At 74.9% G+C, this 57,327-nt stretch carries 53 protein-coding genes, 1 tRNA gene and 1 pseudogene (1 of these 55 only partly in view); 42 read left to right on the plus strand and 13 right to left on the minus strand.

Features of this window, described 5'->3' with window-relative positions:
* Positions 1-138: 138 nt before the first annotated feature.
* From ACI79L_RS19510 to ACI79L_RS19520, 3 genes are read left to right on the plus strand one after another with little or no spacing between them, the layout of a single operon-like run.
* Complete coding sequence (locus ACI79L_RS19510) at positions 139-1,029, plus strand: hypothetical protein (protein WP_456938372.1); 891 nt, start codon at positions 139-141, stop codon at positions 1,027-1,029.
* Entirely contained in the window at positions 1,007-2,743 is a 1,737-nt protein-coding gene (locus tag ACI79L_RS19515; RefSeq protein WP_456938373.1) for a CTP synthase, read from the plus strand. Before ACI79L_RS19510 ends, ACI79L_RS19515 begins: the two co-directional genes overlap by 23 nt.
* Before the next feature lies 1 nt (position 2,744).
* Positions 2,745-3,344 (plus strand): NUDIX domain-containing protein, encoded by a 600-nt coding sequence (locus ACI79L_RS19520; RefSeq protein WP_456938374.1) that lies wholly within the window; start codon positions 2,745-2,747, stop codon positions 3,342-3,344.
* Between the two features lie 86 nt (positions 3,345-3,430).
* On the opposite strand, the gene ACI79L_RS19525 is transcribed toward ACI79L_RS19520, so the two are convergent.
* Together ACI79L_RS19525 and ACI79L_RS19530 are read right to left on the minus strand one after the other, a co-directional pair.
* Positions 3,431-4,102, minus strand: coding sequence for a hypothetical protein (locus ACI79L_RS19525; protein WP_456938375.1), 672 nt, complete (start codon positions 4,100-4,102; stop codon positions 3,431-3,433).
* A gap of 48 nt (positions 4,103-4,150) precedes the next feature.
* The gene (locus ACI79L_RS19530; RefSeq protein WP_456938376.1) at positions 4,151-4,861 is read right to left on the minus strand and encodes a hypothetical protein; all 711 of its coding nucleotides are present in this window, start codon (positions 4,859-4,861) and stop codon (positions 4,151-4,153) included.
* Between the two features lie 179 nt (positions 4,862-5,040).
* On the opposite strand from ACI79L_RS19530, the gene ald reads away from it, so the two are divergent.
* The 9 genes from ald to ACI79L_RS19575 all read left to right on the plus strand — a co-directional run bounded on the left by ald (position 5,041) and on the right by ACI79L_RS19575 (position 12,852).
* The gene (gene ald, locus ACI79L_RS19535) at positions 5,041-6,156 is read left to right on the plus strand and encodes an alanine dehydrogenase (protein WP_456938377.1); all 1,116 of its coding nucleotides are present in this window, start codon (positions 5,041-5,043) and stop codon (positions 6,154-6,156) included.
* Between the two features lie 26 nt (positions 6,157-6,182).
* Positions 6,183-7,121 (plus strand): site-specific tyrosine recombinase XerD, encoded by a 939-nt coding sequence (locus tag ACI79L_RS19540; RefSeq protein WP_456938378.1) that lies wholly within the window; start codon positions 6,183-6,185, stop codon positions 7,119-7,121.
* A gap of 200 nt (positions 7,122-7,321) precedes the next feature.
* Complete coding sequence (locus ACI79L_RS19545) at positions 7,322-8,227, plus strand: ParA family protein (protein ID WP_456938379.1); 906 nt, start codon at positions 7,322-7,324, stop codon at positions 8,225-8,227.
* Positions 8,224-8,718, plus strand: a complete 495-nt coding sequence (locus tag ACI79L_RS19550; protein WP_456938380.1) for a hypothetical protein — start codon at positions 8,224-8,226, stop codon at positions 8,716-8,718. The genes ACI79L_RS19545 and ACI79L_RS19550 overlap by 4 nt, the downstream gene beginning before the upstream one ends.
* A 31-nt stretch (positions 8,719-8,749) precedes the next feature.
* Entirely contained in the window at positions 8,750-9,613 is an 864-nt protein-coding gene (locus ACI79L_RS19555) for a segregation and condensation protein A (RefSeq protein WP_456938381.1), read from the plus strand.
* Complete coding sequence (gene scpB, locus ACI79L_RS19560) at positions 9,610-10,449, plus strand: SMC-Scp complex subunit ScpB (protein ID WP_456938382.1); 840 nt, start codon at positions 9,610-9,612, stop codon at positions 10,447-10,449. The genes ACI79L_RS19555 and scpB overlap by 4 nt, the downstream gene beginning before the upstream one ends.
* Entirely contained in the window at positions 10,446-10,871 is a 426-nt protein-coding gene (locus ACI79L_RS19565) for a hypothetical protein (RefSeq protein WP_456938383.1), read from the plus strand. Before scpB ends, ACI79L_RS19565 begins: the two co-directional genes overlap by 4 nt.
* 55 nt (positions 10,872-10,926) lie before the next feature.
* Positions 10,927-11,793, plus strand: a complete 867-nt coding sequence (locus ACI79L_RS19570; protein WP_456938384.1) for a pseudouridine synthase — start codon at positions 10,927-10,929, stop codon at positions 11,791-11,793.
* A gap of 177 nt (positions 11,794-11,970) precedes the next feature.
* Positions 11,971-12,852 (plus strand): endonuclease domain-containing protein, encoded by an 882-nt coding sequence (locus tag ACI79L_RS19575; RefSeq protein WP_456938385.1) that lies wholly within the window; start codon positions 11,971-11,973, stop codon positions 12,850-12,852.
* 80 nt (positions 12,853-12,932) lie between these two features.
* On the opposite strand, the gene ACI79L_RS19580 is transcribed toward ACI79L_RS19575, so the two are convergent.
* The gene (locus ACI79L_RS19580) at positions 12,933-15,278 is read right to left on the minus strand and encodes a beta-xylosidase/alpha-l-arabinosidase (protein ID WP_456938386.1); all 2,346 of its coding nucleotides are present in this window, start codon (positions 15,276-15,278) and stop codon (positions 12,933-12,935) included.
* 74 nt (positions 15,279-15,352) lie between these two features.
* Positions 15,353-16,360 (minus strand): LacI family DNA-binding transcriptional regulator, encoded by a 1,008-nt coding sequence (locus ACI79L_RS19585; RefSeq protein ID WP_456938387.1) that lies wholly within the window; start codon positions 16,358-16,360, stop codon positions 15,353-15,355.
* A 454-nt stretch (positions 16,361-16,814) separates the two neighbouring features.
* Between ACI79L_RS19585 and ACI79L_RS19590 the strand changes: the two genes are divergently transcribed.
* From ACI79L_RS19590 to ACI79L_RS19600, 3 genes are read left to right on the plus strand one after another with little or no spacing between them, the layout of a single operon-like run.
* Positions 16,815-17,999 carry an extracellular solute-binding protein gene (locus tag ACI79L_RS19590; RefSeq protein ID WP_456938388.1) on the plus strand — a complete coding sequence of 395 codons (1,185 nt, stop codon included), beginning with the start codon at positions 16,815-16,817 and terminating at the stop codon, positions 17,997-17,999.
* A 50-nt stretch (positions 18,000-18,049) separates the two neighbouring features.
* Positions 18,050-18,988: a carbohydrate ABC transporter permease gene (locus ACI79L_RS19595; RefSeq protein WP_456938389.1), complete on the plus strand. Its 939-nt coding sequence runs from the start codon at positions 18,050-18,052 to the stop codon at positions 18,986-18,988.
* Complete coding sequence (locus tag ACI79L_RS19600; protein ID WP_456938390.1) at positions 18,985-19,875, plus strand: carbohydrate ABC transporter permease; 891 nt, start codon at positions 18,985-18,987, stop codon at positions 19,873-19,875. Before ACI79L_RS19595 ends, ACI79L_RS19600 begins: the two co-directional genes overlap by 4 nt.
* 1 nt (position 19,876) lies before the next feature.
* Here ACI79L_RS19600 and ACI79L_RS19605 read toward each other — a convergent pair whose 3' ends face one another.
* Positions 19,877-21,085 (minus strand): ROK family protein, encoded by a 1,209-nt coding sequence (locus ACI79L_RS19605; protein ID WP_456938391.1) that lies wholly within the window; start codon positions 21,083-21,085, stop codon positions 19,877-19,879.
* A 125-nt stretch (positions 21,086-21,210) separates the two neighbouring features.
* Between ACI79L_RS19605 and xylA the strand changes: the two genes are divergently transcribed.
* The 4 genes from xylA to ACI79L_RS19625 are packed head-to-tail and all read left to right on the plus strand — an operon-like array spanning position 21,211 to position 25,842.
* Positions 21,211-22,395 carry a xylose isomerase gene (gene xylA / locus ACI79L_RS19610; RefSeq protein WP_456938392.1) on the plus strand — a complete coding sequence of 395 codons (1,185 nt, stop codon included), beginning with the start codon at positions 21,211-21,213 and terminating at the stop codon, positions 22,393-22,395.
* On the plus strand, positions 22,395-23,804 hold the full coding sequence (gene xylB / locus ACI79L_RS19615; protein WP_456938393.1) for a xylulokinase: 1,410 nt from the start codon (positions 22,395-22,397) through the stop codon (positions 23,802-23,804). The genes xylA and xylB overlap by 1 nt, the downstream gene beginning before the upstream one ends.
* A 50-nt stretch (positions 23,805-23,854) precedes the next feature.
* On the plus strand, positions 23,855-24,928 hold the full coding sequence (locus ACI79L_RS19620; protein ID WP_456938394.1) for an ABC transporter ATP-binding protein: 1,074 nt from the start codon (positions 23,855-23,857) through the stop codon (positions 24,926-24,928).
* Positions 24,925-25,842 (plus strand): aldose 1-epimerase family protein, encoded by a 918-nt coding sequence (locus ACI79L_RS19625; RefSeq protein ID WP_456938395.1) that lies wholly within the window; start codon positions 24,925-24,927, stop codon positions 25,840-25,842. Before ACI79L_RS19620 ends, ACI79L_RS19625 begins: the two co-directional genes overlap by 4 nt.
* 11 nt (positions 25,843-25,853) lie before the next feature.
* Here the strand turns inward: ACI79L_RS19625 and ACI79L_RS19630 are convergent, their stop codons facing one another.
* From ACI79L_RS19630 to ACI79L_RS19645, 4 genes are all read right to left on the minus strand, one after another.
* Positions 25,854-26,462 (minus strand): SRPBCC family protein, encoded by a 609-nt coding sequence (locus tag ACI79L_RS19630; RefSeq protein WP_456938396.1) that lies wholly within the window; start codon positions 26,460-26,462, stop codon positions 25,854-25,856.
* 158 nt (positions 26,463-26,620) lie between these two features.
* Entirely contained in the window at positions 26,621-26,875 is a 255-nt protein-coding gene (locus ACI79L_RS19635; RefSeq protein ID WP_456938397.1) for a hypothetical protein, read from the minus strand.
* The gene (locus ACI79L_RS19640) at positions 26,872-27,210 is read right to left on the minus strand and encodes a hypothetical protein (RefSeq protein ID WP_456938398.1); all 339 of its coding nucleotides are present in this window, start codon (positions 27,208-27,210) and stop codon (positions 26,872-26,874) included. The genes ACI79L_RS19635 and ACI79L_RS19640 overlap by 4 nt, the downstream gene beginning before the upstream one ends.
* Positions 27,211-27,331: 121 nt before the next feature.
* Positions 27,332-28,735, minus strand: coding sequence for an FAD-binding oxidoreductase (locus ACI79L_RS19645; protein WP_456938399.1), 1,404 nt, complete (start codon positions 28,733-28,735; stop codon positions 27,332-27,334).
* Between the two features lie 339 nt (positions 28,736-29,074).
* Between ACI79L_RS19645 and aroH the strand changes: the two genes are divergently transcribed.
* The 3 genes from aroH to der are packed head-to-tail and all read left to right on the plus strand — an operon-like array spanning position 29,075 to position 31,475.
* A complete protein-coding gene (aroH, locus tag ACI79L_RS19650) occupies positions 29,075-29,437 on the plus strand; it encodes a chorismate mutase (protein WP_456938400.1) in 363 nt (120 codons plus the stop codon).
* Positions 29,434-30,132, plus strand: coding sequence for a (d)CMP kinase (gene cmk / locus ACI79L_RS19655; RefSeq protein ID WP_456938401.1), 699 nt, complete (start codon positions 29,434-29,436; stop codon positions 30,130-30,132). Before aroH ends, cmk begins: the two co-directional genes overlap by 4 nt.
* A complete protein-coding gene (der, locus tag ACI79L_RS19660) occupies positions 30,129-31,475 on the plus strand; it encodes a ribosome biogenesis GTPase Der (RefSeq protein ID WP_456938402.1) in 1,347 nt (448 codons plus the stop codon). Before cmk ends, der begins: the two co-directional genes overlap by 4 nt.
* A 5-nt stretch (positions 31,476-31,480) precedes the next feature.
* Here der and ACI79L_RS19665 read toward each other — a convergent pair whose 3' ends face one another.
* Together ACI79L_RS19665 and ACI79L_RS19670 are read right to left on the minus strand one after the other, a co-directional pair.
* Positions 31,481-33,004, minus strand: coding sequence for an MDR family MFS transporter (locus ACI79L_RS19665; RefSeq protein WP_456938403.1), 1,524 nt, complete (start codon positions 33,002-33,004; stop codon positions 31,481-31,483).
* 68 nt (positions 33,005-33,072) lie between these two features.
* Positions 33,073-33,321 (minus strand): hypothetical protein, encoded by a 249-nt coding sequence (locus ACI79L_RS19670; protein ID WP_456938404.1) that lies wholly within the window; start codon positions 33,319-33,321, stop codon positions 33,073-33,075.
* 182 nt (positions 33,322-33,503) lie between these two features.
* On the opposite strand from ACI79L_RS19670, the gene ACI79L_RS19675 reads away from it, so the two are divergent.
* Together ACI79L_RS19675 and ACI79L_RS19680 are read left to right on the plus strand one after the other, a co-directional pair.
* Positions 33,504-33,577 (plus strand) — tRNA-Pro (locus tag ACI79L_RS19675).
* Between the two features lie 353 nt (positions 33,578-33,930).
* The gene (locus ACI79L_RS19680) at positions 33,931-34,356 is read left to right on the plus strand and encodes an SRPBCC family protein (protein WP_456938405.1); all 426 of its coding nucleotides are present in this window, start codon (positions 33,931-33,933) and stop codon (positions 34,354-34,356) included.
* Positions 34,357-34,938: 582 nt separating this feature from the next.
* On the opposite strand, the gene ACI79L_RS19685 is transcribed toward ACI79L_RS19680, so the two are convergent.
* The gene (locus tag ACI79L_RS19685; RefSeq protein ID WP_456938406.1) at positions 34,939-36,270 is read right to left on the minus strand and encodes an MFS transporter; all 1,332 of its coding nucleotides are present in this window, start codon (positions 36,268-36,270) and stop codon (positions 34,939-34,941) included.
* 147 nt (positions 36,271-36,417) lie between these two features.
* Between ACI79L_RS19685 and ACI79L_RS19690 the strand changes: the two genes are divergently transcribed.
* Positions 36,418-37,287 carry a PaaX family transcriptional regulator gene (locus ACI79L_RS19690; protein ID WP_456938407.1) on the plus strand — a complete coding sequence of 290 codons (870 nt, stop codon included), beginning with the start codon at positions 36,418-36,420 and terminating at the stop codon, positions 37,285-37,287.
* Between the two features lie 10 nt (positions 37,288-37,297).
* Here ACI79L_RS19690 and ACI79L_RS19695 read toward each other — a convergent pair whose 3' ends face one another.
* A complete protein-coding gene (locus ACI79L_RS19695; protein ID WP_456938408.1) occupies positions 37,298-37,777 on the minus strand; it encodes a MarR family winged helix-turn-helix transcriptional regulator in 480 nt (159 codons plus the stop codon).
* A 122-nt stretch (positions 37,778-37,899) separates the two neighbouring features.
* Here ACI79L_RS19695 and ACI79L_RS19700 point away from each other — a divergent pair, with 122 nt between their 5' ends.
* The 17 genes and pseudogenes from ACI79L_RS19700 to ACI79L_RS19780 form a co-directional block, all read left to right on the plus strand.
* Positions 37,900-39,489 (plus strand): acyl-CoA synthetase, encoded by a 1,590-nt coding sequence (locus tag ACI79L_RS19700; RefSeq protein WP_456938409.1) that lies wholly within the window; start codon positions 37,900-37,902, stop codon positions 39,487-39,489.
* Positions 39,486-40,340, plus strand: a complete 855-nt coding sequence (locus ACI79L_RS19705; protein ID WP_456938410.1) for a crotonase/enoyl-CoA hydratase family protein — start codon at positions 39,486-39,488, stop codon at positions 40,338-40,340. The genes ACI79L_RS19700 and ACI79L_RS19705 overlap by 4 nt, the downstream gene beginning before the upstream one ends.
* Positions 40,337-42,319, plus strand: coding sequence for an acetoacetate--CoA ligase (locus ACI79L_RS19710; protein ID WP_456938411.1), 1,983 nt, complete (start codon positions 40,337-40,339; stop codon positions 42,317-42,319). The genes ACI79L_RS19705 and ACI79L_RS19710 overlap by 4 nt, the downstream gene beginning before the upstream one ends.
* The gene (locus ACI79L_RS19715) at positions 42,316-43,278 is read left to right on the plus strand and encodes a 3-hydroxyacyl-CoA dehydrogenase NAD-binding domain-containing protein (RefSeq protein ID WP_456938412.1); all 963 of its coding nucleotides are present in this window, start codon (positions 42,316-42,318) and stop codon (positions 43,276-43,278) included. Before ACI79L_RS19710 ends, ACI79L_RS19715 begins: the two co-directional genes overlap by 4 nt.
* A gap of 23 nt (positions 43,279-43,301) precedes the next feature.
* Positions 43,302-44,171, plus strand: a complete 870-nt coding sequence (couO, locus tag ACI79L_RS19720; RefSeq protein WP_456938426.1) for a 4-hydroxyphenyl-beta-ketoacyl-CoA hydrolase — start codon at positions 43,302-43,304, stop codon at positions 44,169-44,171.
* A gap of 96 nt (positions 44,172-44,267) precedes the next feature.
* The gene (locus ACI79L_RS19725; protein WP_456938413.1) at positions 44,268-45,356 is read left to right on the plus strand and encodes a Rieske 2Fe-2S domain-containing protein; all 1,089 of its coding nucleotides are present in this window, start codon (positions 44,268-44,270) and stop codon (positions 45,354-45,356) included.
* 8 nt (positions 45,357-45,364) lie between these two features.
* Positions 45,365-45,640 carry a hypothetical protein gene (locus ACI79L_RS19730; RefSeq protein WP_456938414.1) on the plus strand — a complete coding sequence of 92 codons (276 nt, stop codon included), beginning with the start codon at positions 45,365-45,367 and terminating at the stop codon, positions 45,638-45,640.
* Between the two features lie 77 nt (positions 45,641-45,717).
* Positions 45,718-46,620 (plus strand): annotated as a pseudogene (locus ACI79L_RS19735) (PDR/VanB family oxidoreductase); the annotation flags it as partial.
* Between the two features lie 41 nt (positions 46,621-46,661).
* Positions 46,662-47,396 (plus strand): IclR family transcriptional regulator, encoded by a 735-nt coding sequence (locus ACI79L_RS19740; RefSeq protein WP_456938427.1) that lies wholly within the window; start codon positions 46,662-46,664, stop codon positions 47,394-47,396.
* Between the two features lie 58 nt (positions 47,397-47,454).
* Positions 47,455-48,249 (plus strand): IclR family transcriptional regulator, encoded by a 795-nt coding sequence (locus ACI79L_RS19745; protein ID WP_456938415.1) that lies wholly within the window; start codon positions 47,455-47,457, stop codon positions 48,247-48,249.
* Positions 48,250-48,496: 247 nt separating this feature from the next.
* Positions 48,497-50,317 carry a PEP-utilizing enzyme gene (locus ACI79L_RS19750; RefSeq protein ID WP_456938416.1) on the plus strand — a complete coding sequence of 607 codons (1,821 nt, stop codon included), beginning with the start codon at positions 48,497-48,499 and terminating at the stop codon, positions 50,315-50,317.
* Positions 50,317-51,417 carry a PEP/pyruvate-binding domain-containing protein gene (locus ACI79L_RS19755; RefSeq protein WP_456938417.1) on the plus strand — a complete coding sequence of 367 codons (1,101 nt, stop codon included), beginning with the start codon at positions 50,317-50,319 and terminating at the stop codon, positions 51,415-51,417. Before ACI79L_RS19750 ends, ACI79L_RS19755 begins: the two co-directional genes overlap by 1 nt.
* Before the next feature lie 5 nt (positions 51,418-51,422).
* Positions 51,423-51,944 (plus strand): acetyl-CoA carboxylase biotin carboxyl carrier protein, encoded by a 522-nt coding sequence (locus tag ACI79L_RS19760; RefSeq protein WP_456938418.1) that lies wholly within the window; start codon positions 51,423-51,425, stop codon positions 51,942-51,944.
* A complete protein-coding gene (locus ACI79L_RS19765) occupies positions 51,941-53,308 on the plus strand; it encodes an acetyl-CoA carboxylase biotin carboxylase subunit (protein WP_456938419.1) in 1,368 nt (455 codons plus the stop codon). The genes ACI79L_RS19760 and ACI79L_RS19765 overlap by 4 nt, the downstream gene beginning before the upstream one ends.
* Complete coding sequence (locus ACI79L_RS19770) at positions 53,308-54,789, plus strand: biotin carboxyl carrier protein (protein ID WP_456938420.1); 1,482 nt, start codon at positions 53,308-53,310, stop codon at positions 54,787-54,789. The genes ACI79L_RS19765 and ACI79L_RS19770 overlap by 1 nt, the downstream gene beginning before the upstream one ends.
* Entirely contained in the window at positions 54,782-55,633 is an 852-nt protein-coding gene (locus ACI79L_RS19775) for an HAD-IIA family hydrolase (protein WP_456938421.1), read from the plus strand. Before ACI79L_RS19770 ends, ACI79L_RS19775 begins: the two co-directional genes overlap by 8 nt.
* Before the next feature lie 946 nt (positions 55,634-56,579).
* Positions 56,580-57,327, plus strand: partial view of a serine hydrolase domain-containing protein gene (locus ACI79L_RS19780; protein ID WP_456938422.1) — the beginning only. Its footprint extends 1,148 nt past the window's final position; only the first 748 of its 1,896 coding nucleotides appear in the window; its start codon is at positions 56,580-56,582; its stop codon lies beyond the right edge, outside the window.

Genomic DNA, 57,327 nt, shown 5'->3' on the forward strand with positions numbered 1-57,327 from the left:
GGGGGGGGCGGGGGGGGGGCCCGGCGCCGGGCCGCCCCCCCCCCCCCCCCCCGCCCCCCCCCCCCCCCCCCCCCCCCCCCCCCCCCCGGGCCGCCGCTGGCCGTCCTCGCGCTCACCGTCGGCACGCTGGTCGCCGACGTGCTCACCGGTTCGTCGCTGGAGCTCGACGGGCTGCTCGGCTACGACGCGATCGTCGCCGGGCGGTTCACCGGCTACGGCAACCTCACCTCCGGCCTGCTGTCGGGAGCCGCGCTGGTCGGCACCGCCGTCGTCGCCACCGCCGCCGGCCGCCGCGCCGGCGCCGGGCGGGACGACCGCGGGCGGCGGGCCCGGCGGGTCACCGGCGCCGTCGTCCTGGGCGCCGGGCTGGTCACCGTGGCGCTGGTCGGCGCGCCGGGGCTGGGCCGCGACTTCGGCGGCGTGCTCGCGGTGCTGCCCGGCTTCCTGCTGCTGGCCATGCTGCTCACCGGCGTGCGGGTGACCGTGGTGCGGCTGGCCGCGGTGCTCGGCGCCGGGGTGGTCGCCGTCGGCACGCTCGCGTTCCTGGACTGGCTGCGACCGGCCGCCGAGCGCAGCCACCTCGGCCGGTTCGTCGAGCAGCTGCTCACCGGCGAGGCGTGGACGGTGGTCAGCCGCAAGGCGTCGGCCAACGTCGACATCCTGCTGGGCAGCGCGCTGGCGTGGATGCTGCCGGTGGCGCTGGTGGCCGCCGTCTGGCTGGTGCGCGGCCGCCGGCCGGCGCTGCTGCGCGGCCCCGGCCTGCTCCGCGACGGCGGCTCGGGCCTGCGCCCGGCCGACGCCGCCGTGCTGCGCGCCGGGCTGGTCGCCGCGGCGCTGAGCCTCGCGCTGGGCGCCGCCGTCAACGACTCCGGCGTCGCGCTGCCCGCGACCGCCGCCGCGCTGCTCGTGCCGCTGCTGGTGACGCTGGCCACGACCGCGCCGGGCCGGCGGGGCGTGCCCGCCGGTGACCGGGGCGAGGACCCGGATCGTGTTACGGTGGGTTCCCGTGGGTCGACCTGGAATGCGTGATCGCGGGCTCCTCCACAACTCCCAGCCGACGAAGTTCGTCTTCGTCACCGGTGGAGTTGTCTCCTCTCTCGGCAAGGGCCTGACGGCCAGTTCCCTCGGCGCTCTGCTGTCCGCCCGCGGCCTGCGGGTGACCATGCAGAAGCTGGACCCGTACCTCAACGTGGACCCGGGGACGATGAACCCGTTCCAGCACGGCGAGGTCTTCGTCACCGAGGACGGCGCGGAGACCGACCTCGACGTCGGTCACTACGAGCGCTTCCTCGACACCGACCTCGGCCGGCGCTCGAACGTCACCACCGGGCAGGTCTACTCCGACGTGATCGCCAAGGAGCGGCGCGGCGAGTACCTGGGTGACACCGTGCAGGTCATCCCGCACATCACCAACGAGATCAAGTCCCGCATCCTCGCCGCGGCCGAGTCCGGCACCGACGACGACCAGGGCGTCGACGTCGTCATCACCGAGATCGGCGGCACGGTCGGCGACATCGAGTCGCTGCCCTTCCTCGAGGCCGCCCGGCAGGTGCGCCACGAGATCGGCCGGGACAACTGCTTCTTCCTGCACATCTCGCTGGTGCCCTACATCGCGCCGTCGGGCGAGCTCAAGACCAAGCCGACGCAGCACTCGGTGGCCGCGCTGCGCAACATCGGCATCCAGCCCGACGCGCTGGTCTGCCGCGCCGACCGCGAGATCGGCACCGGCCTCAAGCGCAAGATCAGCCTGATGTGCGACGTCGACGCCGAGGGCGTCATCTCCTGCCCCGACGCGCCGTCGATCTACGACATCCCCAAGGTGCTGCACCGCGAGGGCCTGGACGCCTACGTCGTCCGCCGGCTGGGCCTGCCCTTCCGCGACGTCGACTGGACCGTGTGGGGCGACCTGCTCGAGCGGGTGCACCGCCCGAAGCAGACGGTGACGATCGCGCTGGTCGGCAAGTACGTCGACCTGCCCGACGCCTACCTGTCGGTCAGCGAGGCGCTGCGCGCGGGCGGGTTCGCCCACCGCGCCCGGGTGCAGATCCGCTGGGTGCCCTCCGACGACTGCCAGACCCCCGAGGGGGCGGCGGCCGCGCTGTCCGACGTCGACGGGGTGTGCGTCCCCGGCGGGTTCGGCGTCCGCGGCATCGAGGGCAAGCTCGGCGCGATCCGCTACACCCGGACCAACGGCATCCCGACCCTGGGGCTGTGCCTGGGCCTGCAGTGCATGGTCATCGAGTACGCCCGCAACGTGGCCGGGCTCGAGCAGGCCAACTCCGCCGAGTTCGACCCCGACACCCCCGACGCCGTCATCGCCACCATGGCCAGCCAGGTCGACGTCATCGCCGGCGAGCGCGGGCTGGGCGGCACCATGCGGCTGGGCAGCTACCCGGCGCACCTGCTCAAGGGCTCGCAGGCCGCGGCGGCCTACGGCTCGACCGAGATCACCGAGCGGCACCGGCACCGCTACGAGGTGGCCAACGCCTACCGCGACCGGCTCTCCGACGCCGGCCTGGTGTTCAGCGGCACCTCGCCCGACGGCCTGCTCGTCGAGTTCGCCGAGCTGCCGCGCGAGGTGCACCCGTTCTTCGTCGGCACGCAGGCCCACCCGGAGCTCAAGAGCCGGCCCACCCGCCCGCACCCGCTGTTCGCGGCCTTCGTCGACGCGGCCATCGACCGCGCCGAGTCGGCCCGGCTGCCGGTGCCCGTGGAGGCCGAGGCGGAGAAGGTCGGGATCTGAGGTGACCGAGCCGGCCGCCGACGGCGACTACCGCGTCCTCGGCAGCGAGACGGTCTACGAGGGCCGGGTCATCACGCTGGTCAAGGACACCGTCGCCATGCCCGGCGGCGGCGACGGCGTGCGCGAGGTGGTCCGCCATCCGGGCGCGGTCGCCGTCGTCGCGCTGGGCGACGACGGGCAGGTCGTGCTGCTCCGGCAGTACCGGCACCCGGTCGGCGGCTACCTGTGGGAGCTGCCCGCCGGCCTGCGCGACGCCGACGGCGAGCCGCCGCTGGAGACGGCGAAGCGGGAGCTGGCCGAGGAGGTGCGGATGGCCGCCGAGCGGTGGTCGCTGCTCACCACCAGCTTCAGCACCCCGGGCTTCTGCGACGAGCTGGTGCTGGTCTACCTCGCCGAGGGCCTGTCCGACGTCGACCGGCCCGAGGGCTTCACCGTGGAGCACGAGGAGCTGGACATGACCGTCGAGCGGGTGCCGCTGGACGAGGCGGTGCAGCGGGTGTTCGACGGGCGGATCCGCAACGCCGCCGCCGTCATCGGTCTGCTCGCCGCCGCCCAGCACCGCGCCGCGGGCCCGCGGCTGCGCCCCGTCGACGCCACGTAGCGGCGCCGGCTTCCGTCGAGATCACGCGATCTCGGCGGGTTGGCCGGCGTGTCGCCGACGAGATCACGCGATCTCGACGAGCGGCGTCAGCCGATGACGACGGGGCTGGACCAGCCGACCTGCTGGTACTCGGTGACCTGCGTGCCGGCGTCGAGGACGAGCTCCTCGAGCCAGAAGACGTAGGGGACGCCGCTGGTCAGCCCGCCGATGCTCGCGGTCACCTCGCCGCAGTCCCCGCGCTGCCCGACGGTCACCTGCGGCGGCGCCGGCTGGGGACCGCTCACCAGCTGCTGGCTGACCGCCGTCACCCGGTAGCCCTGCACGGACTCCCGGCCGTCGGCCTGCCAGCTCACCGTCGCCGACCCCACCCCGGGGACGACGCCCGGCGGCACCTGGCGCAGGCTGCCGTACCCGCCGCACTGCGCGGGCGGCGGCGTGGTCCGCAGCGGCTCGCCGTGCGGGACCAGCGGGCTCGGCACCTCGACGTGCAGCCGGCGCGGGACCGGAAGCGCGAGCACCGGGGCGTCGACCACCGGCTCCGGCGCGTCCGCCACGGTCCGGGGCACGTCCGCGACGCGCGCGGGCTCCGGGCCGTCGGCGGTGCCCGCGTTGCGGAACGGCGCCCAGGACGCGGTCACCTGCGCGGCGAGGTCCGTGGCCGGCGCCGACAGCACGACCAGCCCCACCGCCGCCACGGCGGCCACCCGCCCGGCGACCCCGCCGGCCGACGGGCTCCGCCGCCGTCTCGCTCGTCCCACGGACACCTCCCGGCTCGGGAGGGGACATCGGCACCGGCGGTCGCGGACTCAACCCGAGAGCGGCGGCGCGGACGACGGGGCGCCGGGCCCGGGCGCCGACGTGGCACCGGACCCTGGCGCGGACGACGTCGGCCCGGAGCCGACGGCGTCCGGCGCGGGCAGCCGCAGCCCCAGCCGCCCGGCCTCCAGCGCGGCCAGCGCCCGCACCGCGGCGGGGTCGCCGGCCCGCCAGGCCGCGCCGGTCCCCGGCGGCAGCGCGGCCAGCCGGGGGAGCGGGGCGGTGGCGACGGCGCGGGCGGCGAGCAGGTGCAGGTCCGGGTGAGGGCCGGCGGCCAGCCGCTGCACCGCCGTCGCCTCCTGCACCCAGCGCAGCCGCCACGGCAGCCAGCGCAGCAGCAGCCAGCCCACCGGCAGCGCCACCAGGACGACGGCGAGGACGAGCGCGAGCGTGCCGACGGCGTCCTGCGCCGCCTGGCCGGCGCCGCGCACGGAGCCCGCGGCGTCGCCGAGCGCGTCGAACGGCGAGGACAGCTCGTCCCCGACGACCGGCACGTCCTGCGCGGCGTCCGCGGCCGAGCCCATGCTGTCGGCGACCGACGTCCCGAGGTCCTCCACCGCCCGGCCGGGGGCGGCCAGCGCCAGCACCGCCCCGTGCACCGCGCGCGCCACCAGCACCCACAGCACGGCCCAGGCCAGCAGTCCGGCGTCGGCCCCCACCTGGCGCAGGCGGTGGTCGGGTCGGGCGGCGTACAGGCGCATCAGCGGGTCCTCCCGGGGGTCAGGCGGCGCGGTCCGGCCCCCGCCATCGTCGGCGCTGCGCGCGGTCCCGGCAGCGCGGGGGCGGCCAGGCTCTAGGGTCCGGAGTGAGCTCCCTCACCCGGGAGCGGACGACAGGCGCGGGCCGACGACCTCGGCCCGGTCGACATCCAGGAGTGGTCATGCGCGTCGGGGTGCCCCGCGAGGTCAAGAACAGGGAGTACCGGGTGGCGTTGACCCCGGCCGGGGTCACGGAGCTGACCCGGGCCGGGCACACGGTGCTCGTCGAGCAGGGCGCGGGGGAGGGCAGCTCCATCCCCGACGCCGACTACACCGCCGCCGGCGCGCGGATCGTCGCGAGCGCCGACGACGTCTGGGCCGACGCCGACCTGCTGCTCAAGGTCAAGGAGCCGGTCGAGGAGGAGTACGGGCGGCTGCGCGCCGGGCAGACGCTGTTCACCTACCTCCACCTGGCCGCCTCGCGGGCGTGCACCGAGGCGCTGGTCGCCTCCGGCACCACCGCGATCGCCTACGAGACGGTGCAGACGGCCGGCGGGGCGCTGCCGCTGCTCGCGCCGATGAGCGAGGTCGCCGGGCGGATGGCGCCGCAGGTCGGCGCGCACAGCCTCGAGCGCGCGCACGGCGGCCGCGGCGTCCTGCTCGGCGGGGTGTCGGGCGTCTACGCGGCCAAGGTCGTCGTCATCGGCGCCGGGGTGTCGGGCATGAACGCCGCGACCATCGCCCTGGGCATGCAGGCCGAGGTCGTCGTCCTCGACCGCGACGTCGACAAGCTGCGCGCGGCCGACCGCGTCTACCGCGGCCATCTGCAGACGGTGACCTCCAACGCCTACGAGGTCGAGCGGGCCGTCCTCGACGCCGACCTGGTGATCGGCGCGGTGCTGGTGCCCGGCGCCAAGGCGCCCACGCTGGTGAGCAACGAGCTGGTCAGCCGGATGAAGCCGGGGTCGGTGCTCGTCGACATCGCCGTGGACCAGGGCGGGTGCTTCGAGGACTCCCGTCCCACGACACACGACGACCCGACCTTCCGGGTGCACGAGTCGGTGTTCTACTGCGTGGCGAACATGCCCGGCGCCGTCCCGAACACCTCCACGCACGCGCTGACCAACGTGACGCTGCCCTACGTCATGGCCCTGGCCGAGCAGGGGACGCGGGCGGCCGTCGCCGCGGACCCGGCGCTCGCGCACGGCGTCAACGTCGTCGCCGGGCAGGTGACGCTGTCCGAGGTCGCCGAGGCGCACGGGATGACCGCCGTGCCCCGGGAGGAGGTCCTGTCCTGACCGCGACGCTGGGTGCCGGTCCCGACGTGGAGCGGGTGGTCGGCGGCTACCTCGACCACCTCGCCGTCGAGCGCGGGCTGGCCGCCAACACCATCGCCTCCTACCGGCGGGACCTGCGCCGGTACGCGCGGTTCCTCGCCGACGCCGGGGTGCGGGGCCTGGGGGAGGTCGCGGAGAGCGACGTCTCCGGCTTCCTCGCGGCGCTGCGGGCCGGCGACGACGAGCACCCGCCGCTGTCGGCCACCTCGGCCGCGCGCGCCGTCGTCGCCGTCCGCGGGCTGCACCGCTTCGCGCTGCTGGACGGGCTGGTGCCCGGCGACGTCGCCGCGGAGGTGCGCCCGCCCGCGCCGGCGCGGCGGCTGCCCAAGGCGATCCCGGTCGAGGCGGTGGTGGCGCTGATCGAGGCGGCCGGGTCGGTGGAGGGCCCGCGCGGGCTGCGGGACCGGGCGCTGCTCGAGGTGCTCTACGGCACCGGCGCGCGGATCTCCGAGGCGGTCGGCCTCGCCGTCGACGACCTCGACCGCGGCCAGGCCGTGGTGCGGCTGGCCGGCAAGGGCGGCAAGGAGCGGATCGTCCCGGTGGGCAGCTTCGCGCTGCGCGCCGTCGAGGAGTACCTGGTGCGCGCCCGCCCGGCGCTGGCCATGGCGGGGGCGAGGGCCGGGCGGGGCGGCGTCCGGGGCGGGCGGCTGTTCCTCAACGCCCGCGGCGGGCCGCTGTCGCGGCAGAGCGCCTGGGCGATCCTGCGGTCGGCGGCCGAGCGGGCCGGGCTGGACCTCGACCACGTCTCGCCGCACACGCTGCGGCACTCGTTCGCCACCCACCTGCTCGACGGCGGCGCCGACGTCCGCGTGGTGCAGGAGCTGCTCGGCCACGCGTCGGTGACGACGACCCAGGTCTACACGCTGGTCACCGTCGACAAGCTGCGCGAGGTGTACGCCAGCAGCCACCCGAGGGCCCTGTCCTGACGAGGACGGGGCGGCCCGTCTGGCAGGTCCTGCCCACGGCTACCCGCCGGTACGCCGGAACCTGGGCGACTTCCGCCAGCAACCGGCGTGTTGCGTGGATCGTTCGAGGTGATCTCCCTACCGTCGCAGAGGACCCGAGCGGACCGGGCCGGCCGAGACCGCGGCCGGCTCCGCCGGGGAGCACGGAGGAGTGGCGACTCATGGCGATCCGAGGGGACGTGGCCGGGCAGGCTCTCGCACTCCCGGCCGACGGCGGGGAGATGGGTGCGGCCGCCTCGAAGCTGGACCCCGCCCGCGCGCGGCAGCGCAAGCTGCCCGAGCCGCCGCCGCTGACGCAGCACGGCCCGGCGCAGGTCATCGCGATGTGCAACCAGAAGGGCGGCGTCGGCAAGACGACGTCGACGATCAACCTGGGCGCCGCGCTGGTCGAGTACGGCCGCAAGGTGCTGCTGGTCGACCTGGACCCGCAGGGCGCGCTGTCGGTCGGCCTGGGCGTGCCCTCCCAGCAGCTGGACCGCACGATCTACAACGCGCTCATGGAGCCGCGGACCACGCTGGCCGACGTCCGCGTGCCCACCGACGTGCCCGGCCTGGACCTGGTGCCGAGCAACATCGACCTGTCCGCCGCCGAGGTGCAGCTGGTCAGCGAGGTCGCCCGCGAGCAGACGCTCATGCGCAAGCTGGCCGACGTCCGCGACGAGTACGACTACATCCTCATCGACTGCCAGCCCTCGCTGGGCCTGCTCACGGTCAACGCCCTGACCGCGGCGCACGGCGTGGTCATCCCGCTGGAGTGCGAGTTCTTCTCGCTGCGCGGCGTGGCGCTGCTGGTCGACACGATCGACAAGGTGCGCGAGCGGCTCAACCCGGAGCTGGAGATCTCCGGGATCCTCGCCACGATGTACGACACCCGGACCGTGCACTGCCGGGAGGTGTTCAGCCGGGTGGTCGAGGCCTTCGGCGACACCGTGTTCCAGACGGTCATCCAGCGCACCGTGCGCTTCCCGGAGACGACCGTCGCCGGCCAGCCGATCACCACCTGGGCGCCGACCTCCTCGGGTGCGGCCGCCTACCGCGACCTGGCCAAGGAGGTCATCGCCCTGTGACGCGTCGCCCCGTCCTCCCCGGCGCGGCCGAGCTGTTCCGCCGCACCGACGTGCCGCAGGCGGAGGTCACCGAGCTGCCGAGCGTGAGCTCGGCGGTCAGCTCCCCGGCGCTGCGGGGCGCCCGCCGCGCGGCGGAGCCGGCCCCCGCCGAGGAGGCGCCCGCCCCGCTCACGCTGGTCCCCGGCGGCGCGACGGCCGACGCGCTGGCCGCCTTCCGCGCGCCGGCCTCCGCCCCGGCCCCCGGCGCCCGCACCCGCGGCAAGCCCGCCCGGGCCTCGGGCAACGGCCGGACCAAGCACGACGAGAAGATCACCGTCTACCTCTCCGCCGAGGAGCTGCTGGGCCTGGAGAGCGCCCGGCTCACGCTGCGCGCCCAGCACGGCGTGGCCGCCGACCGCGGCCGCATCGTGCGCGAGGCCATCGCGGTGCTGCTCGCCGACCTCGAGGAGCAGGGCGAGGACTCGGTGCTCGTGCGCCGGCTCCGGGGCTGAACGTCGTCCGGGGCGCATACGCTTGCTCCCCGTGAGCGGTGAGGTGCAGGCGGTGGCGGAGCGCCCGGCGGAGCCGGCGCGCTTCACCGTCCGGCTCACCAACTTCGAGGGCCCGTTCGACCTGCTGCTGCAGCTGATCGGCAAGCACCAGCTCGACGTCACCGAGATCGCCCTGTCGGTGGTCACCGACGAGTTCATCGCCCACCTGCGGGCGCTCGGCGACGAGCTCGACCTCGACCAGGCCAGCGAGTTCCTCGTCGTCGCGTCCACCCTGCTCGACCTCAAGGCCGCGCGGCTGCTGCCCGCCGCCGAGATCGAGGACGAGGAGGACCTCGAGCTGCTCGAGGCCCGCGACCTGCTGTTCGCCCGGCTGCTGCAGTACCGCGCCTACAAGCAGGCCGCCGCGTTCCTCCGCGAGCGCGAGACCGGTGCCGCCGGCCGGTACCCCCGCGAGGCGCCGCTGGAGCCGCGGTTCGCCGAGCTGCTGCCCGAGGTGCTGCTCGGTGTCAGCCCCGAGCGGTTCGCCGCGCTGGCGGCGAAGGCGCTCACGCCCAAGGAGCCGCCCACCGTCGGCGTCTCCCACCTGCACGCGCCGCCGGTGAGCGTGGCCGAGCAGCTGCTCGCCGTCCGCACCGCGCTCATCGGCGCCGGGACGCTCACCTTCCGCGCGCTGACCGCCGGGTGCTCCTCGACCCTGGAGGTCGTGGCCCGCTTCCTCGCGCTGCTCGAGCTGTACCGGCAGCAGCGGGTCACCTTCACCCAGCTGACGCCGCTGGGGGAGCTGCACGTGCGGTGGACCGGCCCGGTGCCCTCCGGTCCCGCCGGGGAGGACCCCGCCGCCGACGACCCCGCCGACGACCCCGCCGACGACGTCGCGACCGAGGACCTGCCGTGAGCGGCCGGCCGGAGGAGCAGGAGGAGGCCGTGCGCGGCCCGATCTCGTGGGAGACCCTCGCCGCCGAGCTCGAGGCCACCCGCGAGCAGGAGACCGGCCGTCCCGACGCCGCCGACCCGGCGGTGTGGGACGCCGTCGCCGCGGAGCTCGCCGCCCGCGTCGCCGAGCGGCCGGCACCGGGGCACGACGACGTCCCGCCGGTCCCCGAGGAGCCGCTCGTCCTCCCGGGGATGCCCGAGCCCGCGCCGCCGCCGGCACCCGAGCCGGAGCCGGAGGTGGCGCTCGACCCGGCGGAGCTGCGCGGCGGGCTGGAGGCGCTGCTGTTCGTCGCCGACGGGCCGGTCGACGAGGCGACGCTGGCCGGCGCGCTGCGCTGCCCGGTCGCCCGGGTGCGGACCGCGCTGGCCGACCTCGCCGCCGACCACGACGCGCGCCGGTCCGGCATCACGCTGCGCCGGGTGGGGGAGGGCTGGCGGTTCTACACCCGCGAGGAGTTCGCGCCCGTCGTCGAGCGGCACCTCGCGGAGGGGCAGCGGACCCGGCTGACCCAGGCGGCGCTGGAGACCCTCGCCGTCATCGCCTACCGGCAGCCGGTGACCCGCGCGCGGGTGTCGGCGATCCGCGGGGTCGGCGTCGACGGCGTCATGCGCACCCTGCTCGCCCGCGGCCTGGTCGCCGAGGTCGGCACCGACCCCGACAGCGGCGGCGGCCTCTACGGCACGACGCCGCTGTTCCTCGAGCGGCTCGGGCTCACCGGCCTCGACGAGCTCCCGCCGCTGGCGCCGCTGCTGCCCGACCCCACCGCGCTGGCCCGCGAGGAGGACCCGGACCGGTGACCGCCCACAGCACCCCGCGCGCCGCCGCGCCCGCCCTCGCCGTGCTCGCCCTCGGCGCGCTGGCCGCGGCCGGCTGCTCGTCGGAGGAGGCGCAGCGGCAGGAGGCGTTCTGCGCGGAGGTCCCCGCCCTGCTGGAGGAGATCACCGCCGACGTCGACGCCGTCGCCTCCGACCCCCGGTCGGCGCCGCGGGTGGTCGAGGAGGCCGTCGGCCGGCTGGAGGCCGTCGAGCCGCCGGAGGCGGTGGCCGCGGACTGGGGCGACCTGGTCACCTCCTGGCGGGCGCTGTCGGACCTGCTCGGCGAGGCCGACCTCACCGACCCCTCGGCGAACGCCGACCTGGCGCCGCGGCTGCAGCAGCTCCAGCAGGACCTCACCTCCTCCGGCGAGGCCGTGGACGCCTACGGCCGGGAGGCCTGCTGACCCTCCGCCCGCGCCGCCCGGCTCCCGCCGCGAGGGTGGGAGACTGGGCGGCGACATGGACACCGCACCGCACAGCGACGAGTACACCGACCCGGACGAGACCCCCGGCACCCCCGGCGGGGAGGGCTGGTCGGAGGACATGGAGCTCGCCCCGGCCCACCCCGGCGACCGCGAGGCCTCCGGCGCGCCGGAGGAGCGCGAGGGGGAGCGGCTGCAGAAGGTGCTCGCCCGGGCCGGCGTCGGCTCCCGCCGCGTCTGCGAGGAGATGATCGACCGCGGCCGGATCAGCGTGAACGGCAGCGTCGTCACCGTGCAGGGCATGCGGGTCGACCCGCGCACCGACAAGATCGCCGTCGACGGGCGGCGGATCGAGCTGCGCGACGACCGGGTCACCTACGCGCTGAACAAGCCGCCGGGCGTCATCACCGCGATGAGTGACGACCGCGACCGGCCCACCGTCGGCGACATGGTCGGCGACCTCGCGCCCGGGCTGGTGCACGTCGGCCGGCTCGACCAGGACACCGAGGGCCTGCTGCTGGTCACCAACGACGGCGAGCTGGCGCACCGGCTGGCGCACCCCTCCTACGAGGTGAAGAAGACCTACCTGGCGCAGGTGTCCGGGTCGATCCCGCGCGACCTGCACCGCCGGCTGCGCGCCGGGATCGAGCTCGAGGACGGCCCGGTGAAGGTGGACTCCTTCCGGGTCGTGGACACCCACGCCGGCCAGTCGGTCGTCGAGGTCGTGCTGCACGAGGGCCGCAAGCACATCGTCCGGCGGCTGCTGGCCGCGGTGGACCTGCCGGTGTCCCGGCTGACCCGCACCGCGATCGGCCCGGTGTCGCTGCAGCGGATGCGCAGCGGCTCGATCCGCCGGCTCACCCGCCAGGAGGTCGGCGCGCTGGAGGAGGCCGTCGGCCTGTAGCCACCTCCGCCCGCGCGCCTCCGCCCGTGATCATCGGCGTCCGGCGGCCCCGGGCGGCGTGCCGGGCGGCCACCCGCCGATGATCACGGCGGGAGGCCCGGTGTCCACAGGCCGGCGCCCGTCCACGCCCGCCCGCCGGGCGGCCGGCGCAGGGCGGTCCGCCGGCAGCGTGGCGGCGTGTCCCTGCCACCGGCGTACACCGCCGCCTCCGCCCGTGCCGCCGGACTCACCCGCGCCCGCCTGCGCGGTCCCGGGTTCGTGCGGCTGGCCCACGACCTCGTCGTCCGCCTGGACGACGCCATCGACGGACGGGAACGTCTCGCGCTGCTCGCCGGCCTGCTCCCCGACGACGCCGCCTTCAGCCACCGCACCGCCGCGGCGCTCCTCGGCGCGCACGTCGACCTGCCGGCGCGGGCCCACGTCGCCCTGACCCCGCGCCGGGTGCTCCCGCAGCGCGCCGAGTTCGTCGTCCACACCCGGCGGCTCGCCGCGGAGGACGTCGTCGTGCACCGCGGACTGCGGACGACGTCGGGACCGCAGACCTGGCTGGACCTCGCCGAGCACCTGCCGCCCCACGAGCTGGTCGCGGTGGGCGACGCACTGGCACGTGCGGGCCACCTGACCCCGGCAGCGCTCGCCCGGCGCCTGGAGCGCGCCCGCCGGGTCCGTGGCGTCGTCCGTGCCCGGCGGTGCGCACCCCTGCTGACGCCGGCCTCGATGTCCCGGCCGGAGAGCCTGCTGCGGTACTGGCTGCTGAGCAGCGAGCTGCCCGACCCCCAGCCGCAGCTCGCGGTCCGGGACAGCCGGGGACGGGTGGTCGCGCACGGCGACCTCGGCTACGAGCGGTGGCGTCTGCTGATCGAGTACGAGGGTCGCCATCACGCCGAGCCCGGGCAGTTCGGCAGGGACGTCGACCGCTACTCGCTGATGGCCGCCGACGGCTGGCTGGTGCTGCGGTTCGCGGCGCGCCACGTGGAGTCGCCGGCCGTGGTCGTCGAGCGCACGCGCCGGGCGCTGGTCAGCCGCGGCTGGCGTCCCGGCGTGACCCCCTCGGCGTGATCATCGGCATCCGGCGGCCCCGGGCGGCGTGCCGGGCCGCCACCCGCCGATGATCACGGCCGAGGACGGCCACGGGGCGGTCAGAGCGCGGTGACCTCGGCCGGGGTGGTGAGCACCCGGTCCGGGCCGACGACCCGGTCCGGACCGGTGAGCCGCACGGTCGCGCGCAGCCGCAGGTCCTCGCTGGAGGCGCCGACGGCGAGCTGCACCTCCCCGGCCTCGACCACGCGGCGCAGGTCCCGCCCGGTGAACGAGGCCCGGTCGGCGTGCAGGCGGAAGCTCACCCGCGCCGCGGCGCCGGCGTCGAGCTCCACCCGGGCGAAACCGACCAGCCGGCGCAGCGGCTGCACCGCGCTGGCCACCGGGTCGGACAGGTACAGCTGCACCACCTCGGCGCCCGCGCGGCCGCCGGTGTTGCGGACCGTGCAGGAGACGGTCAGCTCGCCGTCGGTGGCCCACTCCTCGCCGGACACCGCGAGGTCGGACCAGTCGGCGGTCGTGTAGCCGAGGCCGTGGCCGAACGGGAACAGCGGTGTCGGGTCGGCCGAGCTGATCCCGCCGGCGCGGCCGAGGGTGGGCGCCAGGTAGGTGGCCGGCGACCCGCCGGGCCCGCGCGGCACCGACACCGGCAGCCGGCCCGAGGGGTTGACCCGGCCGCTGAGCACGCCCGCGACCGCGCCGGCGCCCTCCTCGCCGGGGAAGAACGCCTGCACGACCGCCGCGGCCCGGCCGGCGACGTCGCCCAGGGCGTAGGGCCGGCCGGTGAGCAGCACGACGACGACCGGGGTGCCCGACCCCAGCAGCGCGTCGAGCAGCTCGCCCTGCACGCCGGGCAGCCGCAGGTCGGCGGCGTCGCAGCCCTCGCCGGAGGTGCCGCGGCCGAACAGGCCGGAGGTGTCGCCGACGACGGCCACGCACACGTCGGCGTCGCGGGCGGCGGCCACGGCGGCGTCGAAGCCGCTGCGGTCGGGCTCCTGCACCGGGCAGCCCGGGGCGGTGGTCACCTCGGCGCCGGCGAACTCGGCGCGGACGGCGTCGAGCAGCGTGGGCACCTCCAGGCCCACCGGCACGTCGGGGTGCTGCGGGCCGACGTGGTTGGGGAAGGCGTAGCAGCCCATGAGCGAGAGCACCGAGTCCGCGCACGGGCCGACGACGGCGATCCGCCGCGGCGCCGCCAGCGGCAGGGCGCCGCCGGGGTTGTCCAGCAGCACCACGGAGCGCTCGGCGAGCACGCGGGCGATCTCGCGCAGGTGCGGCGGGTCGAAGTCCAGCGGCTCGCCGCTGCGCAGCGCCTCCGGCTCGGGGTCCCAGCCGGCGTCGAGGAGGCCGAGCTCGCCCTTCTGCCGCAGCACCCGCTCCACCGCGCGGTCGACCAGCGCCTCGGGCACCTCGCCCGAGCGCACCCGCTCCAGCAGCGGCGCGCCGTAGCAGCGGACGGTGGGCAGCTCGACGTCGACGCCGGCGGCCAGCGCCTGCGCCGCGGCCTCGCCGGGGGAGCCAGCGACGTGCTGGGTGGTCTCGAGGAACGAGACGCCGAAGTAGTCGGCGACCACGACGCCGTCGAAGCCCAGCGTCCCGCGCAGCAGGTCGGTGAGCAGCGCCGGGTCGGCGGCGGGCGGGACGCCGTCGACGGCGGCGTAGGAGTGCATGACCGAGCGGGCGCCGCCCTCGCGCAGCGCCGTCTCGAACGGCGGCAGCAGCAGGTCGGCGAACTCGCGCGGGCCCAGCCGCACCGGGGCGTGGTTGCGCCCGGCGCCGGAGGCGGAGTAGCCGGCGAAGTGCTTGAGGGTGGCGACGACGCCGGTGTCCTCCAGGCCGCGGACGTAGGCGGTGCCCAGCGCGGCGACCAGGTACGGGTCCTCGCCGATCGTCTCCTCGGTGCGGCCCCAGCGGGCGTCGACGGTGACGTCGAGGACCGGCGCCAGGCCCTGGTGCACGCCGATGCGGCGCATCAGCCCGCCGATGCCCGCGGCCATGGCGTGCACGGTCGCGGGGTCGAAGGAGGCGCCCCAGGCCAGCGGCGTCGGGAACACGGTCGCCTGCCAGGCGGCGAGCCCGGTCAGGCACTCCTCGTGCGCGATCGCCGGGACGCCCAGCCGCGAGCCCTCGACGATGCCGCGCTGGGTGCTGGCCAGCACGCGGGCGCCGGTGAGCGGCTCGACCGGCACGGTGCCGAACACGCGGGTCAGCTGCCCGAGCCCGGGCCGGGTGAGCTCCTCCCACGGCGGCAGCGGCTCGGAGAACTCGTGCTGGTTGGGGGCGACGTCCTCGCTGTCGCCGATCGTCGTCCACACGCCGTAGAGCTGGGCGACCTTCTCCTCGAGGGTCATCTCGGCCATCAGCTCGCGCACCCGCTCGCCCAGCGGCCGGGACGGGTCCCGCCAGTCGCCGGCGGCGGGTGCGTCGAGGAGGGATCGGTCGGTCACGGGGCGGCTCCAGACGTGCGGGGAGGAGCCGGACGACGCGTGCGCCGCCCGGCCGGGGGGGTACGGGGATCGGGTCAGGGACGGCGCGCCGTGGAGGCGCGCGGGACCAGCGAGGTGGCCAGCTCCACCCGCTGGCTGGCCAGCTCCCGGCCGCTGATGAGGTCGAGGAGCATGCGCCCGGCCATCCGGCCCATGTCGGCCAGCGGCTGGCGCACGGTGGTCAGGGGAGGGGAGGACCAGCGGGCCATCGGCAGGTCGTCGAAGCCGACGACGGACAGGTCGCCGGGGACCGAGAGACCCGCCTGGCGGGCGGCCTCCAGCACGCCGAAGGCCTGCTCGTCGCTGCCGGCGAAGACCGCCGTCGGCGGGTCGGGCAGCGCCAGCAGCTCCCGGGCCCGCTCGTAACCGCCGTCGTGGTGGAAGTTGCCGTGCCGCACCAGCGCCGGGTCGGCCGGGATGCCGGCGCGGTCGAGCGCGGCGCGGTAGCCGTCGATCCGGGCCCGGCTGCACAGGTAGTCCTCGGGACCGCCGATGACCGCGATCCGCCGGTGCCCCAGCTCGACCAGGTGCTCGGTGGCGGCCATGCCGCCGGACCAGTTCGTGGCGCCGACGCTGGGCACGTCGGGCCCGGGCATGTCGACCGGGTCGATGACGACGACCGGCAGGTGGGAGCGGCCGAGCCGGCGCTGGTCGGCGGCGGTGATGCGGGAGGTGACGACGATGGCGCCGCGGCGGCCGCCGGCGATCAGGGAGCGGACCCAGTCCCCGCCCTGCGGCCGTGCGGCGAGCGAGTCGAGGACGATCTCCAGGCCGCTCTCGGTGATGCCGCGCAGCAGCTCGACCGCCCAGGGGCTGTCCAGCGCGGTGAACACGACGTCGACCAGCGGGCTCTCCGGCTCGGGGACGGCGCGCCGGGACACCGGCACGTAGTCGTACTGGTCGAGCAGGGCCAGCACGCGCTCGCGGGTGGCGGGGGCGACGTCGGTCTTGCCGTTGACGACCTTGCTCACGGTGGGCAGCGAGACGCCTGCCGCCGCGGCGATGCTCGCCAGGGTCGGGCGGCCTGCCGTCTGCTCGGACACGGGGGGTCCTCCTGGGTCGCCGGTCGCCGGCGGCCGGGGTGCCCGCCGGGTGCCGTCCAGCCTGGCGTCCCGGGGTGGGCCGGAGGAGGGCCCCGGCGGCGGTGCCGGACGAATGTGAGCGGGAACGCTATCGAAACATCTCCGAAACCGCCAGCCCCGCTCATCCGTGCTGGTCAGTCCGCGCGTGCGGCCGGGGCACCGCGCAGGGCGGGAAGATCCGCTGCGGCGCGCCCACGGCGGGCGCGTTGACACGGCCGGTGACGTGGCTTACGTTCTCGCACCACTCCGAAACTTTCGGTTTTCAACGTCGAAACAGAAAGGCGGCGATGGGATGTCATCCCGGCGTCTGACCCGCGGAGCCGCGTCTGCCGGCGCGCTCCTCCTCGCAGCGAGCCTGGCCGCCTGCGGCTCCTCCGGCCCCGGCGGAGGCGGTGGCGGCGGCGACGCCGCCCAGGTGTGGGCCCTGCAGGACACCGTCCTCAACCCGATCGAGGAGTCCTCGGTCTCCCGCTTCAACGAGGTCAGCGAGGCGGGTGACGCCGAGCTGACGACGTTCGGCAACGACCCGTACAAGCAGCGGCTGCGCGTGGCCCTGGGCTCGCCCGAGGCCCCCGACGTCTTCTTCAACTGGGGCGGCGGCAACCTCAAGGAGTACGTCGACGCCGGCGCGGTGGAGGACCTCACCCCGCTGCTCGAGGAGGACACCGAGCTCCGCGACTCGTTCATCCCGAGCGTCCTCGAGGCCGCCCAGCTCGACGGCAAGTACTACGGGATCCCGATGCGCGGCGTGCAGCCGGTCGCGCTCTTCTACAACAAGCAGGTCCTCGACGCCGCCGGCGTCCAGGTCCCGCAGACCTGGGACCAGCTGCTGGCCGCCGTCGACGCCCTCAAGGCCGACGGGGTCACCCCGATCGCGCTGGCCGGCTCGCAGTCGTGGACCGAGCTGATGTGGATCGAGTACCTGCTCGACCGCGTCGGCGGCCCGGAGGTCTTCCAGGCCATCCGCGACGGCGAGGACGGCGCCTGGGAGAACCCCGCCGTCCTGCAGTCCCTGCAGATGATCACCGACCTGGTCGACCGCGGCGCCTTCGGCGACGACTTCGCCTCCGTCGGCTACGACGTCGGCGGCGCGTCGACGATCCTCGCCCAGGGCGACGCCGGCTTCCACCTCATGGGATCGTGGGAGTACGTGAACCAGCTCGGCCAGAGCCCCGAGTTCGTCGAGGCGGGCAACCTGGGCTGGGCGCCGTTCCCGGCCGTCGAGGGCGGCGCCGGTGACCCGGCCAACGTCGTCGGCAACCCGACCAACTTCTACTCGGTGGCCGCGGACTCCGACCACAAGGACGCCGCGCTGGAGTACGTGTCGACCGCGCTCAACGACGAGCAGTACGTCGAGGACCTGGTGGCGGCCGGTGACGTGCCGGCGGTGACCGGCGTCCGCGAGCAGCTCGAGGCGGGGGAGAACGCCGACTACACGACCTGGATCTACGACCTGGTCGAGGGCGCCCCGAACTTCCAGCTGTCCTGGGACCAGGACCTGCCCGCCGACCAGGCCACGGAGATGCTGACCGAGCTGCAGCGCCTGTTCCTCGGTGAGCAGACCCCCGAGGGCTTCGTCTCGGCGATGTCCGCGGCCTGACGGTCCGACACCACCGCACCACCGCACCACCACACGGCAGGGGAACCGGCATGGCAGGCAGCACCCTCGTGACACCCGAGGCGACCCCGGCGGCGTCCGCGCCGCCGGGGAGGCCGAAGGGGGCGCGGGAGCGTCCCTCGGGCTGGTACCTGGCACCCGCGCTGGCCTTCTTCGGGTTCTTCGCGGTGCTGCCGATGCTCCTGGTCGTCTACCTCAGCTTCACCGACTGGGACGGCTTCGGGTTCCCGCAGCCGTCCGGGGCGGCGAACTGGGAGCGCCTGGTCGCCGACGGCGAGGCGCGCGACGCCCTGCTGCTCACCCTGCTGTTCATGGTGGCCTCCTGGGCCGTCCAGACCCCGATCGCACTCCTGATCGGGGTCTGGGCGGCCGGGCGGCAGCGCAACCGCGCCGTGCTCAGCTCGCTGTTCTTCCTGCCCCTGCTCCTGTCGACGGCGGCCATCGCGCTGCTGTGGGCCTCGGTGCTCGACCCGAACTTCGGGGTCACCCAGGCGCTGCCGTTCCTCGACCGGTTCAACTTCCTCGGCGACACCGAGATCGTCATCTACACCGTGGTCTGGGTCGTCTCCTGGCAGTACGTCCCGTTCCACACGCTGCTCTACCAAGGCGCGGCGCGGCAGATCCCGCACAGCCTCTACGAGGCGGCCACCATCGACGGCGCCGGCCGCTTCCGCCGGTTCTTCACGATCACGCTGCCGCTGCTGAAGTACACGGTGATCACCTCCAGCGTGCTCATGCTGGTCGGCTCGTTCACCACCTTCGACACGATCCTCATCCTCACCGGGGGCGGTCCCGGGACGACGACCCGCATCGCGCCGCTGTACATGTACATCACCGGCTTCAGCGGCTTCGAGTTCGGCTACGCCAGCGCGATCGCCGTGCTGCTGCTGGTGCTCGGCGCCGGCCTGTCCCTCTTCGTCACCCGCGTCACCGGCTTCCGGGCCATGCAGAGCCAGCAGGAGGGCCTGTGACCGCCACCGCGCTGCCCACCACCGGCGCGGGCGCGGCCCCCGCGCCGCCCCGCTCCCGCCGCCGGCGCCGCCGCGAGCGCCCCAACGTCCTGGCCGGCGTCCTGTCGCTGGTCTGGCTGGTGCTGGTCGCCGTCCCGCTGTACTACCTGGTGTCGGGGAGCCTGCGGACCCGGCAGGACTACCTGTCGGACAACCCGCTGGTCCCGCCGTCGGACCCGACGCTGGACAACTACCGGACCGTGTTCGAGGGCGGGTTCACGACCTACCTGCTCAACACGGTCGTCGTGACCGTCGCGACGGTGGCGATCGTCGTCGGGCTCACCCTGCCGGCGGCCTACGCGGTGGCCCGCAACGCCGGCCGGTTCGTGCAGCGCGGCTTCTCGCTGATGCTCGTCGGCCTGGCCATCCCGGCGCAGGCGGCGATCATCCCCGTGTACCTGATGATCACGCAGATGCGGCTGTACGACACCCTGCTGGCGGTCATCCTGCCGACGGCGGCGTTCGCCATGCCGGTGGCGCTGCTGGTGATGGTCAACAGCCTGCGCGACATCCCCGGCGAGCTCTACGAGGCCCAGACCCTCGACGGCGCCGGCCCGTTCGCGGTGCTGCGCCACCTGGTGCTGCCGCTGGCCAAGCCCGCGATCACCACGGTGTCGGTGTTCACCTCGCTCACCGCCTGGAACGGCTTCCTGTTCCCGCTGGTGCTCACCCAGTCCGAGGACAACCGGGTGCTCACCCTCGGCCTGTGGGACTTCCAGGGCCAGTTCGGCACCAACGTGCCCGGCCTGCTCGCCGCCGTGACCCTGTCGGTGGTGCCGATCTTCGTGCTCTACCTGGTCGGCCGCCGGTACCTGCTCAGCGGCCTCACCGCCGGCTTCGGCAAGTAGCTCAGTGCGGTCGCAGCCAGCGCTCGGGGTCGGCGACCACGCCGGCCAGCGCGCGCAGCGCCGCCCCGGTCGCCCCGGCGGCCGGGGCGGCGAGCGCGGCCTCCACACGGGGCCGGCGCCAGCGGGCCGACAGCACCCGCCGGCCCAGCGTCTCCTCGAGTGCCGGGCACAGCAGCGCGGCCAGCTCGCCGAGGTGGCCGCCGAGCACGACGGTCGGCACGTCCAGGACGTTGAGCACCCCGGCCAGCGCCACGCCCAGCGCCCGGGCGGCGCCGTCGACCGCCGCGCGGGCCGCGGGGTCGCCGTCGGCGGCGCGGCGGGCCAGCTCGCCGGGGCCGGTGTCGCGGGGGAGCCCGGCGGCGGCCAGCAGCGCGTCGCGGCCGGCGTACTGCTCCAGGCAGCCGGTGGACCCGCAGCGGCAGGCCGGCCCCGCGGGGTCGACGCACACGTGGCCCATCTCGCCGGCCCAGCCGGAGCTGCCGCTCACCACCCGGCCGTCCATGACGGTCGCGCCGCCGACGCCGATCTGCCCGGACAGGTAGACGAAGTCCCGGTGCGGCCCCGGCCGGCCGGGCGCGGCCTCGGCGACCGTGCGCGCGGCCAGGTCGGCCTCGTTGCCCAGGACCAGCTCCGCGGGCAGCGGCGGGCCGAGCAGGTCGGCCGGGCGCAGGTCGGACCAGCCGAGGTTGGGCGCGCGCAGCAGGACGCCGGCGTCGACGTCGACGATGCCGGGCAGCGCGAGGCCGGCGCCGGCGACCCGGGCGCCGTCGGGCAGCCCGTCGAGCAGGCCGGCCGCGAGCCGGCCGAGCCGGCCGAGCGTGGGTGCCGGGTCGCTGCCGCGGAAGTCGCCGGGCTCGACCCGCTCGCCCACCACCCGGCCGCGCAGGTCCAGCAGCCGGCCGGCGAGCAGGCCGGCGTCGGCCTGCAGGCCCAGGGCCACGACCCGCGCGCCGGGGGCCAGCGGCGTGGCCGGGCGGCCGCGGCGGCCCGACGGCGTGGACTCGACCTCGTCGAGCAGGCCGCCGGCGACCAGGTCGTCGGCCAGCCGGGCGGCGGTCGCCCGGGTCATCCCGGTGGCCGCCGCGACGTCGGCGCGCGAGGGTGGGGTGGTGGCGGAGCACACCGTCCGCAGCACCAGCGCGAGGTTCGCCGGCCGCGGGGTCGAGGGCCGCGTGCGACCCGTCTCGGGGCTCGCACCGGGCTCGGACACGGGGTTGAGGTTAGCTGTGACGTGCATTATGTTCTAGTCCGAAACAAAATCAGCGCCGCTCCGCCGGCCACCGGCCCGTGCGCATCCCCGCACGGCCTCCCCGCTCAGTTCCCGGGAGTTACCCCATGACGCACCCCACCCGCGACGACAGGTTCTCGTTCGGCCTCTGGACGGTCGGCTGGACGGCGCGCGACCCGTTCGGCGAGGCCACCCGCCCCGAGCTGGACCCGGTCGAGAGCGTCCACAGGCTCGCCGAGCTCGGCGCCTACGGCGTCACCTTCCACGACGACGACCTCATCCCGTTCGGCAGCGACGACGCCGCCCGCACCCAGCGGATCGACGCGTTCAAGAAGGCGCTGGCCGACACCGGCCTGGTCGTGCCGATGGTCACCACCAACCTGTTCACCCACCCGGTGTTCAAGGAGGGCGGGCTCACCGCCAACGACCGCGGCGTCCGCCGGTTCGCGATGCGCAAGATCATGCGCAACATGGACCTCGCCGCCGAGCTCGGCGCGCAGACCTACGTGCTGTGGGGCGGCCGCGAGGGCGCCGAGGTCGACAGCGCCAAGGACCTCAAGGCCGCGCTCGACCGCTACCGCGAGGGCATCGACACCCTGGCCCGGTACTCCGAGGACCGCGGCTACGGCCTGCGCTTCGCCCTGGAGCCCAAGCCCAACGAGCCGCGCGGCGACATCTTCCTGCCGACCATCGGCCACGCCATCGCCTTCATCAACACCCTCGAGCACGCCGACCTGGTGGGCGTGAACCCCGAGGTCGGGCACGAGCAGATGGCCGGGCTCAACTACACGCACGGCATCGCCCAGGCGCTGTGGCAGGGCAAGCTCTTCCACATCGACCTCAACGGGCAGAAGGGCCCGCGCTACGACCAGGACTTCGTCTTCGGTCACGGCGACCTGCTCTCCGCCTTCGCCACCGTCGACCTGCTGGAGAACGGCTTCCCGTCCGGCGGCGCCCGCTACGAGGGCCCCCGCCACTTCGACTACAAGCCGCTGCGCACCGAGGACGTCAAGGGCGTCTGGGAGTCGGCCGAGGCCAACATGCGCACCTACCTGCTGCTCAAGGAGCGGGCCGCCGCGTTCCGCGCCGACCCGGAGGTGCAGGAGGCCCTCGCCGACGCCGCCGTGCCGGAGCTCGCCCAGCCGACCCTCGGCGACGGCGAGTCCTACGAGCAGCTGCTGGCCGACCGCTCGGCGTTCGAGGACTTCGACGCCGAGGCCGCCGGCGCCCGCCGCGGCGGTCAGGTCCGCCTGTCCCAGCTGGCCCTCGAGCACCTGCTCGGCGCCCGCTGATGTCGCTGGTCGCGGGGGTCGACACCTCGACCCAGGCCTGCAAGGTCGTCGTCCGGGACGCGGCGTCCGGTGCCCTCGTGCGCGAGGGCCGGGCGCCGCACCCCGAGGGCACCGAGGTGGCCCCCGCGGCCTGGGCGGCCGCGCTGGAGCAGGCGGTGGCGCAGGCCGGCGGGCTCGACGACGTCGCCGCCGTCGCCGTCGGCGGCCAGCAGCACGGCATGGTCTGCCTCGACGGGGACGGCCGGGTCGTGCGCGACGCCCTGCTCTGGAACGACACCCGCTCCGCCGGCGCGGCCGCCGACCTCACCCGTGAGCTCGGCGGCCCGCAGGCGTGGGCCGACGCCGTCGGCCTGGTGCCGGTGGCGTCGTTCACCGTCACCAAGCTGCGCTGGCTGGCCGAGCACGAGCCGGCCAACGCCGAGCGCACGGCCGCGGTCTGCCTGCCGCACGACTGGCTGACCTGGGTGCTCGCCGGGCAGCCGGGCCTGGGCGCGCTGGTCACCGACCGCGGCGACGCCAGCGGCACCGGCTACTGGTCGGCGGCGACGGGGGAGTACCGCCCCGACCTGCTGGAGCGCGCCTTCGGCAGCACCCCGGTGCTGCCGCGGGTGCTGGGTCCGGCCGAGGCCGCCGGGACGGTGGCGTGGGCGGGCACCACCGGCGCCGTCCTCGGCCCCGGCACGGGGGACAACGCCGCCGCGGCGCTGGGCCTGGCGGCCGAGCCCGGCGACGTCGTCTGCTCGATCGGCACCTCCGGCGTCGTCTCGATCGTCTCCACCACGCCGGCCGCCGACGCCAGCGGCGCCGTGGCCGGGTTCGCCGACGCCACCGGCAACTACCTGCCGCTGGTGGCCACGCTGAACGCCGCCCGCGTCCTCGACGCGACGGCGCGGCTGCTCGGCGTCGGCCACGACGAGCTGTCCCGGCTGGCCCTGTCGGCGCCGGCCGGCGCCGGCGGCCTGGTCCTCGTGCCCTACCTGGAGGGCGAGCGGACGCCGGACCGCCCCGACTCGACCGGCGCGCTGCACGGCCTGACCCTCGCCACCTCCACCCCCGCCTCGCTCGCCCGCGCCGCCGTCGAGGGGTTGCTGTGCGGCCTCGCCGACGGCCTCGACGCCGTCCGCGCCACCGGCGCGGAGGTGCGGCGGGTGTTCCTGGTCGGCGGCGGCGCCCGCTCGGAGGCGGTCCGCCGGATCGCCCCCGCCGTCCTCGGCGTGCCGGTGCTCGTGCCGCCGCCGGGGGAGTACGTGGCCGACGGCGCCGCCCGCCAGGCCGCCTGGGTGCTGTCCGGCGCGGACACCGCGCCCGAGTGGCCCCGCCCGGGCACCGAGGTGCACGAGGCCGACCCGACCCCCGCCGTCCGCGAGCGCTACGCCGAGGTCCGCGACCTCACCGCGAACCGCACCTGAACCACCCCCGCACCGCCGGCACCGTCGCCGTACCCCCGAGGAGCACCCCCATGGCCACCGTCACCTACGACTCCGCGACCCGGATCTACTCCGGCGCGGACCGGCCCGCCGTCGACGCGCTGGACCTGCAGGTCGAGGACGGCGAGTTCCTCGTCCTGGTCGGCCCGTCCGGCTGCGGCAAGTCCACGTCGCTGCGGATGCTCGCCGGCCTGGAGGACGTCGACGCCGGCCGCATCCTCATCGGCGAGCGCGACGTCACCGACCTGCCGGCCAAGGCGCGCGACATCGCGATGGTCTTCCAGAACTACGCGCTGTACCCGCACATGACCGTGGCCGACAACATGGGCTTCGCGCTCCGGATGGCCAAGGTCGGCAAGGCCGAGATCGGCGAGCGGGTGCGCGAGGCCGCGAAGCTGCTCGACCTCGAGCAGTACCTGGACCGCAAGCCGCGCGCGCTGTCCGGCGGCCAGCGCCAGCGGGTGGCGATGGGGCGGGCGATCGTCCGCAAGCCGCAGGTCTTCCTCATGGACGAGCCGCTGTCCAACCTCGACGCCAAGCTGCGCGTGCAGACCCGCACCCAGATCGCCCAGCTGCAGCGCCGCCTGGGGATCACCACGGTCTACGTCACCCACGACCAGACCGAGGCGATGACCATGGGCGACCGCGTCGCGGTGCTCAAGGACGGCCTGCTCATGCAGGCCGGCCGGCCGCGCGAGCTCTACGACCGGCCGCGCAACGTCTTCGTCGCGGGCTTCATCGGCTCCCCGGCGATGAACCTCGTCGAGCTGCCGGTGGCCGACGGCGGCGTCCGCTTCGGCGACACCGTGCACCCGGTCGAGCGCGAGGTGCTCGGCCGCGCGGCCGCCGACCGGGTGGTGCTGGGCGTCCGGCCCGAGGACCTCGAGGTCGGCGAGCACGGCATCCCGGTGGAGGTCGACGTCGTCGAGGAGCTCGGCGCGGACGCCTACGTCTACGGCCACGCCGACCTCGACGGCACCCGGCACACCGTCACCGTCCGGGTCGACGGCCGCCGCCCGCCGCTCAAGGGCGACCGGGTGCACGTCACCCCGCGCGCCGGCCACGTGCACCTGTTCTCCACCGTCGACGGCGAGCGGCTCGGGTGAGCCTCCCGCCCACCGGCGAGCAGCACGTCCTCCGCCGCGGGGACGCCGAGGCCGTCGTCGTCGAGGTCGGCGGCGGCCTGCGCACCTACCGCGCCGGCGGGCGCGACGTCGTCGACGGCTACGACGCGGGCGAGATGGCCGCGGACGTCCGCGGGCAGGTGCTCGCGCCCTGGCCCAACCGGCTGCGCGACGGCGTCTGGTCCTGGGAGGGCGTCCGGCACGTCACCCCGGTGACCGAGCCCGAGCGCGGGACGGCGATCCACGGGCTGGTGCGGCACGTGCCCTGGCGGGTGCTCGACCGGGCCGGGGACCGCGTCGTCCTCGGGTACGTGCTGCACCCGCAGCCGGGCTACCCGTTCACCCTGCGGCTGCAGGTGGCGTGGGAGCTCACCGACGACGGTCTGCGGGTGACCACCACCGCTACCAACGAGGGCGGCACCGACCTGCCCTACGGCGAGGGCCACCACCCCTACCTCGCGGCCGGCCCGGGGCTGCGGGTCGACGACTGCACCCTCACCCTGCCCGCCGCCACCCGGCTGCTGACCGACGACCGGCTGCTGCCGGTGGGCCGCGAGCCGGTGGAGGGGACGCCGTTCGACCTGCGCGCCGGCCGGCGGGTGGGCGACCTGGTGGTCGACGACTGCTTCACCGACCTCGCCCGGGACGACGACGGCGTGGCCGAGGTGCGACTGGTCCGCCCGGACGGCAGCGGCGCCGCGGTCTGGATGGACGCCTCCTACGGCCACCTGCAGGTGTTCACCGGCGACGTCGTCGAGCCGCCGTCGCGCCGCCGGCACGGCCTCGCCGTCGAGCCGATGACCTGCCCGCCGGACGCGTTCCGCTCCGGCGAGGCGGTGCGCCGGCTGGCGCCGGGGGAGTCCACGACCGGCACCTGGGGCATGCGCCCGCTCTGACGGCCGAGGGCTCAGTCCGAGGAGCGTGCCGACGTGTCGTGCGCCGGCGCGGTGCGCTTCGCGGCGGTGCGGGGCGACGCGGTGCGCTTGCGGGCCGCCCGCGGCTCGGGCACGGACGCGGTCGCCGGCTGCGTGGCCTCCTCGGCGGCGGGCGGGGGAGCGTCTCCCGCGGCGGATCCCGGGGCCTCCTCCTGCGCCTTCTCCAGCTCGGCCTTGAGCGTCGGCAGCACCCGGCGCAGCAGCGGCCCCCGGACGGCGTCCAGCAGCCGGTCGGCGGGCCGCAGCACGCGGGCGCCCGACGGCTCCCGGCGCAGGGTGAGGCGCGTCCCGGTGCCCTCCGGCCGGAAGACGTACGTCCACGTGCCGACGACGGACCGCGACGACCGCACGACGATCCGCTCGTCGGGGACGACCTCGGTGACCACGTCGAAGCCGTCGACGGACAGCCCCGCGACGGTCATGCGCCAGCTGTAGAAGGTGCCGACGCCGTCCTCGGTCGTGACGACGTCGACGAGCCGGGCCGGGCCCGGCAGCACCGAGAACTGCCTGTGGGGGTCCTTCCAGAAGTCGAAGACCTCGTGCACCGGGGCCTCGATGTGGATGCTGCGCGTGAAGGTCATCGCGGTTCCTCTCCTCGGGGTGCGGCAGTGGTGCCCCTCCCGGCCCGGGCGCCTCTGCGATGCGGGGTGAGGGCCCGACTGCGCGCGAGGGCGGGCCCTCGGTCCCGGTGGACTGGTGGGGCGGTCAGCAGGTCAGGGCGGTCAGCAGGACTGGGCGGTCAGGCGGTCAGGGCGAGGCAGATCCAGCACAGCGGGTCGCCGGCATCGTCCCGGTCCTCGGGCCAGGACCACACCGCCGGGTCGAGGAGCGTCACCGGCGCCAGGCACACCGACCGGCCGACCAGCAGGCCGTCGCCGCTGACCGCGTGCAGGCGGCCCACGGGCAGGTCCAGCGACTCCCCGCCGCACTCGAGGGGGCGCACCGCGTCCGCGCCCATCGTCCAGTGCTCGCGGCGCCGCGTGTCCGTGCTCACCGGAGCACGAGGCGCTCGCCGGCGGGCATCCGGCGGGCGAGGTCGGCGAGCAGGGCCCGGGCGTCGTGGGCCACGGTGGCCGAGTCGAGCCGCACGACGACCCGCCGGTGGCCCAGCCGCCGCAGCCCGGTCACGGTGCGGCACAGCGCCTCGGCGCCGATCCGGTCGAGGCGGCCGCGGACGCTGATGACGCCGGTGGTCCGGTCGGTGCGCGCGGTGGACAGCGGAGGCAGCGGGCGGGCGTCGTCCCCGGGCGCCCGCTGAGGGGCGGGCGGTCCGGAGGGGGTCCGCCGTCGGCGGGCAGGGGTGCGGCGGTGGGCCTCTTCTCGACTCACCCCTCGACCGTGACGAATCCGTCCGAAACGCCCCAGGGCCCTAGGTCCCTGCGGCGGGACGGTGCGCCGCGGGCCGACACGCACGGGGTGCGTCCCCTCACGGTCCGCGGTGGAGGCCGGGTCAGGTGGTGTGGGGGCGGGGTGGCGGCACGGGGCTCGGCGGGACGTTCTGGTTGAGGTGGAACAGGTTGTCCGGGTCGTAGCGGCGCTTGATCTCGGTCAGCCGGCCGTAGGACGCCCCCACGTCCTCCGGCGCCCGCGCCGCGTCGTCGGCGGAGGCGAAGTTGGTGTAGCCGCCCGGCTGGGCGTGCGGCGCGAGGGCGGCGTGGTAGTCGCGGACCCAGCGGGTGACCCGCTCGTCGTCCGCGGGGTCGGCCCACATGCCGGCGATGTTGACGACGTAGGTGGCGTCCCGGTGGCCGAACGCCGTGGCGTCCCCGGGGACCTCCCTCGGTGCGCCGTCGAGCGTGTACATGTGCATCGTCGAGGTGACCACCGGCAGCCGGGCGCCGTGCTCCACGTGCACGGCGATCGCCTCGTCGGGCACCTCGTCCGCGTACACGCTCTTCCAGTAGCACCGCGTGCCCGGCGGGAGCAGCGGGTCGAACAGCGCGTTGACGGCCGGGTAGGGCATCGGGGCCACCATCTCGGCCGCCGGCCGCGCGACCTCCCGGAAGCCCGTGAGGAACCGCTCGCCGTCCGCCGGGTCCCCCGTCCAGCAGGACACGACGACGGCGAAGGCCTCGCCCACGCGGTTCTCGGGGACGAACGGCAGCGGGGGCGCGAGGTGCATCGCGGGGTAGCCGCCGTACTCCCGGGGCGCGGCGGGGATCGTGTCGCGGAAGTGGGCGAAGACCGCCGGGCCGTCGGAGAGCTCGAAGAACTGCAGGGCGGCCAGGACGGTGTCCGGGACGGGGTGCATACGGTAGGTGAACTCCGTGACGACGCCGAAGTTGCCGCCGCCGCCGCGCAGCGCCCAGAACAGCTCCGGGTTCTCCTCCTCGCTCGCGACGAGCTGCTCGCCGGCGGCCGTGACCACGCGGGCGGCCAGCAGGTTGTCGCAGGTGAGCCCGTGCGCGCGGCTGAGGTAGCCGATCCCGCCGCCGAGCGTGAGCCCGCCGATCCCCGTGGTCGAGATGATGCCGCCGGTGGTGGCCAGGCCGTGCGCGGCGGCGACGTCGTTCAGCCGCCCCCAGGTCGTGCCGCCCCCGGCCCGCGCCGTGGCCGCCGCGTCGTCGACGTCGACCTGCCGCATCGGGGACAGGTCCGCCACGACGACGCCGTCCCCGGTCCCGAACCCGGCCACGCCGTGGCCGCCGCCGCGGACGGCGAGCTCCATCCGCTGGTCCTGCGCGAGACGGACGACGGCGGCGACGTCGTCGGCGGTCGCGCAGCGGACGACCGCGGCGGGCTGGGCGTCGATCGCCCCGTTCCAGACCCGCCGGGCCTCGTCGTAGTCCGCGTCCCCGGGCCGGATCACCTGCCCGGTCACCCGGTCGGCCAGCGTCGTCAGTGCCTGGGTCATGGCTGCTCCTCGAGGCGCTCGAGTCGCACGCGCTGCGGGCTGAGCACGCGCAGGTCGCGGCGGCGACGCTAGTCCGGGGCACCCTCGTCCGGGGGCCCGTGCGAGCGGCCCGGGAGGGGAGCCGACCGGGGCGGCGCGCCCTCCCTGCCCGTCGCGGTCCGGCCACCCGCGGTCCGTCCGCGCCTTCCCGTTATCCCCAACTCCGGTACGCGCCGGCGAGGTGGCAGCGCCCCGGGGGACGGGAGGTCCGGTCACCGGCGACCGGGAGGTGGCGCGGGGTACCTAGACTCGACCGGGCACCCCTGATCCGGGAGCCGGGACCGACCGAGGAGGGTGCACGTGGCCGTACGGGCCATCCGGGGCGCGACACAGGTGGACGCCGACGAACGCGAGCAGGTCCTCGAGGCCACCCGGGAGCTGGTGAGCACCGTGGTCGAGCGCAACGGCCTCCACCACGACGACATCATCAGCATCCTGTTCACCGCGACCCCGGACCTGGTCTCGGAGTTCCCGGCGCTGGCCGCCCGCGAGCTCGGGATGGGCGACGTGCCGCTGATGTGCGCCACCGAGATCGGCGTGCAGCACGCGCTGCCGCGGGTGCTGCGGCTCATGGCGCACGTGGAGACCGAGCGGCCGCGCGGGGACATCCAGCACGTGTACCTGCGGGGTGCCGTGGCGCTGCGACGGGACATCGCCCAGTGAGCGAGCAGGGGTTCCGGGGGCAGGTGACCCTCGACGGGCCGTCGGGCACGGGCAAGTCCAGCGTCGCGCGCGCGGCGGCGACCCGGCTGGGCGCGGCCTACCTCGACACCGGCGCGATGTACCGGGCCGCGACCGTGGCCGTCCTCGACGCCGGCGTCGACCCCGAGGACGCCGAGGCGGTGGCCCGCGTGGTCGGGCGCGCGCGCATCGAGGTGGGGACGGCGGCGGACACCGAGCGGGTCGAGGTCGACGGCACCGACGTCGCGGTGCGGATCCGCGGCGCCGAGGTGACCCGCAACGTCTCGGCGGTCTCGGCGGTGCCCGCGGTGCGCCGGCAGCTGGTCGACCAGCAGCGCGCGCTGGTGGCCGCGGCCGACGCCGTCGTCGTCGAGGGCCGGGACATCGGCACCGTGGTGCTGCCCGACGCGACCGTGAAGATCTACCTGACCGCCGCGCCGGAGGCGCGCGCGCAGCGGCGGGCCGCCCAGCTGGGGCTGACCACACCGGACGAGATCGCCGACCTGGCCGCCGACCTGCGCCGCCGGGACGAGTACGACAGCAGCCGCGCGGACAGCCCGCTGCGGCCGGCCGCCGACGCGGTGGTCGTCGACAGCACCGACCTGGACCGGGAGGGCGTCGTCGACCGCATCGTCGAGCTGGCGCTCTCGGCGGTCGGTGCAGGGGGGAGAGCATGAGCGAGGAGGGCACCGGCGGTCCGCTGCCGGTGGTGGCGATCGTCGGCCGGCCCAACGTGGGCAAGTCGACGCTGGTCAACCGCGTCCTGGGCCGGCGCGCCGCGGTGGTGCAGGACATCCCCGGGGTGACCCGCGACCGCATCTCCTACGAGGCGCTGTGGAACGGCCGGCGGTTCACCGTCACCGACACCGGCGGCTGGGACCCGAAGGCCGAGGGGCTGGGCGCGTCGATCAGCCGGCAGGCGGAGTTCGCGATGCGCACCGCGGACGTCATCGTGTTCGTCGTCGACAGCCGGGTGGGCGCCACCGACACCGATCTGGCCGCCGCGCGCATCCTGCGCCGCAGCGACCGGCCGGTGATCGTCGTCGCCAACAAGGTCGACGACGAGCGCAGCGAGGCCAACGCCGCGGAGCTGTGGTCGTTGGGCCTGGGCGAGCCGCAGCCGGTCAGCGCGCTGCACGGCCGGGGGAGCGGTGACCTGCTCGACCTGGTGCTCGACGCGCTGCCCGAGGCGCCGCGGGAGCAGCCCGAGGAGGGCGGCCCGCGGCGGGTGGCGCTGGTCGGGCGGCCCAACGTGGGCAAGTCCAGCCTGCTCAACCGGCTGGCCAGGGAGGAGCGGTCGGTCGTCGACTCGGTCGCCGGCACCACCGTGGACCCGGTCGACTCGATCATCACCCTCGGCGGCGAGGAGTGGCGGTTCGTCGACACCGCGGGGCTGCGCCGCAAGGTGAACACCGCCAGCGGCACCGAGTACTACGCCAGCCTGCGCACCGAGGCCGCCATCCAGGCCGCCGAGGTCGCCGTCGTGCTGCTGGCCGCCGACGAGGTGATCAGCGAGCAGGACCAGCGGGTGATCACCCAGGTCATCGAGGCCGGCCGCGCGCTGGTCATCGCGTTCAACAAGTGGGACACCCTCGACGAGGACCGGCACGCCCAGCTGGAGCGCGAGATCGAGCGCGACCTCGCCCGCGTCAAGTGGGCCAGCCGGGTCAACATCTCCGCGGCCACCGGCCGCGGGATCGGCAAGCTGCCCGAGCACCTGCACGCCGCGCTCGCCTCCTGGGAGACCCGGGTGCCGACGGCGGAGCTCAACGCCTACGTCCGGCAGCTGGTGCAGGAGACGCCGCCGCCGGCCCGCGGCGGGCGCGCGCCGAAGATCAAGTACGTGACGCAGGCGGACATCCGCCCGCCGCGGTTCGTCGTCTTCTCGACCGGGTTCCTCGAGGCCGGCTACCGCCGGTTCCTCGAGCGGAAGCTGCGCGAGCGGTTCGGCTTCGGCGGCACGCCGCTGGACATCTCGGTGAAGGTCCGCGAGGGCCGGGGGAACGACAAGCGCGGCTGACCGCGTCAGCCCGCCGGGGCCGGGTCGTCGTCGAAGCGCAGCGGCTCGGTCCGGCGGGGCATGGCCAGCACCGCCAGCGCGATGACGACGGCGGTCACGGCGGTCGCGACGAACACGCCGTGCGAGGCCGCGTGCAGGCTCTCCCGCGCGAACTCCGCGACGGCGCCGCCCTGCGACAGCGCCGCGGTGGTGCTGTCGACGTCGGTCGGGACCTCGCCGTCCAGGCCCGGCGGCGGCGCGGCGAACCGGGCGGCCAGCGTGGTGTTCGCGATCGCGCCGAACACCGCCGCGCCGACCGCGGACCCCATGGACCGGGCGAACATGTTGGTGGCGGTGACGACGCCGCGCCGGTCCCAGCCGACCACCGACTGCACCGCGACGATCAGCGGCGACGAGGACAGCCCGAGGCCCGCGCCGGTGACGAACATCCACGCGCCGACCTGCCACAGCCGCGCGTCGGCGCCGAGCAGCGCCGTCCCGACGGTCCCGGCGACGGCGAGCGCGACGCCGAGCAGCGCGGTGTTCCGGAAGCCGATCCGCAGGTAGAGCCGGCCGGCGAGGCTCGCCGCGATCGGCCAGCCGAGGGTCAGCGCGGCGAGCGCGAAGCCCGCCTCGAGCGCGCCGGCACCGAGGACGCCCTGCGCCCAGGTCGGCAGGTAGGAGCTCAGCCCGATCAGCAGCGCGCCCAGGCCGAGCGCGGCCACGTTGCCGGACAGCAGGATGCGGCGGCGCAGCACCCACGGCGGCAGCACCGGCTCCGCGGCCCGCCGCTCGACCAGCGCGAAGGCCACGAGCAGGACGACCGCCGTCGCGAGGACCGCGATCGAGGTCCCCGACGTCCACGCCCACGCGCTGCCGCCCTGCAGCAGCCCGAGGATGAGCAGCGCGAAGCCGGCCGACAGCAGGACGGCGCCGGTGACGTCGAAGCGGTGGGTGCGGCGCTCGACGCGCTCGTTCCACCGGCGCAGCAGCGCGGCGAACGCCACCGCGCCCAGCGGCAGGTTCACCAGGAAGATCCAGCGCCAGGACAGGTAGTCGCTGAAGACGCCGCCGAGGGTGGGGCCGAGCACCGAGGAGACGCCCCACACCGAGGCGAGGTAGCCCTGCACCCGGGCGCGCTCCTCGACCGTGTAGATGTCGCCGATGACGGTCATGCCGATCGGCTGGACGGCGCCGGCGCCGATGCCCTGCAGCGCTCGCCCGACGATCAGCGCCGGCATCGACCAGGCCAGGCCGCAGAACAGCGAGGCGGCGACGAACACCGCGATGCCGAACAGCAGCACCGGCTTGCGCCCGAGGACGTCGGCGAGCTTGCCGTAGACCGGCACGGTCACCGCCTGGGTGAGCAGGTAGACGCTGAACAGCCAGGGGAACTGGCTGAACCCGCCGAGGTCGTCGACGACGGCGGGGACGGCGGTGGCGATGATCGTGCTGTCGAGGGCGATCAGCGCGGTGCTGAGCATGACCGCCCCGAGCACGGGGCCGCGCTCGGAACGGAGCCCGACCGAGGCCCGGGTCACGGTTGTCACGGACAACCACCAACGCGGGCCGGCGCGGGGCATTCCCGGCGCGCCGGCCCCGGTCAGCCGAGGGGCAGTCACCCGACCGGCGGTACCACCTCCGCCACCGGCGCGCCGGCCGGGAAGCCCAGCCGGTCCCGGTGGTCGTAGAGCTCCTGCCGGTCGGGCAGGGGGTGGCCGGTCGGGCAGGTGAGGGTGTCGACCTCGCCGACGTACACCGGCGCCCGCAGGGCGGTGTGGAAGTGACGTCCCGCCCGCTGCACCAGTCGGTCGCCGCACTGCGGGCGGTGCAGGTTGCGCAGGGACTGGACCCGGGTCGCATCCATGCCGCCGAGCCTGCGCCGGCCCGCGACCGGCGCCGGCGGGTCGGCCCGGTGTGTCCGGCCGTCGTCACGGGATCTCCCGGTCGCGGCGTGCGGCGACGCGCGGACGACCACCGGTGGAGGCGGAGGAGCGGTGCGGTAACCTGCTCTACGCAGCGATCGGGCGGCGCGAGCCGCCCGGCGCTCGGGCTGTAGCGCAGCTTGGTAGCGCACTTGACTGGGGGTCAAGGGGTCGCAGGTTCAAATCCTGTCAGCCCGACAGCGGGAGACCGCAGCTCAGGGGCCGTGTCCGGAGAGATCCGGAGCGGCCCCTGACTGCTTCCCGAGGGCGGTTGACCACCTCTTGACCACCATGAGTCCACCCTTCACTCGCCGAAGGCGACGCCGAGGACGTCCATCGCCTCGCGGGAGACGTCGGGTGCGACGTCTCCGTACACGTCGCCGGTGATGGCGATCGACGGGTGACCGAGGACCTCGGACACCACCTTGGGCGCGACGGCGGTGCAGACCCCGTCGCAGCCGGGGCAGGAGCCATCCTCACCTGAGACGCATGAGGTGTGTGGCACATGATCTTGATCTATCTCCGGTAGCGACCGGGAGCAGGATGGCCCGGTGGAGCAGAGCGCCAGGATCGACGTCGAGGCCCCGGTCGGACGGGTCTGGGAGGTGCTGCGCGAGGTCGAGCGGTGGCGGGAGCGGACGCCGACGGTGACCGCGGTGCGACGCCTCGACGACGGGCCGCCCGCCGTCGGGTCGCGGGTCCGGGTGGAGCAGCCCCGCATCCCCCCGACCGAGTACGTGGTGACCGAGCTCGAGCCGGGCCGCTCGTCCACCTGGGTGGCCACCAGCCCGGGCGTACGCACCACTGCTCGGCACCGGCTCGAGGAACTCGGCACCGGCGGCACGCGCCTGACGCTGGCGGTGGAGCAGGCCGGCCCCGTGGGCGCTGTGATGGGACGGTTCTCCCGCCGCCTCACCGATCGCCACCTGACCGCCGAGGCCGACGGGATCAAGGCCACGAGCGAGGGACGCGTGTGACGTCCGGCCGTGCGCACGTCGCCCACGGCCCATCGCCCGTCAGGCCGGCGTCTCCTCCACACGGGCCCCGGCCAGCGCCCGACGTCGGCGCCGAGTGCGTCGCGGTCGGTGACCGGACGTCGACGGAACCGGAACCGCAGATCGAGTTCCGCCGGTTGGGGGCGCAGCAGTCGACCAGCGTGGTCGCAGTCCGAGCTGCGATGGGCTTCGTCTGTCGTCCGCGCACGGCCGCTGTCGTCAACGGAGCCCGCTCGGGCGGCTCACGGAACGGCCGTCGATCAGTCATCGGTGTTCGAAGGGGACTTGCTGCACACGCACACGCCTCGGCCGCCGGTAGCGGCGACGAACCCGGGCGGCCCTGACACGCGGTCACCCGGTCCCTGCCGCACCCCCGACCGGAGTCGGCGAGGAGGTGGGCGAGGTCGCGCCGGAGCCGGTCCGGGGCGGTGTCGCTCCCGGACGGAGACGTCGTGACGAGCCGCTGGGCGTGGAGCCCGCTGTGGACCGTGCCGAGTGCCAGGCCCGGGTCCTGGGCCTGGCACTCGGCAATCGCTCCCACGGCCGCCGCAGCGGCGCGTGGCATCAGCGCACGAGCTCCCTGTCGGCAGTCGGCAGCCTCTCCGAACCGCCGGTGGCGAGGTCGGCGGTGGCGGTCTCGTTGAGAGCCAGGATGCAGATGGCGGTGAGGAGCAGGGTGGCGGCGATGATCGCCGAGACGGCGACGGTGCTCACGCCGCTGCTGAGCACGGCAGCGAACACCACCGGGGCCAGGCCCGCGCCGATCCCCGCGATCTGGTAGCCGAGCGAGGCGCCGGTGTAGCGGGCCCGGGTGCTGAACAGCTCGGTGTAGAGCGCCGCGAGAGGCCCGTACATCGCCGCGTGCACGACGCCCTGGCCCACGACGACGGCGACCGTGAGCAGGAACGCGGAGCCGCTGTCGATCAGCGGGAACAGCAGGAAGCTCCAGACCGCCATCGCGAGGGCCCCGGCGAGCACCACCGGGCGCCGACCGAGCCGGTCGGAGAGGGCCGAGAACCCGATGATCCCGGCGATCGCGGCCAGGGAGGACAGCGTCAGGGCGTTGAGCACCGTCTGCCGCGGGAAGCCCGCCTCCACCGCGTAGGCGATGACGAACGTCGTCAGCGTCCCCTGTGCGACGAAGGCGCCGAAGCCGACACCGATCGACAGCAGCAGGTTGCGCGGGTGCCGCCGGAAGACCTCCACCAGCGGGGGCCGAGCCGGCTCGCCGGTCGCCGCCTCGACGAAGACCGGCGTCTCCTCGACCTTCGCCCGGACGAACAGGCCGACGGCCAGCAGGACGGCGCTGAGCAGGAACGGGATGCGCCAGCCCCAGGTGAGGAAGCCCTCCTCGCCGGTGGCCGCGGCGGCCAGGGCCAGGACCACGGTGGAGAGCACCATGCCGCTGGGCGCTCCGGCGTTGGTGAAGCTGGCCCACAGGCCCCGCCGCGACGAGGCGTGCTCGGCGGACATCAGGACCGCGCCGCCCCACTCGCCGCCGACGGCGATGCCCTGCACGACGCGCAGCAGCACGAGGAGGATCGGGGCCCAGACGCCGATCGCGGCGTAGGTCGGCAGCAGGCCGATCAGCACGCTGGCCAGGCCCATGAGCGTCATGGACCAGATCAGCATCTTCTTGCGGCCGATCCGGTCACCGAAGTGACCGAAGACGGCGCCGCCGAGCGGGCGGGCGAGGTACCCGGTGGCCAGCGTGCCGAAGCTCGCGACGGTGCCGACGAGGGGGTCGAGACCGGAGAAGAACACGCGGCTGAAGACGACGGCCGAGGCGGTCGCGTACAGCAGGAAGTCGTAGTACTCGATCACGCTGCCCAGGTAGCTGGACAGCACGGCACGGCGGAGCTGGGGCGCGGAGCGCCGCTCGGAGGAGGGGGTCATAGCGCAGTGGCCTGTTCGGTGAGTGGGAGCGCAGGAGCGGAGCCGTCCCGCGTTACATGGGTCACATGCCGCCTACGAAGGTAGGCAAGTTGACGATCGTCGTCAACGTCCTGCCCAACATCGGTCCGCGGTCCTACAGTGATCGGCATGGCATCGCCCAGCGACGCGCCGGCGGAGGACGACGACCGCGAGGCCCTCGGCACCCCCCGTCCGCAGTCGCTGCTGCTGACCTTCTTCGGTGGCTACGTGCTGGGCCGGGGCGTGGCGGTGGCGACCGGCAGCGTCCTGGAGGTGCTCGGCCGGGTCGGCGTCTCCGAGCACGCCATCCGCTCGACGCTCAGCCGGATGGCCCGCCGGGGCCTGCTGCGTCGCGTGCGGCGGGGTCGCCAGGTGTACCTGGGGCTGACGCCGCGGTCCCGCGAGATCCTGCGGGACGGCGCGGTGCGGATCTGGCGGGTCGGCGCGGTGAACCGGCAGTGGGACGGCACCTGGACCCTCCTCGGCTTCTCCCTGCCGGAGTCCTGGCAGCGGCAGCGGCACGAGCTCAGGTCCCGCCTGCTGTGGGCGGGGTTCGGGCCGTTGCAGGGCGGCCTCTGGATCGCGCCGTCCGGCGCCGACGTGGCCGTCGTCGCCGGCGACCCGGACCTGGCCGGGCACGTCCGGGTGTTCGCGGCCCGCGCGCTGCCGCCGACGGACGTCGACGCACTCGTCCGCGACGCCTGGGACCTCGACGCCGTCGCCGCCCGGTACCGGGGCTTCCTCGATCGCTGGGAGTCGCCCGAGCGGCGGCCCCGGCTCCCCGACGGCCTCGCGCAGCAGCTCGCACTGCAGACCGACTGGCTCCGGGTGATCCGCCGGGATCCCCGCCTTCCCCTGCAGCACCTGCCGGAGGGCTGGCCCGCCGAGCGCGCTCAGGACCTCTTCTACGCGCTGAACGCCGAGTACGACGACGACGCGCGCGCGGTCGTCGCGGACCTGCTGGACGTCCTCCCGGTCGACGAGCCCGAGCGCCGCTGACCCGGTCCGGTCAGTGCGCCGGCCCGGCGGCGAGCGCGGCCCGCGCGCGGTTGAGGTAGTCGGCGAACGCTGATCGCTCCTCGGTCGTGAGGGCGCGCACCATCCGCTCCTCGAGGGCGTGCACCGGGCCGGCGAACCCGGCGAGCAGGTCGCGGCCGCCCTCGGTCAGGCCGATCAGCAGCCGGCGGCGGTTGTCGGGATGCGGGCGGCGCTCGATCAGCCCGCGGCGTTCGAGGGCCGTGACCAGATCGCCCATCGTCTGCGGGGTGACGAAGGAGCTGCGGGCCAGCTCCGCGGTGGTCGCGCCGTCCCGCCGGTCGAGCACGGTCAGGGCCGTGTACTGGAGCGCGGTGATGCCCGCCGGCCGCAGCAGCTCGTCGAGGTGGGCCCGCACGACCAGTTCCACCTGCTTGACCGCGTACAGCAGCGACGGCGCGGCCGGCGGGTGGGGGGCGGCCGGTGGTGTCTCCGACAGGGGTCGCGCCGTCATCTCGCCGCCTCCTGGTCCTCGATCGTGCCCTCGTGCCTGGAAGGGGTGTCCTCCCGACGGCCGTTCCAGCATAGAAGGAATCCTGTTATGGTCTACGCCATTCCACCCAGCGGAGGACTCTGATGGCGACCGCGACCCGGCAGGCCCCCGTCGCCGGTCTGGGCAGCTGGCCCGGCCGGCGGGCCCGCATCTCACCCGGCCGGACGGCCCTGACCGACCCGACCCGGACGCTGACCTACGCCGAGCTCGCCGACCGCACCGCCCGGCTCGCCGGCGCGCTGCGGAGACGGGGCGTGCGTCCGGGTGACCGGGTCGCCTACCTGGGGGTCAACGCCGTCGAGGTGTTCGAGACCTTCTTCGCGACCTGGCTGCTGGGCGCGATCGCCGTCCCCCTGAACTACCGGCTCTCCGGGACCGAGATCCGGTACATGCTCGAGGACGCCGGCGCGACCGTCCTGGTCCACAGCTCCGACACCGACGCCCTCGTCGCGGCGGCCGCGCCCCTGCCCGAGGCGGTGCGCTCCGTGCTCGCGGTGCACTCGGTCGGCTCCCCGGCGGGCGTCCTGGACTACGAGACCGAGATCGCGAGCGGCCCGGCGCTGGATCCCGAGCCGCCGGTCGGCCTGGACGACCCCGCGCTCCTCCTCTACACCTCCGGGACCACCGGCCGCCCCAAGGGGGCGGTCCTCACCCACGGCAACCTCACCTGGAACACGATCAACTACCTGGCGCACGTCGACGTCCTGAGCACCGACCGGGCGCTGTGCATCGCACCGCTGTTCCACTGCGTCGGCATCGGCCAGGTCACCCTGCCGACGCTGTTCAAGGGCGGGTCGGTGGAGCTGCTGCCGAGGGCCGATCCGGGCCTGGTCCTCGAGCGGGTGTCCGCGGCGCGCATCACCGGCTTCTCGGCGGTGCCGACGATGCTCCAGATGATGTCCGAGCACCCGGGCTGGGACGCGGCGGACCTGAGCTCGCTGGCCGTCGTGCAGTACGGCGGGTCGCCGGTGCAGGAGCGGGTCGCCCGCGCCTGGCTGGACCGCGGGGTGCGGCTCCTGCAGGGCTACGGCATGACCGAGGCCGCCCCGGGCGTGTACATGAGCACCCACGACAGCACCGCCGCCCACCCGACCGCGGTCGGCGTGCCGCACTTCTTCACCGATGTGGCCCTGCTGCGCGACGGCCGGCCGGTGCCCGTCGACGGCCAGCCCGCGGAGCTCGTCGTGCGCGGCCCCAACGTCTTCCCCGGGTACTGGAACCGGCCGGAGGAGAGCGCCGCGAGCTTCGTGGACGGCGTGTGGTTCCGCACCGGTGACGTCGTCCGGGTGGACGCCGGCGGCTCGGCGCACGTCGTCGACCGGGTCAAGGACGTGTTCATCTCCGGTGGGGAGAACGTGTACCCGGCCGAGGTGGAGGCGGTCGCCGTCCAGTTGGACGAGGTCGCCAACTGCGCCGTCGTGGGCGTCCCGGACGAGCGGTGGGGCGAGGTCGGCGTCGGGTACGTGGAGCTGCGCGACGGCGCCACGCTCCCCGAGGACCGGCTGCGCGCCCACCTGGAGGCCCACCTGGCCCGCTACAAGATCCCCAGGCACCTGGTGTTCGTGGCGGAGCTGCCGCGCAACGCCACCGGGAAGATCCGCCGCGTCGAGCTGCGCGCCCGCGCGGCCGACGACCACGCCGCGGAGGCCCCGCGGCCGGAAGGAGTGTCATGAGCCGCGCCGCCGGTGCCCCGCAGGGAGCAGAGGCCCCGCAGGGAGCCCCTGGACCGTCCGCCGACCAGGTGCAGGCGTTGCTGCCGCTGTCCCTGCGGGTGGAGCTCCACGGGGAGGTCGCCGTGCTGCGCCTGACCCGCGCGGCCAAGCGCAACGCGCTCGACGACCCGACCGTCCTGGGCATCGAGACCTTCTTCAGCACCCCGCCCGCCGGCATCAAGGCCGTCGTCCTCGACGCCGAGGGCGAGCACTTCTGCGCCGGCCTGGACCTGTCCGAGCTGACCGAGCGCGACGCCTTCGAGGGCCTCGAGCACTCGATGATGTGGCACCGCGCCTTCGCCCGCGTGGAGCGCGGCAGGCTGCCGGTGGTCGCCGTCCTCAAGGGCGCGGTGATCGGTGGCGGGTTGGAGCTGGCGTCGGCCGCGCACATCCGGGTCGCCGAGCCGAGCGCGTTCTACGCGCTGCCCGAGGGGCAGCGCGGACTGTTCGTCGGGGGCGGCGCCTCGGTGCGCGTCCCGCGCCTGATCGGCGCCCACCGCATGGCCGACATGATGCTGACCGGCCGGGTGGTCGGCGCCGAGGAGGGGCAGGCGCTCGGCCTGTCGCACTACCTGACCGGGCCCGGTGAGGGGCTCGCCCGGGCCATGGAGCTGGCCCGCCGGATCGCCACGAACTCGCCGGTCACCAACTTCGCCGTGCTGCAGGCCCTCCCGCGGATCGCCGAGGCCAACCCGGCCGAGGGCTACCTCCTGGAGTCGCTCATGGCCGCCGTGGCCACGGGGAGCGCCGAGGCCCAGCAGCGCATGCAGGCCTTCCTGCAGGGCGGCGCCGGGAAGGTGCAGGGACGATGACCGCGTCGGCGACTGCGCCGGAGCTGCTGCGGCCGCCGGCGGACGACGTCCGCGCGACCACCGAGATCGGCCGCTTCCTCGGCTGGCTGGAGCGGGAGCGCGGGCTGCGCTTCGACGGCTACGACGACCTGCACCGCTGGTCGGTCGAGGACCTCGAGGGGTTCTGGTCGGCGGTCTGGGAGTTCTTCGGCGTCCGTGCCTCCCAGCCGTACGAGCGGGTGCTCGGCTCCCGGGAGATGCCCGGCGCGCAGTGGTTCCCCGGGGCGACGCTCAACTACGCGGAGCACGCGGTCGGGCTCCTCGACAGCGGGGAGGACGCCGACGAGGTCGCGGTGGTGGCGCACTCGCAGACCCGTGCCCCGGTGCAGCTGACCTGGGGCGAGCTGCGCGACCAGGTGGCCCGTGCCCGGGCCGGGCTGCAGAGCCTCGGTGTCGGCCGCGGCGACCGCGTGGTGGCCTACCTGCCCAACATCCCGGAGACGCTCGTCGCCTTCCTCGCCACCGCCAGCCTCGGCGCGGTCTGGGCGAGCTGCGCCCCGGAGTTCGGCGCCCGCAGCGTCGTGGACCGCTTCGGCCAGGTCGAGCCGAAGGTGCTGCTGGCCGTGGCCGGGTACGGCTACGGCGCCAAGGACGTCGACCGCCGTGAGCAGGTGGCCGAGATCCGCGCGGCCCTGCCGACCGTCGAGCACGTCGTCCACGTGCCGTACGGGGAGAACGGCCTGTCCGACGCGACCTCCTGGGACGACCTGCTGGCCGAGCGCGGCGACCTGGCCTTCGACCCGGTGCCGTTCGCACACCCGATGTGCGTCCTGTTCTCCTCCGGCACCACGGGCAAGCCGAAGGCGATCGTCCACGGGCACGGCGGGGTGCTCGTCGAGCACCTGAAGAACCACGCGCTGAGCTGGGACCTGCACGCCGGCGACCGCATCCTGTGGTTCTCCACGACGGCGTGGATGATGTGGAACGCGCTGGTGTCGGCGCTGCTCGTGCGGGCCTCGATCGTGATGATCGACGGCAACCCGCTGCACCCCGACCTGCGCTGGCAGTGGCAGCTGGCGGAGCAGACCGGCGCCACGCTCATGGGCGTCAGCCCCGGTTACCTGATGGCGTGCCGCAAGGAGGGCGTGCGGCCGGCCGAGGAGTTCGACCTGTCGCGGATCCGGCAGCTCGGCGCGGCCGGCAGCCCGCTGCCCGCCGAGGGCTACCGCTGGGTGCACGAGCAGTTCGGGCCCGGCGTGCTGCTCAACGTGGGCAGCGGTGGCACCGACGTCTGCAGCGGGATCGTCCAGGGCAGCCCGCTCCAGCCGGTCTGGGCCGGCGAGATCTCCGGGCGCTGCCTGGGCGTGGCCGCGCAGGCGTTCGACGAGCAGGGCGGCCCGGTCGTCGGCGAGCTGGGCGAGCTGGTGATCACCGCGCCGATGCCTTCGATGCCGGTCGGGTTCTGGGGCGACGACGACGGCAGTCGCTACCGCGCCACCTACTTCGAGGACTACCCGGGCGTCTGGCGGCACGGGGACTGGATCCGGTTCTCCGAGGTCGGCAGCTGCGTCATCGCCGGCCGCTCCGACGCGACCCTCAACCGCGGCGGCGTCCGGCTGGGCACCGCGGAGTTCTACCGGGTCGTCGAGGAGCTGCCCGAGGTGGTGGACAGCCTCGTGCTGCACCTCGAGGACCCGGCCGGCGGCAACGGCGAGCTGCTCCTCTACGTCGAGCTGCGGCCGGGGACCGAGCTCGACGACGCGTTGCGCCGCCGGATCGCCGCCGCGCTGCGCACCTCGCTGTCCCCGCGGCACGTGCCGGACGCCGTCGTCGCCGTCCCCGCGATCCCGCGCAACCGCACCGGCAAGAAGCTCGAGCTGCCGGCCAAGAAGATCCTGCTGGGCGCCGCGCTGGAGGACGTCGCCAGCCGCGACGTCCTCGCCGATCCCACGTCGCTGGACACCTTCGTCCGGCTCGCCGCCACCCGGAGGGCGTCGTGAGCGCCGGGGGAGTGGGCACGGGGGGAGCAGTGCGCCGGGTCGCGGTCGTCGGCACGGGGGTCATCGGCGCCAGCTGGGCGGCGCACTTCCTCGCCCACGGCCTCGACGTCACCGCGACCGATCCCGCCCCGGGCGCCGAGGAGCGGCTGCGCGCCGACGTGGCCGCGCACTGGCCGGTGCTCGAGCGGCTCGGCCTGGCGGAGGGGGCCTCGCGGGAGCGGTTGTCCTTCACCGCCGACGTCGCGGAGGCGGTCGCCGACGCCGACTTCGTGCAGGAGAACGGCCCGGAGCGCGAGGACGTCAAGCACGCCCTGTTCGCGGTGCTCGACGCGGCCGCCCGGCCGGACGTCGTCCTGGGCAGCAGCTCCTCGGGCCTGCTGCCCAGCACCATCGCGCGGGGCTGCCCGCAGCACCCGGAGCGCGTGGTGATCGGCCATCCGTTCAACCCGCCGCACCTGATCCCGCTGGTCGAGGTCGTACCGGGGGAGCGCACCTCTCCCGAGGCCGTCGAGACGGCGATGGCCTTCTACGCCGCCGTCGGCAAGCGGCCCATCCGCCTGCGCCAGGAGCTGCCCGGCCACGTCGCCAACCGGCTCCAGGCCGCGCTGTGGCAGGAGGCCTACTCGCTCGTCGAGCGGGGGGTGGCGACCGTCAGCGACATCGACACCGCCATCTCCTCCGGCCCCGGGCTGCGCTGGGCCGTGCTCGGCCCGTTCCTCAACCAGCACCTCTCCGGCGGTCCCGGCGGGATCGCGCACGTGCTGGAGCACCTCGGCCCGCCGACCGAGCGGTGGTGGCGCGACCTCGGACAGGTCACGCTGACCCCGGAGCTGGTACGGAAGCTGGTGGCCGGGGTCGACGAGGAGCTCGCCGGCACCGACGCCGCCGACCTCGTCGCCCGGCGCGACGCCGTCCTGGACGCCCTGCTCGCCGCCAAGGCCGAGACCGGCCTGGCCTGACGGGAGAGGAACCCGTGCCCACGATCGACCTTTCCGCGCTGGACGCCATCGACGTGCACGTGCACGTGGAGCAGGACGCCCACGGCTGCTTCTCGCTCGACCAGGAGCTGCTGGACGCCTCCGCGAAGTACTTCCGCGCCGACCAGGACCGCACCCCGACCGTGGCGGCCATCGCGGAGCACTACCGCGCGCGCCGCACCGCCGCGGTCGTGTTCACGGTCGATGCCGCCTCCGCCACCGGGCACCCGGCGCTGTCGAGCGAGGAGATCGCCGAGCTGGCCGCCGAGCACCCGGACGTGCTGATCCCGTTCGGCTCGGTCGATCCGCACGCCGGCAGGGCGGCCGTCGCCCGGGCACGGCGGCTGGTGACCGAGCACGGGGTGCGCGGCTTCAAGTTCCACCCCAGCCTGCAGGCGTTCGAACCCGACGACCGGCGCTTCTACCCGCTCTACGCGGCACTCGAGGAGCTGGGCGTGCCGGCGCTGTTCCACACCGGGCAGACCGGCATCGGCGCCGGGCTGCCCGGGGGGCGCGGCATCAAGCTGCGCTACTCCGACCCGATGCTGCTCGACGACGTCGCCGCCGACTTCCCGCACCTGACGATCGTGCTGGCCCACCCGTCGGTGCCGTGGCAGGACCAGGCGATCTCGATCGCCACCCACAAGGCCAACGTCTACATCGACCTGTCCGGCTGGTCGCCCAAGTACTTCCCGCCGCAGCTGGTCCGGGCCGCGAACACGCTGCTCAAGCGCAAGGTGCTGTTCGGCTCGGACTTCCCGGTCATCACCCCCGACCGGTGGATGGCCGACTTCGACGAGCTGGGGATCAAGGACGACGTCCGGCCGCTGATCCTCAAGGACAACGCCGCCCGGGTGCTCGGCCTCGCCGGCTGACGAGCAGCCTTCCATCCCACGGAAGTCGAGTGTCGCCGGTCCCGTGACGCGGGCCACCCTCGAACCACATCCGCAGAACTGCACGGAGGTGCCTCAGTGACGTCCATCGTCCGCGACCAGTGGTACGTGGCCGCCTACGGCCGGGAGATCGGACGGGAGCTGTTCAGCCGCACGGTCTGCGGCGAGTCCATCCTGTTCTGGCGCACCGAGGCCGGGCAGGTCACCGCGATGAGCGACCGGTGCGTGCACCGGCGGTTCCCGCTGTCGGAGGCGCCCAGCCACCTGGCCGGCGACACCGTGGTGTGCGGCTACCACGGCTTCACCTACGGCACCGACGGCGTGTGCGTCGCCGTCCCCGGCCAGACCCGCATCCCGCGCACCGCCCGGCTGAAGAGCTACCCGGTGGTCGAGCAGGACAGCTTCGTCTGGGTCTTCATCGGCGATCCTGCCGAGGCCGACACGACCCGGATCCCGCGGGCCCCGTGGCTGGACCTGGAGGGCTGGGCGACCGTGTCCGGCATGGAGCCGCTGGCCGCCCGGGCCAGCCTGCTGGTGGACAACCTGATGGACCTGTCCCACGAGACCTACCTGCACGGCGGCTACATCGGCACCCCCGAGGTCGCCGAGACGCCGATCACCACCGAGGTCGACGAGGACGCCGGCATCGTCCACGTCTCCCGGCACATGGCCGACGCCGCCTGCCCGCCGTTCTACGCCAAGAGCACCGGCATCACCGGCCGGATCACCCGCTGGCAGGACATCGAGTACACCCCGCCGTGCCTGTACAAGCTGCACTCCCGGATCGCCCCGGTCGGCGTCCTGCCGAACCAGGACGGCACCGACCCCGACGCCTTCCACGTCGAGGTCGTCTACGCGATCACCCCGGAGACGGAGTCCTCCACCCACGACTTCTGGGCGGTCGCCCGCGACTTCGCCCTCGACGACCAGGGAGTGTCGGACTTCCTCGCGGAGAGCAACCGCACCGTCGTCCTCCAGGACGTCGAGGCCCTGAACGTGCTGGAGAAGGTCCTGGCCGGCGAGCCGGACGGCTACCAGGAGTTGTCGATCAACATCGACACCGGCGGGCTGGCCGCCCGGCGGCTCATCGCGAAGCTCGCCGCCGCCTCGGAGAGCACGGCGGAGCCGGCCCCGCGCCGCGCCGGCGTCCCGGCGGGCGCACGGTGACCGACGGCGTGCCGCTGCCCCCACCGCGCGAGGTCCTCGCCGGCGACCGGGTGGTGCGGGTCGACTGGCTGCCCGGCTCCGACCGGCTGCGCGGCCGCTGCCACTGCGGCGCGGATGGCGAGGCCGAGGACCCGGTGGCCATGTGGGAGTGGCTGCTGGCCCACCCGGACCATCCGGCGGGCGGTCCGGCGGGCCCGGCCGGGCCCACCGTCCTGCCCCCGCCGCCGGCGCACCTGGTCACCGACCCGGCGAAGGTCCTGCGCCGCACGCCGGTGCCGGCCTGACCACCGACCGAACGGAGTCCCGCGTGTCCCACGACGAGGTCGACCTGCGGCTGCAGGTGACCCGCCGGGTCAACGGCGCCGAGGGCGTCGTCGTCCTCGACCTGCGCGACCCGGCCGGCGCCGACCTGCCCGCCTGGGAGCCCGGTGCGCACGTCGACCTGCGGCTGCCCGACGGACTGACCCGCCAGTACTCCCTGTGCGGCGACCCGGCCGACCGGTCGGTCTGGCGCATCGGCGTGCTGCGGGAGCCGGACAGCCGCGGCGGCTCGGAGCACGTGCACACGGAGCTGCACGCGGGTGTCGCCGTCGACGTCCGCGGGCCGCGCAACCACTTCCCGCTGGTCCCCGCGCCGGGCTACCTGTTCATCGCCGGTGGCATCGGCATCACCCCGATCCTGCCCATGCTCAGCGCGGCCCAGGCGGCCGGTGCGGCCTGGGAGCTGCACTACGGCGGGCGCAGCCGCCGGTCGATGGCCTTCCTGGAGGCCCTGGAGGACGCCACCGGCACGCGGGTGACCCTGCACCCGCAGGACGAGGTCGGGCTGATCGACCTCGACCGCATCCTGGGCACCCCGCGGGAGGACACGCTCGTCTACTGCTGCGGCCCCGAGCCGCTGCTGCAGGCCGTCGAGCGGCACTGCGGGGACTGGCCGGCCGGCACCCTGCACCTCGAGCGCTTCGCCCCCAAGGACGTCGGCGAACCGGTGCTCACCGGGGCCTTCGAGGTGGAGCTGGCTGCCAGCGGGCTGACTCTCACCGTGCCCCCGGAGCGGTCCATCCTGGAGGTCGTCGAGGACGCCGGGGTGGGGGTGCTGTCCTCCTGCCAGGAGGGGACGTGCGGCACGTGCGAGACGGCGGTGCTGGAGGGGACGGTGGACCACCGGGACGCGCTGCTGACCCCGGACGAGCAGGCGGCGAACGACACGATGTTCATCTGCGTGTCCCGGGCGGCCTGCCCGAGGCTGGTGCTCGACCTCTGACCGCGACCGCCCCGGCGCCGCGTCGGACCGCGGGCGGCAAGCTGCTCGCCGTTCTCGACGCCTTCACCCGCGAGCACCCCGCGCCCACCCTCTCGGAGATCGCCCGTGCCGCCGGGGTCCCGCTCTCCACGGCCCACCGGCTGGTGGGGGAGCTGTGCGCGTGGGGCGGCGTCGAGCGCGGCGAGGACGGGCGCTACCGGGTGGGCCTGCGGGTGTGGGAGCTCGGGGCGCTGGCGCCCCGCGGGCTCGGGCTGCGCGAGGCGGCGCTGCCCTTCATGGAGGACCTGTACGAGGTCACCCACGAGAACGTGCAGCTGGCCGTCCGGGACGGCGAGGAGGTCGTCTTCGTCGAGCGGATCGCCGGGCGGAACGCCGTCAGCGTGCTCACCCGGGTCGGCGGCCGCTTTCCACTGCCCCCCACCGGCGTTGGCCTCGTCCTGCTCGCGCACGCCCCGATCGAGGTCCAGGAGCGGGTCCTCGCCGGTCCGCTCCCGGCCCACACGCAGCACAGCATCACCGACCCCCACCGGCTGCGGCGGGTGCTCGCCGAGGTGCGCCGGACCGGGACGGCCGTCAGCGACCGGCAGGTGACCGACGACGCCGTCTCCGTCGCCGCGCCGGTCGAGGTCCGCGACACCGTCGTCGCCGCGCTCTCCCTCGTCGTCCGCGGCAGCTCCCCGGCCGCCGTCCGCCGCTACGCGCCCGGCGTCCGCGCCGCCGCGCGCGGCATCGGCCGCGCCCTCGCGGCGAGCGACCTGCGGGGCTGGACCTCCTGACCGGACACGGGGTTTCCGCCCACCGGGAACCCCTCCCCGGCTCCGCTAGCCTGGCCGGGTGGGGGCGGACCGGCGGGCCGGTGGCGGCGACGGCCGTCGCTCGGTGACGCTCCGGGCGGCCGCGCTGCTCACCGCGTTCGACACCGACCACCGGGTGCTGAACCTCTCCCAGTTGGCCCGCCGCAGCGGACTGCCCCTGGCGACGGTGCACCGGCTCGCCGCGGACCTGGTCGAGAGCCGGCTGCTGGTCCGTCGCGCGGACGGTCGCTACGAGATCGGCGCGCTCCTGTGGCGGCTCGGGCTGCTCGCGCCACCCACGGAGCTCCGCGAGCTCGCCCTGCCCCGCCTGCAGGACCTCGTCGGGGACACCGGGCACACGGTCCACCTGGCGGTGCTCGACGGCGCCGGTGCCCTGGTCATCGAGCGACTCTCCGGGACGAGGACCCTTCCCACCCGGCACAGCCCGGGCGGTCATCTCCCGCTGCACTGCACCGCGGTCGGGAAGGCGCTCCTGGCCTACGCCGCTCCCTCCCTGGTCGACCGGGTGACGAGGGACCTCCGTCGGCACACCGCGTACACCGTCACCGACCCGGCCGTGCTGGAACGGCAGCTGGAGGAGATCCGCCGGACCGGCCTGGCCCGCAGTGCGCAGGAGCACCGGCTCGGCGTCTCCTCCCTGGCCGTCCCCGTGAACGGCCACGAGGGCGTGGTGGCGGCCCTCGGGCTCCTGGCCCCGCTCCGCAGTCCCCGCCTGGCCGGCGCACTGCCGCACCTCCGCGCCGCCTCTGCCTCGATCAGCGCCGACGTCATCCGCAGCGGACTGGCCGACGCCCCGTCGAGCAGCCTCGGCTGAGTCCGGGGCGCTCCGCGGCAGCGCCGGTCCGGAGCAGGCGGGGACACCGAGTGCGGAGAGACCCTCGGGTCCGACGAGCGCAGGGCCGCAGCGCCCCCGAAGGGCCCGCACCCACGGCCGAGGTTTCCGGATACCGAGAAGAGGGTGTTGCCGGTCACACCTCTCTCGGAGACGGTCTCCCTCGCGTCCACGACGGCGATGCGGCGGGACCACTCGCTCGCCCGACCCGAGGAAGAGGAGAGGACAGATGTCCCAGCCCACCGGAGAGCGCTCGTTCCCGCTGCCGTCCCAGATCGCCGACGTCCCGGGCGCGGAGGGGTGGGAGGAGATGTACCCGTACTTCTCCCGCTTCCAGCCCGAGGACGACCAGCGCTTCTGGTTCTACAACTCCATGCACTTCCCCGAGGTGGTGCCGGCCTTCGACGGCCTCACCTCGGAGATCCCGTACACCGCGATCGGCGCGAACACCGCGCGCCTGTTCTCCTTCCCGACGACGATGGGGATCGAGTACCGGATCGTCAACGGGCGGGTCTACATCACCGCCAACCCGGTCCTGGACCCGGCGGAGCAGGCCGAACGCCTCGAGCACTTCCAGGAGCGGGCCGGCCACTACTACGCCAACTGGGACCGCCTGTACGGGGAGTGGCAGCAGCGGATCGAGGCGCTGATCGCCGAGATCGAGGCGGTCGAGGTGCCGCAGCTGGGCGACCTCGACGACCTCTCCGTCGTCACCGAGGCCCGCGGCTTCGCGTCCAACCACCTCCTCCGCGAGAACTTCCACCGCTGCATCGACCTGTACTCGAAGATGTGGCACCACCACACCGAGTTCCTGATGCTCGGCTACGGCGCCTACGTCGTCTTCTTCGGGTTCTGCAAGCAGGCCTTCCCGGAGATCGGGGACCAGACGGTCGCCCGCATGGTCGCCGGCATGGAGGTGACCATGTACCGGCCGGACGACGAGCTGAAGAAGCTGGCAGCGCTCGCGGTCGAGCTCGACCTCGCCGACCTGTTCGTCGAGGGCAACGACCCGGCCAAGGTGCTGGGCGCACTGGCCGAGCGCGGGAACGCCGGCGCCCGGTGGCTGGCCGCCCTGGAGGAGGCCAAGGACCCGTGGTTCAACGTCTCGGTGGGCGACGGCTTCTACCACCACCACCTGTCGTGGGCCGACGACCTGACCGTGCCGTTCGCGGCGCTGCCCCGCTACGTCGAGCAGATCCGCAACGGTGAGGACCTCACCCGGCCCACCGAGCGGCTGGCCCGGGAGCGGGAGCGGATCGCCCAGGAGTACCGCGCCCTGCTGAGCTCGGACGACGAGAAGGCCGCCTTCGACCAGATGCTCGGGCTGTGCCGGCAGGTGTTCCCCTACATCGAGTCGCACAAGTTCTACTGCGAGCACTGGTTCACCACCCGGTTCTTCCAGAAGATCCGCGCCTTCGGGCAGCTGCTGGCCGACCGAGGGGTGCTGGCCGACGCCGAGGACGTGTTCCACCTGCGGCACGTCGAGGTCGAGGACGCCCTCGCCGACGTGCAGCTGGCGTGGGCGGCCGGCGGGACGGAGCTGGGCGCCCGCCACTGGCGGCCGATCGTCGAGCGCCGCAGGCAGATCCTCGAGGCGCTGGCCCGGTGGTCCCCCCCGCCGGCGCTGGGACCGGTGCCCGAGACGATGAACGACCCGGCGGTGCAGATGCTCTGGGGCGTCACCGACGAGACCATCGAGACCTGGCTGGCCGACGACGAGCTCGACGAGAACACCGTCCGCGGGTACGCCGCCTCGCCGGGCGTCGTCGAGGGCGTCGCCCGCGTGCTGATGAACGTCAACGAGATCGGGCAGATCCGCGAGGGCGAGATCCTCGTGTGCCCGGTGACCGCGCCCAGCTGGGGACCGGTGTTCGGCAAGATCGCCGCGGCCGTCTCCGACATCGGCGGCACCATGTCGCACGCGGCGATCGTCGCCCGCGAGTACGGGATGCCGGCCGTCGTCGGGAGCGGCCAGGCCACCACCAGGATCAAGACCGGTGACCGCGTGCGCGTCGACGGCGACCGCGGCGTCGTGACCATCCTCGGCTGATGGGGACCGCCATGACCACGATCCGGCCCGTGCTGCGCTTCGCCGACGTCGGCCGGGACGACGTCCCGGCGGCGGGGGGGAAGGGCGCCAGCCTGGGGGAGCTGATGCGGGCGGGCATCCGCGTCCCTGACGGCTTCGTCGTGACGACCGAGGCCTTCCGGTCCGCGGTCGCCGCCCTCGAGCTCGGCTCGCGCGTGCCGGCGCTCGACCCGTCCGACGCCGACGCGGTCGCGGCGGCCTGCGCCGAGCTCCGGTCGATCGTCGAGTCGGCGCCGCTGCCGGCCGAGGTCGCCGAGGCGGTGACCGCCGCGTACGCCCGGCTCGCCGGCGCGGGCGGCCAGCCCGACCTGCCGGTGGCCGTCCGGTCCAGCGCCACCAGCGAGGACTCGGCGGAGGCCAGCTTCGCCGGGCTGCAGGACACCTACCTGTGGGTGCGCGGCGCGGACTCGGTCCTCTCCCACGTCCGTCGGTGCTGGGCGAGCCTCTACAGCGTCGAGTCGGTGACCTACCGGCTGCGCCGCGGCATCCCCGAGACGGACCTGGCGATGGCCGTCGTCGTGCAGCAGATGGTGGGCTCTCGCAGTTCCGGGGTGATGTTCACCCGCAGCCCGCTGTCCGGCGACCGCTCGGTCGTCGCCATCGACGCCAGCTGGGGCCTCGGCTCGGCCGTCGTCAGCGGCGACGTCACCCCGGACTCCTTCGTCGTCAGCAAGGTCACCGGGGAGATCGTCCGCCGGACGGTGTCGTCCAAGACCCGGTGGCACCAGCCCGATCCCAGCGGCGCGGGTGTGGTGGAGAGCGACGTGCCGGCGAACCTGCGGGAGGTCCCGTCGATCAGCGACGACGAGATCGCCGAGCTGGTGGCGATCGCCCGGCAGGTCGAGGCGCACTACGGCTGCCCGCAGGACATCGAGTGGGCGGTGTCGCGGACGGCGCCACCCGGCGAGAACGTCGTCCTCCTCCAGAGCCGCCCGGAGACGGTGTGGGCGGAGAAGGACGCCGCGGCGGCCAGGCCCGGGGTCGCCGCTCCGACGGCCCGCGCCTTCGACCACGTGTTCAACCTGCTGGGCGGCAAGCGCCCGGCTCCTCCGGAGAGCTGAGCGCCGTGGACCTCACTCCCGACGACGTCCGTGACGTCCTGCACGCGCTCGACTCCAGCGGCCTGGACGAGCTGCACCTGGAGCTGGCCGACCTCACCCTGACGGTGCGCCGGGAGGGCGCGACGGGCTGGACGGCCGAGCAGCAGGTGCTCCGCCGGCCCAGGGTGGAGGACGACGGCCGGACCGGCCCCGAGGAGCCCTCCGGGGGCGGCCACGGTGACCACGAAGGCCCCTCCGCCGCGGTGGCGCAGGGCATGGTCGCAGTGCGTCCGCCGCTGCTGGGCACCTTCTACCGGGCGCCGAAGCCGGGCGCGGCACCGTTCGTCGAGATCGGCGACCGGGTCGCCGAGGACACCGTCGTCGGCATCGTCGAGACCATGAAGATGATGACCCCGGTGCACGCCGGCGTCCGCGGCACGGTGGTGGAGTTCCGCACCGGCAACGGGGAGTTCGCCGGCACCGACGCGGTCCTCCTGGTGGTGGACCCGGGGTCGGACACGGCCGGCCTGGGCGAGGGCGCCCCGTGAGGATCCGGCGGCTGCTCATCGCCAACCGCGGGGAGATCGCGGTCCGGGTCATCCGCACGTGCCGCCGGCTGGGCATCGAGTCGGTGCTGGCCGCCTCCGACGCGGACCTGGACTCGCTGCCGGCCCGGCTGGCCGACCGGGTGGTCCGGCTGGGCCCCGCGCCGGCGTCGGCGAGCTACCTCGACCCGTCGGCGGTGGTCGGCGCCGCGCAGGCCGCGCACGCCGACGCGGTGCACCCCGGCTACGGCTTCCTGTCGGAGAACCCCGCGCTGGCCCGGGCGTGCGAGGCGGCCGGGATCGTCTTCGTCGGGCCGACCCCGGCGTCCCTGGAGGCGGTCGGGGACAAGCTGCGGGCCCGCTCGCACGCGATCGCGGCGGGGCTGCCCGTCGTGCCCGGCGGGGAGGCGGCGGACCTGGCCGGCGCGCAGGCGGTGGCGGCGGAGGTCGGCTGTCCGCTGCTGGTCAAGGCGGTGGGTGGAGGCGGCGGGCGCGGCATGAAGCTGGTCCGCGCGGCCGAGGAGCTGCCGCACACCCTCGACCTCGCGGTCTCGGAGGCCGCCGCCGCGTTCGGCGACCCCCGGGTCTACCTGGAGCGGTACGTCGCCTCCGGGCGGCACGTCGAGGTGCAGGTGCTCGGCGACGGCACCCGGGCGGTGGCCCTGGGCGACCGCGACTGCTCGGTGCAGCGCCGCTACCAGAAGCTGTTCGAGGAGGCCCCGGCGCCGCTGCTGCCCGACCGCGTGCACTCCGAGATGGCCCGCGCCGCCCTGGCCCTCGCCGAGCACCTGGGCTACCGCGGCCTGGGCACGGTCGAGCTGCTCTACGACCGCGAGCGCGAGGCGTTCTACTTCCTGGAGATGAACGCCCGCATCCAGGTGGAGCACCCGGTCACCGAGATGGTCACCGGCATCGACCTGGTCGCCGAGCAGCTCGCCGTCGCCGAGGGGCGGCCGCTGTCCATCCGGCAGGAGGACGTCACCCTCACCGGGCACGCCGTCGAGTGCCGGATCAACGCCGAGGACTGGACCGCCGACTTCCGGCCGTCACCAGGTCGGATCGATCGCGTGGTGCTGCCGGTCGGTGACGGCATCCGCGTGGACACCCACGTGCAGGGCGGGTCCGTCGTCCCGCCCTACTACGACTCGCTGCTGGCCAAGCTGATCGTGCACGGAGCCGACCGCGCCGATGCCCTCGCCCGGGCCCGCGCCGCGCTCTCACTGCTGCGCGTCGAAGGCGTGACGACGACCGTGCCGGTGCACGCAGCACTTCTGGCCGACCCCGAGTTCGCCGCCGGCGGGGTGGACACCGCCTTCTTCGAGCGGTTCCTGCGCAGCTCCCAGCCCGACCTGGTGGAGGTGCCCTGATGGCCGACGTCGGACTGGTCGACGTCTCCCTGCGCGACGGCAACCAGAGCCTCTGGGGCGCCGCCGGCCTGCGCACGGCACACGTGCTGCAGGTGGCGCCGATCCTGGAGCGGGTCGGCTTCCGGGCGCTGGACTACAGCTCCAGCACCGCGATGGGCATGCTGGTCCGCACCCACCGGGAGGACCCCTGGGAGCTCTTCCGGCGCACCCGCGCGCTCATGCCCACGACCAAGCTGCAGTTCATCGGCACCGGGTTCCGGTTCATCTCGTGGCAGAACTCCCACCCCGACACGATGCAGCTGGTCTACGACCGGCTGGTCGCCAACGGGATCGACCGGGTCGTCGTCCTCGACCCGATGCACGACATGGACGCCGCCCGCGCCACCGCCCGACGGCTGAAGAAGGCCGGCGTCGACGAGGTGGTCGCGGCGTTGACCTTCACGATCAGCGCGGTCCACGACGACGCCTTCTACGCCGACCTGGCCCGGCAGATGCGCGCGTGCCCGGACGTCGACCGGGTCTACGTCAAGGACCCGGCGGGCATCCTGACGGCCGAGCGGGCCCGCACCCTCCTCCCGGCGATCACGGCCGAGCTCGGCAGCACGCCGCTCGAGCTGCACTCGCACGCCACCATCGGGCTCTCCCCGCTGACCTACTCGATCGCGCCCGAGCTCGGCGTCGAGGTCGTGCAGACCGGCTGCGGGCCGCTCGGCAACGGTTCGTCGCTGCCGGAGGTCCGCCGCACCGTGGCCAACCTCCGCGAGATGGGCCACCGCGTCGACATCGACGACCGCGCGCTCGGCCTGGCCTGCGACTTCTTCGAACGGCTGGCGACGGCGGAAGAGCTGCCGGCCGGCCGACCGCAGGACTTCGACGCCGCGTTCCTGCACCACCAGATCGCCGGCGGCGTCATGACCACCACCCGCCGCCAGCTGCGCGAGATCGGCATGGAGGACCGGTTCGACGGCCTCATCGAGGAGGTCGGCCGGGTCCGCGCCGAGCTCGGCCACCCCATCATGGTCACGCCGTTCCCCCAGATGGTCGTCTCGCAGGCGCTGTTCAACGTCATCGGCGAGCGCTGGTCGAACGTGCCCGACCAGGTGATCCGGTACGCGCTGGGCAGCTTCGGCCGGCCCACCGCCCCCATCGACCCGGCCGTGCTCGACCGGATCCTCGACCGGCCACGGGCGCGCGAGCTGCAGTCGGAGCCCCCGCCGCCGTCACCGGAGGAACTGCGCCGGCAGTTCGGTCCTGCGATCAGTGACGAGGAGCTGCTGCTGCGGGCGCACATGCCTGCCGAGCAGGTCGACGCGATGGTCGCCGCCGGCCCGGCGCCGGCGCACTACAACCCCACCCTGACACCGGTGCTCACCCTGCTCCGCGAGCTGGGCGAGCGACCGTCCGTCCACGACCTGGCGGTGGGCAAGCCCGATGTCCGGCTGTTCGTCCACCGTCGTGCGGAAGGAACCTCCCGTGCCTGAACCGGACACCGCGGCCCTCGAGCGGCTACGGCGGGTGCGCGGCTTCGTGCTGGACATGGACGGGACCCTGGTCCTCGGGGACCGCGACAACCGGGGGCTGCGCGCACTGCCCGGAGCGGTCGAGCTCGTGCGCCTGCTCGCCGAACGGGACCTGCGGTTCTGCGTGTTCACCAACGGCACCGTGAAGACGCCCAGGCAGTGCGCGGATGCGCTCCAGCAGGCCGGCTTCCCCGTGCCCGACGACGCCGTCCTCACGCCGGCCACCGCCGCGGCCGAGTTGTTCCGGCGACGAGGACACCGACGGGTGATGGTGCTCGGCGGCAAAGGCATCACCGAACCGCTGGAGGCCGCCGGCATCGAGACCCTCCCGCCCTTGCGCGGAGCGACGGCGGACGCCGTCTTCGCCGGCTGGTACCGGCAGGAGCTCACCTTCGAGGCGCTCGAGGCCGCCTGCTTCGCGGTCTTCGAGGGGGCCAGGTTCTACAGCGCCTCCCAGTCGCTGTTCTTCGCCACCGCCGAAGGCCGCACGCTGGGCACCTCCCGCGCGATCAGCGCCGTCGTCCGCGACATCACCCGAGCCCGGGTGACCGTCGTCGGGAAGCCGGCCCTGCAGGCCCTGCAGGCGGCGGCGCGCCACCTCTCCGTCCCGGCCGCAGAGCTCGCCGTGGTCGGTGACGACCCCGAGCTCGAGGTGCCGATGGCGCACAAGGGCGGGTCACTCGCCGTTGCGGTCCACACCGGGATCGGCCACGCGGCGTCGTTCACCGACCTGCCGGAGGAGGTCCGCCCGCACCTGGACCTGCCGGACGTGGGCGTCCTGGCCGGCCTCCTGAGATCTGCCTGATCTTCGTGCCGTTCCCGGCCCGGACGTCCCCTCCACGAACAGCCGAGCGCCTGCTGGCAGCGGTCTGCCCCGTCGGGCCGGGGCGACATCGGGGTCACGGCCGACCGCGAGGACGCGGCCGATCTGGCGATCAACGAACCGCCCACGACGGCCGACGACAGCCGACGACGTCCACTGTCCGACAGGGGCGCCGTGGTCGTGGGTCGGCGACCTCGACTCCGGTACATCGTCACGCTCAGCGACCCACGATCCGCTGGGCAAGCGACGCACTGCCCACGCGTGCACGGCCTTCTTCGACCATCATTCCGACCACCATTCCGACCACCATTCCGACCACCATTGGCGGCCGCTCGGCACCGTTCGCCGGCGGCCGTCGTCGTCCCCATTGCCGGCTGACCCGCGCGGATGAACATCAGCCGACGGCCGCGAACGTGCGGCCGACGGCTGGGGGTCAAGAGGTCGCAGGCTCACATCCTGTCGCCCCGACAGCGAACCGCAGGTCAGAGGCGGGTCACCCGACGAGGGTGGCCCGCCTCTCGCGTGAGTGCAGCACCGCAGCCGGGGGAACAGCAACGGTCACCACCGGAGCGCCTGGTCGAGCCGGTCGGCGGCCTCCCGCTGCTGCGCCGGACGACGCGGCTCTGGATGTCCGCCGTGACGGCGCTGGACGAGTGGCCGGGGTGCTCCCGGACGACCTCGGTGTGCGTGCCGCCGCGAGCAGGAAGCCGGCCGCCCCCGCTCGGAGGTTGTGCGCCGTGGTCGGTGCCGGGGACGGGCACCCCGGACTCCGCCGCGAGAGGGCCGTGTCGGCCCGTGCCCCCACGATCCCGGCCCCGGCTGCCGGGCACGGAGAGGATCTGCGGACGTGGTCGCCGTGGTGTGATCGGGCGAGGCGCTCCGTGGGCGCGTCACCGGTCTCCAGGCACTCCCAGGACCGAGGTGCGAGATGTCGGACAGCCGCGACGCCTCGGGGGGAACGCCCGGTGCGGCGGTCGGCCGGCTGGAGCCGCGGGAGGTGGCGTCGTTCTTCGACGCCGTGATCCCTCGGCAACTGGAGGAGAAGCGGGCGGTCGGGGCCACCGTCGCGGTGGTCGCCGGGGACCGGATCGTCCACGCGCGCGGCTACGGCTTCGCCGACCTCGCCACCCACGTGCCGGCCCGGGCCGACCGCACGCTGTTCTACCTGGGCTCGGCGGGCAAGCTCTTCACCTGGACGGCGGTGATGCAGCTGGTCGAGGCGGGCGCGATCGGCCTGGACGTGGACGTGACGCGCTACCTGGACTTCGAGATCCCGCCGGCCTTCCCCGAGCCGATCACGGCGCGGCACCTGCTCACGCACACCCCGGGCTTCGAGGACGAGTACGCCGCCGAACTGACCTCACCCGGGAACGTGCTGCCGCTGCGCGACTTCCTGATCCGGTACCAGCCGCAGCGGGTCTATCGCCCCGGCAGCACGTTCGCCTACTCCAACTACGGGACCGTGCTGGCCGGGTACCTCGTCGAACGGGTCTCGGGCGTGCCCTTCGAGCGCTACGTCACCGACCGGGTGCTCCGCCCGCTCGGCATGACCCGGAGCACGCTGGCGCAGCCTCCCGAACCCGAGCTGTTGGCCGACCTGTCCAGGTCGTACCGGGTGCGGCGTGGCCGTCACGACGCGGTCGACCTCGAGTGGAACGCCGCCGCGCCGGCCGCCG

This window comes from Geodermatophilus sp. SYSU D00684, from assembly GCF_054050455.1.

Excerpts from the sequence above, each read along its gene's own strand:
- ACI79L_RS19570 (WP_456938384.1), top strand. The coding sequence starts at position 10,927 with ATGGACACCGCACCGCACAGCGACGAGTACACCGACCCGGACGAGACC.
- ACI79L_RS19770 (WP_456938420.1), top strand. The coding sequence starts at position 53,308 with ATGGCCGACGTCGGACTGGTCGACGTCTCCCTGCGCGACGGCAACCAG.
- ACI79L_RS19620 (WP_456938394.1), top strand. The coding sequence starts at position 23,855 with ATGGCCACCGTCACCTACGACTCCGCGACCCGGATCTACTCCGGCGCG.
- ACI79L_RS19690 (WP_456938407.1), top strand. The coding sequence starts at position 36,418 with ATGGCATCGCCCAGCGACGCGCCGGCGGAGGACGACGACCGCGAGGCC.
- ACI79L_RS19750 (WP_456938416.1), top strand. The coding sequence starts at position 48,497 with ATGTCCCAGCCCACCGGAGAGCGCTCGTTCCCGCTGCCGTCCCAGATC.
- ACI79L_RS19630 (WP_456938396.1), bottom strand. The coding sequence starts at position 26,462 with ATGACCTTCACGCGCAGCATCCACATCGAGGCCCCGGTGCACGAGGTC.
- der (WP_456938402.1), top strand. The coding sequence starts at position 30,129 with ATGAGCGAGGAGGGCACCGGCGGTCCGCTGCCGGTGGTGGCGATCGTC.
- ACI79L_RS19710 (WP_456938411.1), top strand. The coding sequence starts at position 40,337 with ATGACCGCGTCGGCGACTGCGCCGGAGCTGCTGCGGCCGCCGGCGGAC.
- ACI79L_RS19755 (WP_456938417.1), top strand. The coding sequence starts at position 50,317 with ATGGGGACCGCCATGACCACGATCCGGCCCGTGCTGCGCTTCGCCGAC.
- ACI79L_RS19545 (WP_456938379.1), top strand. The coding sequence starts at position 7,322 with ATGGCGATCCGAGGGGACGTGGCCGGGCAGGCTCTCGCACTCCCGGCC.
- ACI79L_RS19530 (WP_456938376.1), bottom strand. The coding sequence starts at position 4,861 with ATGCGCCTGTACGCCGCCCGACCCGACCACCGCCTGCGCCAGGTGGGG.
- ACI79L_RS19685 (WP_456938406.1), bottom strand. The coding sequence starts at position 36,270 with ATGACCCCCTCCTCCGAGCGGCGCTCCGCGCCCCAGCTCCGCCGTGCC.
- ACI79L_RS19645 (WP_456938399.1), bottom strand. The coding sequence starts at position 28,735 with ATGACCCAGGCACTGACGACGCTGGCCGACCGGGTGACCGGGCAGGTG.
- ACI79L_RS19595 (WP_456938389.1), top strand. The coding sequence starts at position 18,050 with ATGGCAGGCAGCACCCTCGTGACACCCGAGGCGACCCCGGCGGCGTCC.
- xylB (WP_456938393.1), top strand. The coding sequence starts at position 22,395 with ATGTCGCTGGTCGCGGGGGTCGACACCTCGACCCAGGCCTGCAAGGTC.
- ACI79L_RS19705 (WP_456938410.1), top strand. The coding sequence starts at position 39,486 with ATGAGCCGCGCCGCCGGTGCCCCGCAGGGAGCAGAGGCCCCGCAGGGA.
- xylA (WP_456938392.1), top strand. The coding sequence starts at position 21,211 with ATGACGCACCCCACCCGCGACGACAGGTTCTCGTTCGGCCTCTGGACG.
- ald (WP_456938377.1), top strand. The coding sequence starts at position 5,041 with ATGCGCGTCGGGGTGCCCCGCGAGGTCAAGAACAGGGAGTACCGGGTG.
- ACI79L_RS19695 (WP_456938408.1), bottom strand. The coding sequence starts at position 37,777 with ATGACGGCGCGACCCCTGTCGGAGACACCACCGGCCGCCCCCCACCCG.
- ACI79L_RS19670 (WP_456938404.1), bottom strand. The coding sequence starts at position 33,321 with ATGGATGCGACCCGGGTCCAGTCCCTGCGCAACCTGCACCGCCCGCAG.
- ACI79L_RS19700 (WP_456938409.1), top strand. The coding sequence starts at position 37,900 with ATGGCGACCGCGACCCGGCAGGCCCCCGTCGCCGGTCTGGGCAGCTGG.